The sequence below is a fragment of the Arthrobacter castelli DSM 16402 genome (assembly GCF_000430705.1).
Taxonomy (GTDB): domain Bacteria; phylum Actinomycetota; class Actinomycetes; order Actinomycetales; family Micrococcaceae; genus Arthrobacter_C; species Arthrobacter_C castelli.
In genome coordinates this window covers 1-57,212 of record NZ_AUMN01000010.1, presented here as the reverse complement: position 1 = coordinate 57,212, position 57,212 = coordinate 1, and the positions used below count along the sequence as shown (strand labels likewise).

The window sequence follows — 57,212 nt, the reverse complement described above, 5'->3', positions numbered from 1 at the left end:
GTCGACATAGACATCGCGCACGCCTTGGTCGCCGCGGGAGTACTGATTGTCTTCGTGGGATGGGTCGTGACTCGGGCACTCTTCTCCTCTGGGCGATCGATTTCAGCAGCCGGTGCGCTGGTCTTTGCGGCGGCGATCGCCATCGCAGGCATAGTCGCCGCGGCGAACCTGGGCTCAGGGCACATCGCAGCGCACAATGTGCCTGTGCCACTCCTGGCTCTGGTGGTGCTTACCCCGGGCATCGTCGCGCTGGTGGTCGCGGGTCGGATGCCGCAGCCGGCACTTCGCGAGAGCTGGGACGACGCCAGGTGGCTGGACCGCTTCAGGGGTGGCTTGCGGTCCCGACTGATGCCGGCCGGCACTGCTCGCGGTCACGTAGCCGAGATCGAGCAGGCACTGGGATCCAGACGGACGTCGGCCTACGAGGAGTTCGGTCACCCGCTGGCCCTGGCCCGCGAACTGGCCGCGGCCGATCAGGTCGCGCGGGCACGGCGCTGGTGGGCATCCACCATCGCCGGCACGGGGGCTCCGCTGGTAATCGCCGCACTCGTCCTCGCAAACCAGAGTTGGGGAACGTTGACAATCCCGGTGGCGGTTGTTTTGGCCGCTGTCGCCGCTCTCGCCCTTGGCCTCGGCTGGGGCCGACGGCCGTGGGCGAAGGCGCAGTGAGCATCGCCGCGTGGCAGCGAGCCTCACTGCCGATGCTTATCCTCCGGGTACTCGCTGTCGCGCCGCGGCACGGGTACGGTATCTCGCAGGCCCTCGTATCGGCGGGGCTGCAGCCGATCAAGGGGGCCCAGCTCTACCCCGCACTCGTACGACTCGAGGACGAAGGTGCGATTGTGGCGCAGTGGGAGCAGAGCGATTCCGGCCCCGCGCGGAAGGTCTACGAACTAACGGACACGGGGCTCAGGCAGCTGGAGGACTTGAGTGCGCAGTGGCGGGCATTTATGAGCGCGGTCGAGGGCGTCGGCCGCGCCGACTGAACCGTAAACTCCCAGGCTCAGTCCAGGTTGCACCTTCCCCGGCCCACGTTCACAGGCCTATGCGACAGGGACAATTCTGCAACTGAATTGAGCGCCGGAGTGCTCTATCCGAGCGTCGGCCGTCAAGAGCGGCTTGGCTATTCATCCCGCCCATCGGCGGCTCAGGAGAAGACCGTAATCCCGTAGACCGCAAAGACGACGAGGTGAGCCGCGCCGTGCATTGCCGTGACGTTCTTGGCGGCGAACGTGGTCACCGACAGCAACAGGGTAACGCCGAGGAGCAGCAGGTTCGCCGGGGATTCGGCCAGCACGTTGGACTGATCGGTCAACAACCCGATGACGAGGACGACCGGGATGGTCAATCCGACTGTCGAGACGAGCGCACCATGACACAGGTTGATGACGCGCTGGACCTCCCCCTGCAGCGCGGCGCGAACCGACGTGATCGACTCGGGCAGGAAGACGATGATCGCGATGACGATCCCGGCCAGTGCGACCGGCGCCCCGAGGCGCCCGAGCCCGTCGTCCAGAAGGGCGGCCATGTCGTGGGAGAGCAACACGATGGGCAGCACGGTCGCGACGAGCAGCCCCATCCGCAGCAGCACTGCCGAGCGGTACTCGGCGAGGACCTGGACGATATTGGTGTGTTCCGCCTCGGATCGGGCTGTGTCCTGCCCGGCGTCGCGGACGGTCAACCGCGGGTCGACCTCCCGGAAGTCATCGGCCTGCTTGCCCATCTGGCGGAAGAGGAAGAAGGCATAGAGCCCGAGCGTCAGCACGATGATGGGAATCTCCTGCCAGGGCAGGTACTCGCCCTCGTGGCCGATCAGGGCAGGCAGCGCAAAGGCGAGCGAGGACAGGACTACGAGCATGGCCAGGTAGGCGGATGTCCCCGTGCGGTTGTGGCCAAGGTCGCCGTGCTTTATCCCGCCGACGAGGAGTGCCAGTCCGATAACAGCGTTGAGGATGATCATCGACACAGCCATGACTGAATCCCGGGCAATGGTGCTGTGCTCGCCAGGGCCGAGCATGACGGCGGCGATGAGGATCACCTCGATCAGCACGATGGAGAGCGTCAGCACCAGGGAGCCGTAGGGATCACCCAGCCGTCGGGCGAGGTGTTCGGCTTCATGCACCACCCCGAAGGCACAGACCAGGATGACGCCGACGATGAACACGAGGGCGGCAACCAGCAGCAGCGCGGGAACGGGCGGTGCCAGAAGAGGCCCGGCGAACATCAGGGCGGCAAAAGCACCCCAGCCCAGCACCAGCCGCACGATCGCAGTGGGAGTAAGGATGGACCGAGTGGTCGCAGACATGAAGATAGGTCCTGTTCCACGAGGCCGTCCCCGTCACCGTCGATCGACGACCGAGCCGTCCCGGTCGCGTCTTGCTATCGTAAGTGAAGAACCATACCTATTATCCACGAACCAGCACCGCCGCTTCGAACCATATTGGGATGGTGTGGCTCAGTCTCCGGCTCCGTCGTCGGCAGGCGGCTCAGTATAACCGGCAATGCGCAGTCTGAGTTCAGTGATCTTTAGCTGCAACACCTTGATCAATAAAACCGCTATCCATATTCCCAGTACCGCAACTGCAACTATGAAAACAAAATACGCGACAGCGGTAATTCCCAGAATTTCCATGGATATATATCCCCTTTGATAGCGAGTGTTCTTCCCATGCTACTCAATTGCATGCGCCGTTAAGATTATTCGCTCTGCGCAGTGGTTTGTTCCCACGCTTCAGCAACGACCAAACTCATCGGGTCATGCGATGGCATCAATACTGATGGGCGGGGTTTGGGTGGATTCGTACGTCAAGACGTGAGTGGGCGCGCCGCCTGCGTCACCCTCCTTCGGGGGAATGGTATTGATCAGCACGGTCATAGGGCCCCGCGCTGGCCGAAGGTTGCGGGTGGGGAACCAGGTCCGGCCCGCTTCAACCAAAATCAGCAGGCCTTGGTGATCTCCCACTGGCGCGAAACGTTGCCCCTGCGCAGAGAAGGGACTCACGCCTAAATCCTCGACTGCTTGCTGGACCGCTGCTGGAACGTCGGGGACGCCTATTCCGACCTCGCTGATTGCGATAAGCTGCGGTTCGCCTCCGGTGCTGCCGGGCAGATTGGAATCGGCTTGACGGGCGATGAGTTCCAAAATGATGTTCTCAGGACCGTGGAAGTACACAGATTGGGCGTCCCACCCCTCGGGAGCGTCGATGACTTCCGTATCACCGACTTTGATGGGTTCGACGACGCCGGCCAGCCACCGGCGCGCGAGCGGGAAATCGTCCGGCGGTATGCCAAAGGCAAGGTGGTGAGCGCCCTCGAAGTGTCCGCCCGGTCTCAACGTGAGCTGGCTTGAGCCGATCCGCACCACTACCTCCCGGTGGTTCTGTATAACCGGTAGGCCCAATGTTTCCCTGTAGAAGCGTGCCGCCGACTCTATGTCCTGCACAGTGATAGTGACGTTGACAATTTCCATCGGAGCTCCTTCCGCGGGTTTCTTGCCCCTACTTCGCCAGTCCGGCCTCGCGCAGCGCCCGCGCCATCGCGCTTTCAGGTTCCTTCGGCTTGGAGCTGTTGCCCTGGCGCCCTTGCTTCGATCCGTTACCCGGCCCCGGCTTCGGTTTGTTGCCTGACTGACCCGGCTTCGGCTTCCGCTCCCCTTGCCGCTGCGAAGCGTCACCGCCGTCGCGCCCGCCGGCGGAACCCGGCACGTCGTCGTCCAGCCGCAGGGTCAATGAGATCCGCTTGCGGTCCGGATCGGCCTCGAGCACCTTCACGCGCACCACCTGGCCGGAGCGAACGATCTCATGCGGGTCCTGCACAAACTTATTGGACATCGCCGAGATATGGACCAGCCCGTCCTGGTGCACGCCGACGTCGACAAACGCCCCGAACGCGGCGACGTTGCTGACCGCGCCCTCCAGGATCATCCCCGGGCGCAGATCGGAAACCTTCTCGACCCCTTCGGCGAACGACGCCGTAGTGAACTCCGGCCGCGGGTCACGTCCGGGCTTTTCCAGTTCCGCGAGGATGTCCTGCACCGTAGGCAGGCCGAAGGCCTCGTCCACAAACTCGTTGGGAGACAAGGTGGCAAGCGCACCGGTGCCGCGGACGTCGTCGGCCGTCTTCGCCCCGGCCGCGGTCAGCACCCGCCGCGCCACGCCGTAGGCCTCGGGATGGACGCTGGAGGCGTCGAGGGGCTCCGCTCCCCCGGTGATCCGCAGGAATCCGGCGCACTGTTCGAACGCCTTGCCGCCGAGCCGCGGCACTTTCTTCAGGTCGGAGCGCTTGGCGAAGGCCCCGTGCTCGTCGCGGTGGGCGACGATGTTCTCGCTCAGGGTCGGGCCGACGCCGGCCACCCGGGACAGCAGCGACGGCGAGGCGGTGTTCACGTCCACGCCCACCGAGTTCACGCAGTCCTCGATCACGGCCCCGAGGGAACGCTCCAGTTTCACCGGCGTCACATCGTGCTGGTACTGGCCCACGCCGATGGCCTTCGGGTCGATCTTGACCAGTTCGGCCAGCGGATCCTGCAGCCGGCGGGCGATCGAGACCGCGCCGCGCAGCGAAACGTCCATGTCCGGCAGTTCCGCGGCGGCGAGCGCGGAGGCCGAGTAGACAGAAGCGCCCGCCTCGGAGACCACCAGCTTGCTGATTTTCTTCTCCGGCAGCGACTTGATCAGCTCGCCCGCCAGCTTGTCAGTCTCCCGGCTTGCCGTGCCGTTGCCGATTGCGACGAGTGCGACGTCGTGCTTCTTCACCAAAGCGGTCAGGCCGGCCAGCGACTCATTCCACTTGTTCGCCGGCTGATGCGGATAAATGGTGTCGGTGGCAACCACCTTGCCGGTTTCGTCGACGACGGCAGCCTTTACCCCGGTGCGCAGGCCCGGGTCGAGGCCCAGCGTGGTGCGGTTGCCGGCCGGCGCCGCGAGCAGCACGTCACGCAGGTTCGCGGCGAAGACCTTCACCGCGTCGTCCTCGGCACCCTGGATCAACCTCACGCGGACGTCGGTCGCGAGCCGGATCAGCACCCGGGTGCGCCATGCGAGCTGAGCCGACTGGAGCAGCCAGGCATCGGCGGGGCGGCCGCGGTCGGCAATGCCCAGCGAGCGTGCGACGGCGTTTTCGTACCGTTTCCGCGCCTCATCCAGGGCCTCCTTGTCGCCGGCGTCCGCCTCGGCGATCGACACGTCCAGCACACCCTCCTTCTCCCCGCGGAGCAGCGCGAGGATGCGGTGCGACGGGAGCGAATGCGGCGGCTGGGAGAAATCGAAGTAGTCCTTGAACTTCTGCCCCTCGGCCTCCTTGCCCTTGCGCACCTGCGCGCGGAGCCGTCCGGTCTTCCACAACCGCTCGCGCAGCTCGCTGACCAGCTCAACATCCTGGCCGGCGCGTTCGACGACGATGGACCGGGCGCCGGCGAGCGCGTCGTCGGCGGTGGCGATGGAATGGTCCGGGTTCAGGTACTTCGCCGCTTCTTCCTGCGGGGCCAGCTCCGGGTCCTGCAACAGCGCGTCGGCCAGCGGCTCCAGCCCGGCCTCGCGGGCGATCTGCGCCTTGGTCCGCCGCTTCGACTTGTACGGAAGGTAGAGGTCCTCGAGGCGGGACTTGGTGTCGGCCTCCTGCACCGCCTTCTTCAATTCATCGGTGAGCTTGCCCTGCTCATAGATGGACTCCAGCACCGTCGCGCGGCGGTCCTCCAGCTCAAGCAGATACCGCAGCCGCTCCTCCAGGTCACGCAGCTGTGTATCATCCAGCGTCCCCGTGACTTCCTTGCGGTACCGGGCGATGAACGGCACGGTCGAACCGCCGTCGAGCAGTTCCACGGCGACCTTCACCTGCCACGGCTGCACGCCGAGTTCGCTGGCGATCTTCTCGAAAATCCGGGCCTTGATGGTGGCCTGGTCGGGCGCTGGCAGGGCGGTTGCTTCTGTACTCACCGAACTAGTTTAGATGCAACGCGCTTTCCGCATTCGCCAGACATCCACGCTCGAGCATTGGGCGCTGGGATAGCTCATGGGCCTTGCACCGCCGAAATATGCACACCATAGCCGGGCTGTTCACGCAGGTATTCACGTAGGTGCTGGACCACAGCTGCCAGTTCCGACAATTCGGTGCGATCCACGGCATGGATTTCATCCACGCTGATCAACAACCCGGTCCCCTGCCTATTCAGATTCGCCAGCAATTCGGACGCCGTGCGGCGCCAGTTCAGCGGCTTCTCGGGCGGCAGTTGCGTTTCCACCCGGAGCGGCCCGACCGTGACACCGGTAACCCTGCGCCCCGGCGATCCTTCACCGAGCTCTTCGTTGGCGGTACGGATGCTTTCGCCGATACGAGAAGTCAATCCTTCGGTGGCTGTCTCCGTCACGACAATCCAGCCGTGCTCGATGGCTTCGTCCTCGATCTCGCTGAGCATAATGGTCTTACCGACACCCCGGGGGCCGGTGAAAATAGAAAGCAGTCCCGGCGCACCGGGGCCGTCGTCGAGACTATCGGAGAAATCTTGCCGCATGTCTTCGCGTCCGATAAGAAGCGGAGGACGGGCACCAGCGCTTGGCTTAAACGGATTTCGCACGGACTCCCCTTTTAGATGCCTTTATACTTTTTAGATTCTTTATATTTCAGATACCATCTCAACCCGCGCCCACCACCGGCGTTTCGCAACGTGCACCCGTCGTCCAGCGTTCTGCGACTTCATGCTGACAGCGGACCTCGGGCACTGCGTTAGGATCCGGATATGGCACCCGATTCGGCTGGAAATACTGAACCAGCTTCCGCACCCTACGACCAGGCCACCGCCACGGTGCAGCTCGACGACGACCGCGTCCGGGTGACGAAGTGGCAGTTCCCTCCCGGCACCCGGACCGGCTGGCATCGGCACGAGCTGGATTACGTCGTCGTGCCGACCATTGCCGGAACGATGACCTACGAGACCGCCGACGGCGAGGCAACCCGCGACCTGGTCGTCGGCGATTCGTACTCTCGTCCCGCCGGAGGCGAACACAACGTCATCAACACCACCGACGCTGTGTTCGCCTTTGTGGAGGTGGAACTGAAGTAGCTGGATCCACGGCCGCTACCTTCACGCCCCGTCCGGACCGGCAGCAGTCAGTCCTCGCGTTCGACCGGAATCCACACCGCATAAGTGCCCTGCGTCCCGTCCTCCGACAACTCGGTCCGCAATAGCTCCGGTCCGGGAACGCTGCGGTACGGGTTCGAGGGGAACCACTGAGTGTAGATGTCCCGCCAGAGGTACTGGATCGACTCCGGCACCGGCCCCGACCGCTCGAACACCGCCCACGTGCCCGGCGCCACGGCCAGGTCGCCGTATTCCTCGGCCGGCTCGCTGGCGATCACGCCTTGGTAATAGTCCAGTTCGGTGCCTTCCGGCGCAGAGGCACGCTCACCGGCCAGATTATCGACGACGGCGACGACGCCGCGCGGTTCCTGGTCGGACAGCTGCGCCACGCGGGCCATCGCCTCCTTATCCAAGCCGCGGATGAACTCCTCAATGGCCGGATTCGGACCTTCGTATACCAGCGGAACACGCCGGCTGAACCCGACCACATGGAACGCGTCCTTTTCAACAATCCGGTAATCCATCGGATCACTTCCTTCCAACGTGAGATGAAATGTAAGCCGTGGCTGGGAACGGATGGACACCCCGGTCTGCCTCACCTCCTGCGGCCCGACGCCGTTCAGCGCCCGGAAAGCCCGGGTGAACGCCTCGACGGAGCCGTACCCATGGTCGACGGCTATATCCAGCAAGGTGCCCTCGCCCGACATCAGCCGTGCGCCGGCGGAGGTGAGCCGCCGTCGTCGTACGTACTCCGACAGCGGCATCCCGGCCAGCGTGGAGAACATCCGCCGGAAGTGGTACTCCGAGGTCTGCGCAATCCGCGCCAGCTCGGCGACCTTCACTTCCTCGCGCAGATGGTGCTCGATGTACTCCATCGCCTGGTTCAGTCCGTCCATATTCCCTTCCACACCATTCACGCTATGCGGGCAGACCACTTCCATACCCGACTTTCCATGCCCGATACGGTCGTGCGGTTCGCCGCCGGAAAGCCGTCCGGTTCCTCCGGGGAGTATTCCAGCCCAATTCCGGCCCATTCGTGCCGTGGAACGGCCTGTTGTACTCCTCGCCGGAACGTTGACTCGCCCGCCGTCGGTTCTAGGCTTGGTCCATGACGTCGAAAATCTCCCACACCAGCATTGATTGTTCCAACGCCTACCAGCTTTCCCTGTTTTGGGCCGATGTGCTCGGATACGCCCAGGATCCCGAGGACCCGAACGAACCAGGGCACGAAGAATGTATGATCTTCGCCCCAGACGGCGCCATGCCACTGCTTTTCATCGAGGTCCCGGAAGGCAAACGGACCAAGAACCGCCTGCACCTCGACCTCCGGCCAACCGACCGGCCCCGGGACGAAGAGGTCGAGCGAATCCTCGGCCTCGGCGGCACAGTCGTTGAGGACTTGAGAACGTCCGACGGCGGATGGGTCGTCTTCGCGGATCCCGAAGGAAACGAGTTCTGTGTTCTCCGGAGCGAGGCAGAGCTCAGCTGACCGAGGCCCCGGGCTCAATCCTTACCCCTGGCTGGAAGCTGCCAGAGTGCCAGCATCTTCCGCCTCAGACGCAGGCATGTCGTAGGCGTCGGCGATCAGCTCGGTGGAGCGGTACTGCGCCTCGAGCGAGTGGGCCACCGGCAAGAGCATGATCTCGTCGGCTTCGGCTTGGTCCTGCAGCCGGCCGATTTGCCCGGTCACCTTTTCGGGCGTGCCGTGCATGACGCGGTCGGTCCAGCTGTCCAGGATCTCGCGCTCCTGCAGCGTCGGATCGTAGGATTCGACGGCCTCAGGAGTCGGGACAATGTAGGACTTGCCCTGGAACATCCGCAGCATGCTGAACGCGAAAGTGCGGGCCTGGCGGCGCGCCTCGTGTTCGTCCTCGCTGGCCATGGTGCCGATACTGATGGCGGCATACGGCTCCGCCAGCACACTCGAAGGGCGGAAGGACCGCCGGTACAGTTCGAGTGCGGGAGCGGCATTCTCCCCGCCGAACTGGTAGGCGAATGCATACGGGCGGCCGAGCTGGCCGGCGAGCTGGGCGGAGTAGCCCGAGGAACCGAGCAGCCATACGGACGGCCCTGCCGGCATCGCGGCGACACCATGTTCCCGGTTCTGCCACGGTCCGGGCACCGCGTGCACGGACTGGTACGGGTGATTCTCCGGAAAGTCGTCGCCGAGGAAGCCGAGTAGTTCCTGTACTTGCTGGGGAAAGTCGTCTCCGGAGCCATGATCGCGGCGCAGGGCCGCAGCGGTCTGGTGGTCGGTGCCGGGAGCCCGGCCCACGCCCAGGTCGATCCGGCCCGGTGCGAGGGCGTCGAGCATGCCAAACTGCTCCGCGATCACCAGCGGAGCATGGTTGGGCAGCATCACCCCGCCCGAACCCAGCCGGATGCGCTCGGTATGGGCGCTCAGCCGGCCCAGGATGACTGCCGGGGACGACGTCGAGACGCTGGGCATGGAGTGGTGCTCGGCCATCCAGAAGCGGGTGAACCCGCGCCGGTCGGCCAGCTCGGCGAGCCGGATCATTGAGGCAAGGGAATCGGATGCCGTGTATCCGGTACCCGTCATGGCGCTATCGAGGACTGATAATGGTGCGGGGGGCGAGCCGAGGCGGGTTCCGTGAGTCATGAATTTGCCGGTCTTTCGTATTTGGGATGAGTTAGTTCAGCTGCAGTCGGTCGGAGATTCCGGCTGCCTCGAAGGCGGCGACGAGCTCGTCGCGACCTTCGGTGAAGTGCGTCCAGCTGTCCACGTGAGCGGGCACCACGCGTCGCGCGTCGAGGATTTGGGCCACTTCGGCGGCACGTGTTCCGTCGACGGTAAGCAGCGCGCCGTCGAACATTGGGGTGCGGACGCCGCCGGCGAAGATGACCGCGGTGTCCACCGGGCCCAGGTGGTCGGCAATTTCGCGCACGAGGTCGACCGAAGCGTTATCGCCGCTGACGTACACGGTTGGCAGATCATCGGCGGTGAGCAGGAATCCAATGACCTCACCCACGGTCGGTTCGCTGCCTTCGGGACCATGCAGTGCGGGCATGCCGGTGACCGTGACATTGCCGCCGCCCGGGCGGTCAAGCTCGACCGAATCCCACGGAGCCAGCGGACGGGCCGCGCCTCCCAACCGGCCTGCACCGCTGGGCGTGGTCAGCGTAAGCGGCACCCTTGAGAGGAACGCGCGACCCGAGGTGTCGAGGTTATCGGCATGCTCGTCATGGGACAGCAGGACGGCATCCACCGGACCCAGATCCGCCGGGGCGATGGACGACGCAGCCGTCTTCGTCAGGGTGAGGTCACCGAGCGGATAGTCGCCCGGGCCATCAAAGGTTGGGTCGGTCAGGAAGCGAAGCCCGCCGTACTCGACGAGTGCGGTGGGACCACCGAATACACGGACCGGGACCTGATCGTTTGGGGTATTGATACTGGACACGAAAAGCACCTCACGGGAAACTGGTTGTTTATACATGAGAGAGTCTACGCGGTTCTCACGCTAAACAACAACCTGTACCATGAGGTACATGACCGATCACCCACTTCCCCCGGCTCCCGGCACCGATGAGCACGTGTCGCTGGACTTCGCGAACAGCGCCGCATCCCTCCCCGGCGAGCGCATCATCGATTCACTGGACACCCCCGCCGCCGCCACCGAATGGCTCGTGGAGCGGGACCTCGCGCCTGCCAACGCGCAATTGTGGGACGTGTGCGTGAACCGGCTGCATAGCCTCCGCACGCACACCCGCGCACTGCTCGCAGCCCGCGCGGACAATCAAGCCCCTTCAGAGACCGATCTGCAGGCGGTGAACGAAGCCCTGACCACAGTTCCAAGTGCCTCGCTGCTGCACTGGAACGACGACGACGGCCTGCACCGCGTAGCGGAGCACCCGGCCACCCAGGTTGTCGAACATGCCATGGCCGCCCTCGCCGCCGACCTGGCCGACCTGCTGACCGGCCCCGATGCCGGCATCGTCGCCGCCTGCAGCGCACCGTCCTGCAATCGCTACATGGTGCGCACCCACGCCCGGCGGCACTGGTGCTCCACCCGTTGCGGTGACCGCGTGCGCGCCGCCCGGGCCTACGCCCGCCGGAACGCCACCGAGCAGAGTACGCGCAGCAAAGAGCCCGCCGCAGCGAACTGAATGTGCGGGTGCGGGTAACCTGGGCCTGATTTCGGCGGTGACCCCGCTCGGATATCAGCGTGAGCGGTGCCTACCCGGCGAACCAATTGACGCCGACCAGAGCCGCCAGCACCACCAGCCGGATGACGATCCGCCTTGTCCCTGGCCGGTCGTCGCGGCGCATTTCCCCCCACCGCCAGACCAGCCCCCCGGCAGCTGCGGCCAGCGCCACGGCCGACAGCAGCCACAGCACCATCGATGCAGTCTCCCAGTTAATCGCCAGGCGGAAGAACGCCGCGGTACAGACCACATCCAACAAATCTGCCGCCTGGCTGCTCCGGTCCGGCTCGGTGGACCACCTCCGCCATCCCCAGCAGCGCGCCGCTTCCCGGGCGCTGGACCACGCGAGAATTCCGGCCAGGAACCAGGCGATCAACGTCGGCAGCATCAGGTGCCTCCGGCGCCAGCGCGGAGCAGATCCATGGCCAGTTCATCGACAGGGGAAGCGACATCACTGAGTACGACGACGGCGCGCCCCGCCTGACGGTCGAGGGCGATCATGGAGGCGAACCCACCGGTCTGGCCGTTGTGCCATGTCACCGGGTTCCCCGCCCCGGCCGTCGTCGTAAACCATGCCAGCCCAACCCGCTCGCCGACGTCGTCGGCCTCCCATCTGGGCTCCATCGCCGCGGCGCCGGGCGCGGACCCATCGAGCAGCGCCCGGGCGTAAGCGGCCATATCCGCGGCGGTGGAGCGAATCCCGCCGGCCGGAGCATGGCCGTTGGTGGTCCAGGCGGCCGCGGGTAGCCCGCCCGCCGTCATGCCGGTCGGCGCATCCGGCTTCAAATTGTCGGCCGTGACCGGCACGTAGCTTTGCGACATTGACAGTGGCTCGAAGATCCGCTGCTCGACCAGTTCGGAGTATGGCTGTCCGATCTCCTTCGCCAGCAACTGCCCCAGAAAGGCCGCGCCCAGGTTGGAATATTGCACCGTACCCCGATCATCGAGGCCGGAGGACACTGCCATTTCGATCACTTCCCGCGGCGCGGCGGTGTAGGGGTCCTTATGCAGGAAATTGCCCAGCGCCACTGTCTTCACCAGCGTCCAACCGCCGGCCAGCCGCGGCAGTCCCGAGCGGTGGCTGGCCAGTTCCGCGAGCGTGACCTCAGCGATGGCGGAATCGGCGGAATCTGGGGAGTCGGCCGGAAGCACGTTTCCGAGGATGTCGGCGACGGTGGTGTCCAGCGCCACCTCGCCACGTTCGACGGCGTCGGCCAGCAGCGCGGAGGTGAAGGTCTTGGAGATCGAACCAATCTCATACTCGGTGGCCCGGTCGGCGCCGAAACCGGCGTACCGCACATTGCCATCGTCGACGACGGCGACACTGAGGTGATGTGCCGGCCCATCCACCAGCGATTCCACCTTCGCGGCCAATGCCGGGTCGCCGGTCTGGTTGCTGCTCAGCGTTGGGTGCCAGGGGGCGAACGTCATCCCCGCAGCCAGCACCCCGGCCGCGGTGATGACCGCCAGGACAAGCCGTCTGCGTCGTCGCATCTCACGCCCCCTTCGCACCTTAAACTCCAGCCGCCGCCACAATGGCCAGCAACGGCACCACACGACCAGCGGGGATTTGGTAATGCCCGCGGCCTGCTGCGACCAGCCACCCCTGCGACACCAGCTGGTTCACATGGTGGTACAGCTGACCGGTGGTTCCGGCGTCCAGCTCCTCGGCCAGACCCGCAACGGTCCCGGTCCCGCCCAGCACACCGTGCAGAATCCGCAACCGGACGGGATGGCCCAACGCGGCCAACGAGCCGGCGAAACCCGACCAGTCCAGCTCCAGCACGGCATCGGTGGTCAGCCCGTATTGGAATTCGTAATGCCGGTTTCCTTCACCCGTGACCGCCCCGGCAAAAACCACTGCCCCGGGGTCGGGGATACGGCTCTTCAATCCGTTGAGCACCCAGAAGGTGTCGTTGGCGTCCGGCGGGGCCGGCGGTGTTTCGGACTGCGCGGTGCCGGCTTCATCACCGGCAACGGCAGCATCTCCAGCATCCCCGGCAGGGGCGGCGTACCCGGCAGAGTCGCGGTGTCCGGCGGACTCGCCGAGCGGGGCAGCGCGGCTTTCCAGCGCGGCCACCCGCTCCTCCAGCTTCCGCACACGCGAAGCCATCTCCCCTTCCGAGGGTTCCTGGTGGTTCATAGCTTCAGTATTACGTAATTCCGTATTTACGTAAAGATCACCATTGTCCCCGGGTAATACGAGTTGTAGTCTGGCGCTGGAGCCAACCGCATGTACGGTACTCGTCTGAGAGGCATCCAAATGACCATTCCAGAGCCGCCGGAAGAACCATACCCGGACCCCACACAACCGCGACCGCCGAGTCCGGAACCGGCACCATCGCCGGGCCCGGAACCCGGGCATCCGGAACCCGGTCCGGCCCCGCCCGAGCCCGATGAGGATCCCCCGCTGGATCCTCGCTGAGCGGCGCTGACGAACGGTGGCCAGGAGCGGCAGGCACGGCTGATCCCGCACGGCATTAGCGGCGGGACGGACGTATCTTCAGCGTTCGTCACCGGCCCGACCGCCCCCGAGCGGCGTTGTCGGCTGAGGGCCAACGGCAATAGTCTGGTCGCATGCCCCAACCCGCCCCCTCAACCGCGCCACTGCGCATTATGGTGGCTGACGACTCCGTGCTGTTGCGGGAGGGATTGATTCGTCTCTTCGACGAGGCGGGGTTCGAAACTGTCGCCGCGCTCGGGGATGCCACCGACCTGCTCGCCCAGGTGGAAGAACTACGCCCCGATCTTGCCGTACTGGATGTTCGGATGCCGCCGTCGTACCGTGACGAAGGCGTCCGGGCCGCCATCGAACTCCGCCGCCGCATTCCCGAAGTCGGCATCCTGCTGCTCAGCCAGTATGTCGAGGGGACCTATGCCAAAGAACTGCTCGACGCCGGCGGCGGCCGTGCCGGATATGGCGGCCTGGGGTACCTGCTCAAGGACCGGGTGGCTTCCTTTGATGAACTGACCGACGCCATCTCGCGAATCGCCCGCGGCGGCACGGTGCTCGATCCGCAGGTGGTGCGTGAACTGCTGGCCCGACAGGCCGATCCGCTGGCGGCCTTGACACCGCGTGAACGTGACGTGCTGAAGCTGATGGCCGAGGGACGCACCAACACGGGGATCGCGTCGGACCTGGTGATCGGCGTCGGCGCCGTGGAGAAGAACGTGACGTCCATCTTCCAGAAGCTCAACCTGGAAGGTTCCGACTCCGACCACCGCCGGGTGCTGGCAGTGCTGAGGTGGCTGCAGCGCTGAGGTACTGGCGGACTTAGCGCTGAGACGCCCGGATGTCCCTGCATGCGGGGGATAGCCCCCGGATGAATCCGGGTGATGCCGGGATGTTGCCCGGAAGCTCCCATCGCGAGACTGGATATATACATTCAGACCAATGCGAGGAGCAGAACAATAATGGGCGTTGCAACACAGCCGGGCAAGACGCCGGATGGGCCTGGCCCCTTCTACAAGCAACTCTGGACCGGGGTGCCGCGCCACCTCGGTTTCCTGCTGCCTGCCTGGCCTGTCGCCGTCGTCGGATACACAATTCTGCTGACCCTGTTCGTCACCGGGGTTGGAACGCTGATCATCTACGTCGGCGTCTTCCTGCTCCTCGGCGCCCTCTATACGGCCCGGGCCTTCGGGACGGTCGAGCTGACCAGGCTGCGCTGGGCGGGACAGCCGGCCATTGACCCGCCACGATGGATTGCCGGCGACGCGTCCGCATGGCGTCGGACCTTCTCGCCGTTTGCCACCTCCCACTACTGGCTGTACCTGTTGCACGGGATCATCATCAATCCGGTGGTCAGTATCGTCACCTGGGTGGTCACCGTGTTTGTCCTCTCGGCCGGGCTCGGCGGCGTCACCTACTGGATCTGGAATCAATTTGTTCCGCAGGGGCAGGATGACCGTGGCCCGTTCTCCCCGGGAGGGCCGCCATTCGATTCCGCGCTGGCTGACAACCTGTTCGTGTTCGTGATCGGACTGATCTTCCTGGCCGTGCTTCCGTTTGTCACCCACGGGCTGGTGCTGGCCCACCATGGCATCGCCCAAGGAATGCTCGGCGGGCGACGTATCCAGGAACTGCAGCAGGAGGTCACCGAGCTGAACACTTCCAGGGGCGCGGCCGTGTCGGCCGAGCACACTTCTGTACGCCGGCTGGAGCGCGACATTCACGACGGCCCGCAGCAGCGGCTGATCCGCATGCAGATGGATCTGGCCGCCGCCGAGCGCAAGGTGGCCTCCGGCGATGCGGCCGACGCGCAATCGCTGCTGGCCGAGGCCCGCAGCCAGACCGGAGACGCGTTGGAGGAACTGCGGGCGCTCTCGCGCGGTTTGGTCGCACCGATCCTGCAGGACCGCGGCCTGATCCCTGCGCTGGAATCAACCACCACCCGGTGCCCGGTGCCCGTCCGGCTGGAAAACAACCTCGATGCCGGGCTGCGGCTGAGTCCCGAGATCGAGCGGAACGCATATTTCATCGCCGCCGAACTGTTGACGAACGTGGCCAAGCACTCCGGCGCCGCAGGTGCTGTGCTGAGGCTGGATTGGGACGTGCCCGACGACGGCCAGGCCGACGGGGTGCTGCGGCTTGAGGTGGTCGATAACGGCCATGGCGGAGCGAGCCTGCAGCCGGGACATGGACTGCACGGGATCGAGGAACGCCTCACCGGGCTCCGCGGCACCTTGGGCATCGACTCCCCCGAAGACGGGCCGACCGCCGTCGTCGTTCGGATCCCTGCTGTACCTGAGGGAGCAGTACCGGAAGGAGGAGCATCCTGATGCATGCCCAAAGCACCATCTCCAACGAAACCTCCCATGACATGAGCCGGATGGAACGACTGGCGGCGTGGTCCCAAAAGCACCACTGGCTGGCCCTTGTGGCCTGGGTCGCCGTGCTGCTGTCCGTCACCGGCGTCTCCACCGTCATTGGGGCCGATTACGAGAACGACTACGCGATCCCCGGCACGGAATCGCAGCAGCTGCGGCAGACCCTCGAGGAACACGGTGCGGAGCAGGCCAACGATTCCGTCCGTATCGTGATGGAGGCCGAGGACGGCATCGCATCGGCCGAAAGCCGGATCAGCAGCATGCTCGACGACGTCGAATCCCTCCCCCACGTTGCCGATGTCACCGCTCCGACCCCGAACCGGGGATCAGTCTCCGACGAGGGCACTATCGGATTTGCCACGGTGACCCTCGATGGCCAGGCGGCAGCGGTCCCCGGCGACGCCGTACGTTCAATTATCGACACCGCGCAATCCGCCCAGGGGCAGGGCCTGCAGGTCGCGCTGGGTGGAGACGCCGTCGCCGCCGCCCAGGAATCGTCGGGAGGCGCGGCCGAAGGAGCGGGGATGCTGGCGGCGCTGGTCATCCTGGTCTTCATGTTCGGCTCGCTGCTGGCCGCAACCCTGCCGCTGATCACCGCGGTCTTCGCCGTCGGCAGCACCCTCGGGCTGGTGATGCTCGCCTCCCACATATTCTCTATTCCCGACTACACCGCACCGGTACTGATCCTGGTGGGCATCGGCGTCGGTATTGATTATGCGCTGATCATCTTCTCCCGCTACCGCAGCGAATTATTGGCCGGGGCGGACCGGAGGCAGGCGACGCGGACCGCGCTGAACACCGCCGGCCGGTCGGTGCTGTTCGCCGGCGCCACCGTTGTCATCGCGCTGCTGGGATTGCTGCTGCTCGGGCTCAGCTCGTTGCAGGGCATGGCGCTGGCGGTGACCCTGACGGTGCTGATGACCATGCTGGCGGCGATCATCCTGCTGCCGTCGCTGCTGACCATTTTCGGGCAGCGGCTCGAGCGCAGCATTCACAAACACGCTGCCCGTTCGAAGCGGGAGCACGGAGCCGGCTGGCGGCGCTGGGCAGAGGTCGTCCAGCGCAATCCGTGGCCGGCGCTGCTCGCGGCCACCGCCGCGCTGGTGGCGCTCTCGATTCCGGCGCTGGGCATGCATTTGGGTTTCGCCGACGCCGGCACCCACGCCAAGGACACCACCACCCGACAGGCGTACGAGACGATGGCCGAGGGCTTCGGACCTGGTTTCAACGGGCCGCTCGTTGTGCTGACCGAGGGTGACGCGCAGGCCGCCGCCGAAGCGCGGGATACGCTTGCCTCGACCGCCGGTGTGGCAGAGGTGACGCCACCGCAGCCGCTGGAGGACGACGGCTACTACACGCTGCTTGCCTTCCCGGAGACCGCCCCGCAGTCGGAGGAAACCGCCCGGCTGGTCACCGAACTGCGCACCGATGTGCTGCCGGAGGTGGCCGAAGGGACCGGCGCCGATTATCTGGTGGGAGGCACGACGGCGGCCGCCATCGACTTCTCGTCCGCCGTCTCGGAACGCATGCCGGCCTTCATCGCCTCCGTGGTGGGGCTTTCCGCACTGCTGCTGATGCTGGTGTTCCGTTCCATCCTGATTCCGCTCAAGGCAGCCGTGCTCAACCTGTTGAGCATCGGGGCATCGCTGGGCGTCATCACGCTGGTGTTCCAGTACGGATGGTTCGGGGTGCCGCCCGGGCCGATCGAGGCCTTCGTGCCGGTGATGATCTTCGCCATCGTCTTCGGCCTGTCGATGGATTACGAGGTCTTCCTGGTGTCACGGATGCACGAGAAATGGCGCCGCACCGGCAGCGCCACACGGGCGATACGGGAAGGGCTGGCAGCCACCGGCGGCGTCATTACCGCGGCGGCGGCCATCATGATCGTGGTGTTCGGGGCATTCGTCCTCTTCCCCGACCGGATGCTGCAGCAATTCGGCCTGGGGCTGGCCACGGCCGTACTGCTCGACGCCGTCGTCATCCGTTGCCTGATCGTGCCGGCCGCGATGCGGCTGTTCGGCCACCGCGCCTGGTGGCTGCCCGGCTGGCTCGACCGCAGGCTGCCGCAAGTGGCGCTCGAAGATAAGCAATAATCGAAGCATGGCCAACTCCCCGTCCGGAGACTCGATGATCCGCCGGCTGATGCGGATCATCTCGTCCTTCGACCACTCGAAGCCCGCCATGAGTGTCGCGGTGCTGGCCAAGCGCGCCGGCATTCCACTGGCCACCACCCATCGGCTGGTCAATGAACTGGTGAACGAGGGCGTGCTGCGCCGGGAACCGGACGGCCGGATCCGCCTCGGCCTGCGGTTATGGGAGCTGGCCAGCCGCAGCTCGGAAGTGCTGTCACTGCGGCAGTCGGCCCTGCCGTTCATGGAGGACGTCCAAGCGGTGATCCGGCAGCACACCCAGCTGGCCGTGCTGCAGGACGATGAGGTGCTGTTCGTCGAGCGGCTCTCCAGCCGGGACTCGGTGGTCAACGAGGCGAAGGTGGCAGGCAGGCTGCCGGTCCATGTGTCGTCGTCGGGCATGGTGCTGCTCGCCCACTCGCCGCCCCAGAAGCAGGAAGCGTATCTGCTGCGGAATGCTGACACGGTCGACGCCGGCCGGCTGCGCCGTGATCTCGCGGGAGTCCGTCAGTCCGGTTACGCGGCGCTGGCCGGTTACGTTGTCGCCGACACCACCGGCATCGCGGTGCCTGTGCCGGGGCCACAGGATGTCATCGCGGCGCTTGGTGTAGTGGTTGCCGCCGGCGAGGAGAATATCCCGGCGACAGTGCCGGCGCTGATGACGGCGGCCCGTGGTATTGCCCGGGCCGTCGCGCCAGAATAGAAGTACGACGGCGCCGGCCACCAATTCGTGCCTGCTGTTCGCATTGAATGGGAATGGTCATCGCCCCGGCCGGTGCCTGCGGTCACACTGGCCGGAGTCCCAATCGTGAGAAGGAGAAACCGCTGGTGGAACGCAGAATCGTCAAGACACAGGTCGGCATCGTCGGCGCAGGTCCGGCCGGGCTCATGCTCTCCCACCTGCTCTACACCTCCGGAATCGACTCCACGGTGGTTGAATCGCGCAGCCACGAAACCATCCGCACCACCCAGCGGGCGGGCATCCTGGAGCACGGCAGCGTGAACATGCTCGTCGACTCCGGCGCCTCCGACCGGGTGCTGCGCGAAGGCCACCGGCATGACGGCATTGAGCTGCGCTTCGACGGCCGCAACCACCGCATCGATTTCCTCGACCTGGTGGGCGAATCCGTCTGGCTCTACCCGCAGAACGAGGTGTTCACCGACCTGGCTGAAGCCCGGCACCGCACCGGCGGCGATGTCCGCTACAGCTCGTCGGACAGCAGTGTGCTGGACCTGGAAACCGACACCCCCAAGATCCACTTCACCGACGTCGACGGCCAGCCCTGGGAAGTCCACTGCGACGTCGTCGTCGGCTCCGATGGCTCCGGCGGCATCTGCAAGAAGAGCATCCCCGCCGAACATCGAAAGGACTACTTCATTCAGTACCCCTTCGCCTGGTTCGGCATCCTCGCCGAAGCACCGCCCAGCGCCCCGGAGCTGATCTACGCCCACTCCGACCGCGGATTCGCGCTGATCAGCCAACGCACCGATAAGATCCAGCGGATGTACTTCCAGTGCGACCCCAACGAGGACGCCTCCACGTGGACCGAGGAGATGATCTGGGAGGAACTGCAGTCCCGGATGGGGGGCCAGGACGGCTTCCACCTCAAGACCGGGCGGATCTTCGAGCAGATGGTGCTGCCATTCCGCAGCTACGTGTGCGAACCCATGCGCTACGGCAACTTGTTCCTCGCCGGCGACGCCTCCCACACCGTCCCTCCCACCGGCGCCAAGGGACTGAACCTCGCCCTGGCGGACGTGAAGGTGCTGCACGAAGGATTGGATTCGTACTTCAACTCGAAGAACTCTGAGTTGCTCGATGCCTACAGCGACCGGGCATTGCAGCGGGTCTGGAAGGCGCAAAACTTCTCCTACTGGATGACCAGCATGCTGCACCAGCACCCGGACGGTTCGGAATTCGAGAAGAAGCGCCAACTGGGCGAACTGTCCTCCGTCGTCTCATCCCGCGCCGGGTCCAGCTACCTCGCGGAGGCCTATACCGGCTGGCCGCTGAAGTAAGGTCAGGGCCTGGCATCGTGCCGGTGGGCAGGGCCTGGCATCGTGCCGGAGGGCCAGGCCGATCTGCCGATTCCCATCCGGATGTCCACGCGCCGTTCCTACAGGCAGGAGGAAATGGGGAGACAGCGCGGTTCGTCCAGTCCCAAGCGAAGTTTCCCTGCCCGGCCGAACATGGGGTGTCGTTCCCACCGGGAGTAAACAACGCCGAATCCGGCCACTTTGTACTTGGAAGGCCGCGGAATACTCCTCAGCGGAACGACGCACCCTTTGACAGGAAGTTTGCAGCCCGGACCCGGGCGCAGCTTCGCACCGGCCAATAGGTCAACTGCGCCGCGTCGAATTGTCGACCGGCGGTAGGCTGGCCGGATGATTGCGGTCGATCAGCAACACGCCCGCCGGTTCCGCCTCGCACGACACCGGCTTACCCGGCCCGAACCGCGCTGCGCGCTGCCGGAGGTCGCCGGGGCGATCGGCGTGCAGCACAGTCCCCCGGGCTCGGCTGCCCAATCGCTGCGCGTCCGCCTCGACGGGCTCACGCCGGACGACGTCGACGCCGCGTTGTCCGAGGACAGGAACCTGGTGCAGGTCTGGAGCCTGCGGGGCGCCCCGCACGTCGTCGGCGTCGAGGACGCCCCGGTGTTCACAACCGGGCTCATCCCCGACGACGAGGAATCGTGCCGGTCCTTCATCCGGGGCGCAGAAAATCATCTGGCGGCGTTCGGGCTGAGCGCGGCAGCGGCGGTGGACCACGTCCTGGACGCACTCCCCCGCGTGCTGGATGGTCTGGACGGTCGCGGGCTGACCAAGGACGAGCTGGGCGTGGCACTGGCCGACGACGTCGCATCGCAGCAGCCGTCGGTTCGGACCGGTCCGTGGGAGGATCCCGATGGCCTCGGCAGCAACACGTACGGGCAGAGCCTGGTCCGGTTCGCACTCTATGTCGCGGGGCTGCATGGCACGGTCTGCTTCGTACCCACGGACAAAGGCGCTGCCCGGTTCGCACTCACCAGGCAGTGGCTGGGTAGCCCGCTTCCCGGCTGGGATCATTCCCGTGCCCGTGCAGAACTGGTCCGGCGTTACCTGCGCTGCCATGCGCCAAGCACGGAGCGGGAGTTCGCCACATGGGCCGGGGTGTCACCCGCGTACGCGTCGCGAAGCTGGGACCTGCTGGCCGATGAGTTGATCGAGGTGCAGTACGGCCGGTCCCGGGCCTGGGCACTGGCCGCGGACGCCGAGGCGCTGCACGACTGTCCCGAACCGGCCGGCGCCCGGCTGCTTCCGCCGTATGACCCCTACCTCTCCACCAGGGATCGGAAAAGCATCATCGCGGACCCGCCCCTGCAGCGCCAGGTCTGGCGCACCGTCGGCAACCCCGGCGTGATCCTGGCCGACGGCGAGGTCGTGGGCATCTGGCGGCCACGGAAGAACGGCCGGCGGCTGACAGTACGGGTCGAGCCGTTCACCGCGCTGTCTTCGGCCACCAGGACCGCGATCCAGGAGGAGGCTGCTGCGATGGCGCCGTTCCGTGGTGCTCAGACGGCGTCGGTGGAGATTTAAGGACCGGCGATGGAGGGAGGTGTTCGGCCGGGTTGCCGTGAGACCCCCTTCAGACCTGGATCCCCCGGGACAAACCACCGTCGACCAGGAAGTTCGCTCCGGTGGTCCGGCTGGACAGCGGGCTCGCGAGGAACACCACCGTATTGGCCACCTCGTCAGGTCTGCCCATCCGCGGAGTCAGGTTCAGGCCCAGGGCATGTTCGTACAGCTGAGGATTATCCAGCTCGATGCTCGGCCAGACCCCGCCCTCATGGTACGTATTGCCCGGAGATACCGTGTTGGCGCGGATCCCCTTTTCCGCCAGTTGGAACGCCAGGCCGGCCATGTAGGCGATGATGGCGGTCTTCACGGTGCCGTACGGGCCGGAGGCGAAATCCACCTCCCGGCCGGACACACTCGAGATTCCGATGATGGAGGCAGCCTCGCTCTGTTCCAGATGCGGCATGGCGGCCTTCACCAGCCGGACTGTGCCCATCAGGTCCACCCGGAGGGAAGCCTCCCAGTTCTCGTCGGTGTCCGGGATGGCCAGGGCACTGACGTTGCTGACCACGATGTCGATCCCGCCAAAACCCTCAGCCGACGCACGGACCCAGCGGGCGACGTCGTCGGCGTTTCCCATGTCCATCACGGTGCCCGCCACCCGACCGCCGCTGTCCGCCAACGCCGCTTCCGTCCCTTCGATTTCTCCGGCGTCGCGGGCGCAAAAAGCCACGTTGGCCCCCTCGGCCGCGAACGTCTCGACGATCGCCCGTCCGATACCCCTGGTGCCTCCGGTGACCAGCGCCGTCAACCCGCCGAGCTGTAGATCCATGTCCGTCTCCTAAAGTTGCGCTGCGCGGTTCCGCAGCTCAGCGTGCATGCCGTCGAACGCCTGGGCCGCGGGAAACAGCGACTTCGCGGCTTTCACCACGACGCTGTAGTTGGCGTCGACGGCGTTGGCCACCGGCGCCAGGGCGGTCTGGGTGAGCAGTTGGTAGCCGTCCATGGGGTGTAGGCCGAACAGGTCCTCAAACCAGCGGATCAATTCCACCTGCCCGATACGCCAGGAATCCTCCATCGGACGGGACGACCCAACCACCATCCAGTGACTATCAGTCTCCAACCGCGGCCACGCCGGCGCACCACCCTTGATCAGCTCCACAATGATGGTCGAGGTCATCGCGCCTTCGACGGCGGTGCCGCAGGCTTCGCCTTCGCCCTGCCGGTAGTGCCCGTCGCCAAGGGAAAAGAGCGCGCCCTCGACGTTCACTCCGAGGTAGACAGTGGTGCCGGCCTTGACCTCCGGGGAATCCATGTTGCCGCCGAAGCGCTCGGGCACCAGCGATGAACGGACTTCAGCTCCGGGCGGTGCCACGCCGATGGTGCCCAGCATCGGCTCCAGGGGCAGCGCCACTTCGAAGTCGCCGAACCGTGCTTGGAAACCTACGGTCTGCCGTTCCGTATCCAGATGGTAGATCCACGTCGTATCGGGCAAGGATTCCTGCAGGAACACGGTCCGATCGGTGCTGGTCAAGCCGCCGAAGAAGGGAATCGTCGCAGAAGCACCCCAGTTCCGGGCGGGAGTGAGGTCCACGATGTGGATCGCCAGGGTGTCGCCCGGTTCCGCGTCCTGAACGTAAAACGGCCCGGTCTGCGGATTGACGAACCGCAGGTCCACCTTCTCGGACGAGATGTCGTCGACGGAGGTCAGTGCGTGGTTGAAAGCGTCCTCGGACCACAGCTTGAGCACGTCGCCGGGCCGGACAGTCTTCAGCGGGGCCGCGCCACCGAAGGTGTAGGCCAGCTGTTCACGGGTGGGAGTGAATTCGATGTGCCCCATGAATGGATGCTATGCGGGCGGCGGGTAACTGGCAATAGGCCGGGGCAGGAGGCAAGGCTGCGCCCCGGCTCCCCGGCTCCCCGGCTGCCCCGTCCGGCTGGCCGCGGCTGTCACCGGGCTACCCCCGATCGATGCGCGCCTGGATACCGTCGAGGATGGTGTCGATCCCGAAAGCGAGGATATGCTCCGGCGCCACGGCTGAATCGAACGCGGCACCGACCGCGCCGCCGACGCGCCCCGCCAGGGCGAGTTCGCCGTCGTCCATCACCTGCTCCAGAACAGGTGCGACGACGGCCCACCGTTCGGCGTCCGACATACCCGAATCGCTCTGCGTCCATGAAGCGCAGTCCGCGAACTGTTTGGCAATCCCAGCTTCGCCGGCCAATCATGGTTCGCTGAGAACGCTGCGGTGTTGGCCGTCGTTTGGCCCGTGCTGATCGTGCTGGCCTTCCTGCCGCTGTCCGCCTCGGCCTACCGGAATCTACGCCGCTGAGTGCGATCGATGAAGGCAGCAGCGCGGAGGGAGTTTAGCCACCATCAGTGCCTGTATGGTCGCGCCGACGCCGGATCAGTAGCAGCCCTGCCAGAGTCAGCAACAATCCCGCTCCCGCAATCCAGAGGATGTCCGTTCCGGTTTCTGCGAGCGGGCCATCGGTCGAGGCCGGCCACCCGTCATCGTCGGGTTCAGGTGCGCCTGCAAGGATCGCCGTCGTTGGGTGGTCGCTGCCCTCGGCCGACGTCCCTGCGTCCGGTGGGTCAACCGGGCCCTGCGTCCCACCGGCCGCCCGATCCCCGGGGCCAGGACGCTCCTGCGCAGTCGGCGATTCGTCGCCCGGACCCGAATCTGCCGGCGATTCGCGGATCTGCAGCAGGACGTCGAAGCTGACATTCATGGTGCCGTCTGAATTGTTGCCGCTGACAGCATCTTCGGGGAACTGATAGGACAAGTCGAGCGTCGTACGCTCACCACGGTCCAGCGACGTCGTCAACACGGTGGTTTCCCGGTGCAGGTAGCCGGACACTGGTTCACCGTTGAGCAGCAGGTCTTCGTAGAAGGGATCCGCGGGGTCGCCACCGAATTCCACGTTGATGATACTGGCCGTCAACACCCCATTGGCCGGACCATCGTTCCTCACTGCCACTGTCCGTGTCCCGGAATCACCGGGGACGATGCCGGCCGCTTCGAACAGCGGCATGGCGAGGCGGTCGGACCCGTCGCGCTCTCCGCCCAGCGGAATGGTCACGGTGCTGTCGGCGCCCTGGCCAGCAGCGGCCGGCACGGTTCCGGCAATCCCGGTGAAGGCCGCCCCGGTAATGGCCAGGACGAGAGTCAACAACAATGGCAGCCGTTTCATGATGTGCTCGCTTCCCGCCGACGCCGCCTCCCGGCGCCGACCACAGTGAAAATGGCGTACCCGATCAGGACAACACCGGCCCCGGCTGCCAGCAGGCTCTTGGTTCCGGCATCCAGCGCGGCGCTGACATGCCCCAGATAAGGCACCGAGTAGATGACTTCGCCCTTGACCTGTTCCGGCACAAGGGGTTCATCTGCGGCACCGTTTGCGTCACCCTGGGTGGTGATGGTGGTGCCTTCGGCGCCTACCGTTTTAGCAATGACCCGGTGGGTGACAAGCGTCGGGTCGCCGGATTCGGGTTGGAACGTCACGACGTCGCCAATTTCGACGTCGGCCGCGTCCACCTGCTGGGAAACGACCAGGTCGCCCGGGCTGTAGGTCGGTTCCATCGAGCCGGTCAAGACGGCCAGCGGGACGGCGTTGATGAAACGCGGGACGACGAAGCCGGCCGCGCAGACCGCGATGATCAGGACAGCGACCGCGAAGAGCATGCCGCGGAACACCCCGTGGAGCATTCGGTGCTGCTTCGGTCTGTCCTGTGGCTGTTCAGCCTCGTCAGTGGCAGCTGCGGATCCTCCGGCCATCACCCCGCTCATGGCTCCTCCCCCGGCCGGTAGGTTTCGTAGCTAAAGGTCAGCGTCACGTCTGCATTTCGGGCTGCTTGGGACGGGCCGCTGCGGCCGGACCAGGTATCCGTTGCGGTGACCTTTTGGTCGGCTTCGAGGCCGCCTTCAGCGGTGCCGGTAACCGTTCCTTCGTTGGTGTAGGAGCCCATGCCGTCGGGGACGGTGAAGGCCAGGCACAGGTATTCGGTTTCCGGATTGGTCCACGGTGCATCGGTGTATTCAGATGTGACGAGCTCACGTGATTCGGTCGCCGCCCCCTGGATCGGCCCCTCGTAGAGGACTGGCCCCGGCGCCGAAGAACCCGTCCCGCAACTGCCGGGATGCCCGACGGCGGTGATCGTCACGGTTGCGGCACTGGTCAGGGAATTGTCCCCCGCAACGGATGCCCCATCGAGCGTGTAGGAGAGCCCTCGGTTGCCCTGGGACTGGGCGTCGATTTGGACGACGGCCGACTGGGGTTGCTCCGGGGCCAGGTTGTCCAGCACGTTCTCCGGAACGGTCCAGGTCAGGCTCTGACCCGGACGATCGATGCGGTTCAAGGCGGCCGGGTCAGAGTTTGGATCGTCCACGGCGAAGTGGATGTATCCGGCCGTGATGCTGACATCGATAGTGATTTGGTCCTGCCATGAAGCGAACGTTGCCGCGGTTCCAGTTCCCAAGACCGCACCGAAGGCCAGCACCGTGCCGGCTGCCAAGCTGCGTTTCATTGCGGACTGCCTCTCGAAAGTCGTGAAGGTTGGTGATGAAAGTGATAAGGGCGGCGGCGGGGCCGATTGGGGACGGCCTCCCGCCGCCGCGGTTCATGCGCAGAAGCGGTCAGCGGACCTGTTCCAACTTGAACGCCAGGCCGTCCAGCACAGCTTGGGTGTTGATACCGACCTGATCCTGATTCGGAACGTCCGGGAACTCCACGTCCACCTCGATGGTGTACGTGCCAGTGTGCGCTCCGCTGATTGTCCTGGGCAGGAAAGCAGTGGCATCGGCCAGGCTCTTGTCCTGGGCGATGACCGCGCCACTGGCAGTCTTGACCGTGTAGTCAGCCGTGGCACCGGCGTCCGCCAGCGCCCCCGTCAAACCATCCGAAACCACCGAGAGCTTGGCCTTGATGTTGTCGCCCTTCGTCTCGATCGTGAGGTGGTCGGTCAACTGGATAGTGTCACCTGGGACGATCAGGAAGTTGGCCGGATCAATGACGTTGTCCGCCGTAGGCGCGGCGCCATCACTGACGTCGTGCCAAGTGCGGTCTCCGCCTGTGGAAACGTCCAATGTGCCCGCGTTGATCGTTCCGCCGTCCATGGTGGCGTCGTCGCTCCAGAGAGCGAAGGTGGTTCCACCGGCGAGCAGTCCGAAGCCCAGTGCTCCGGCCACGACTCCCTTGGTGGCCTTGCTCATCGTCCCCTTGTTGGTGCGAGTGGTGGTGTTCATCTTTCTCCTCATTTCTGTGATGTGGCCCCGGATGGAGCCGGTTGGTGGGCACAGCAGGCGCCGTGCCCGGGTGGAAACCTCTTGTCGCCGAAGCAATCAGCCGGTGAGTTGCCCGGCGGCCGTGCAGATCATCGAGGCGCCCGGTTCAAGCGCCGATTCCGGGCAGGTGACGGCGGCCGCGAGTTTGTCGTCGTCGACAGTGATGCCGTTGACCACCGATCCCCCGGTGTTCGTCACGGTGTAGGTCCAGGTGACGGTGGCCCCGAAGGGGACCAGGGCGCCGTCTCCGAACTCGAGCAGCGCAGCGGGGTAGCCGCTTCCAACGTCGGCGGTGTCCCAGGCTTGCTTATCGATGTCGATGCCCTGGTATGCGTTCGTGAAGGTGCAGGTGGTGTCCGTGCCGGCGTCGAGGGTGATACTGAAGTCCTCGATATTCACAGCCGGGCCGCCGTCGGTGGAGCAGGCCAGCGACAGCCAGGTGTAGTTGCCCGGACCGGTGCTCTGGCTCAGTTCGTAGGTCCCGTGGGCCACCTCGAAGGTGTGGCCATCCGCAGTCCCGGTGGCCGTGACGGCGTCCGACGACGTCGTCCCGGGTGTTGCGGTCAGCTTCCAACCTGACGGGGACGCGGTTCCGGCCGTGCCGTTCTTGACCTCGTTGACGAGGGTGAGCTCCGCTGCCAGCGGCTTGCTGTAGACGGTGCAGGTGACCGGTTCCCCGCCGACAACCTTGATCCGGAATCCGGTTTCGCCGGCGTTCTTGATGTCAATCGCTTCCCCGCCGGCGCGGCAGACCGCATTCTGCCCGTGCTGCTGGACCAGCTCGTAGTCGGACATTGATGCACCGGATTCGGAGATCGTCACGTTTGCCTTGCCTGAGTTTCCCGGGGCTTCCCCCGAGAACACCGCGAGCCCGTTGCCATTGGTGGTGGCGCTGCGGTTGGCATTCTTGATCGACCGTCCGTCAAGCGAGAATGTCCAACCGGATTTTGGAACGGCCCCCTCGGTGCCGCCGTCCAGGCCGGTCACCATCTTGTACACCTTCACGGTGATTTCCGACGGCTTCGCCGCAACAGGATCGGCTGCAACATCCTCGGGCCCCGGAGCGGGTTCTGCTGTTTCTTCCGCGGACGACGTCGGCAGGCCGGCTTGCGTGGGAGCCTCAACCGGTCCGCTCGACCGCTCGGCGGAAGGTGCGGCGGGTTGCCCGGGAGCGGGATTCGCGAGCTGCCCGGTCCCGGCCGACGTCGTCATTGGCCGGGGCGACGGCGCTGTTTCCGTCTTCACAGCCTCCTCTACCGGAGGCGTTGGACCGGCCGGCGCTGTCGAGCCGGTTGCCGTCGACGATTCGGCGGCAGGAGCCGGAGTAGCTCCCATCTTTGCCGGCTCCGTGGTGGCAGCGCCTGCCACAGAACGTGCGGCTTCCTGCTGTGTCCCGGCCCGCTGGACAGCATCCCCCTGCTGCCCGGCGTCCGACTCCTCCGCCGGGCCGGCTACTGCCGGCGCCGCGCTGGTCATCAACGCAAAGGCCAGCAGGAAGCCCAGTCCGCTTTTCGCGTACCGTCGTTTCCCCATGAAAACAATCCCCCAATTGTTTGGCCGGTTCCGAAGATCCGGTCTTTCCCCAATTCCGCATCGGAATGCGGCGTCAGGAACAACCTAGGCGACATAGTGCGGGAAACATCTACGCATTTACTACCCGACTTTGAGCGTTTTCAGGTACGTAGCGCCGTCGCACGCTACTTCAAAAACCTCAATCCGGATCACCGGAATGGAGTTGGAGGCGCATGACGGGACGGCTTGGGTAGGTCCGGCCGATCTCGCGGAACCCGGCGGATTCGAACGTCGTGAGCACGCCGGTGAACAGTGCCGACGCGGAGACTCGTGATGCCTGCAGCCTCTTCACATCGACCGGATGCCCCTCCAAAACGGATGCTCCATTAGTACGAGCTTGTTCGGCGGCAGCGCGAAGAAGCTCCAGGCTCACGCCTATCCCATGATGTTCGGGACGAACGGCGAAGCAAGTCACCCACCACCCATCGGGATCGTCGTCGAGCACCCGCCGGAGCGCCCGGTTCTTCAAGATCCCGGGAAGTGTGGCTCGCGGCACGACTCTCGTCCATCCAATCGGCACATCATCAAGGTAGGCCAGCAGACCGATGGGTACAGTTGCCGAATCGACTTCACCCTGCAGAGCGTCCCGGTTGCTCGGCTCGTCATGCGTCCGGAACCGCTGGCACCAACAGGAATCAGGGTTCGACGCACGTCGACCGAACACCTGCACGATGTCGTCCCACCTGTCGGGTGCAGCGGGCCGGATGATCAGCTCGGCGAGCGGTCGCCCATCAAACGACGTTGTCATCACCCCAGAGTAATGTCGAGCAAGCCCGGGCACACCGTATTCAGTTCGGATTGGCGTGCGGATTCCTATTGCTGCGGCCGGGCGCCAGTTATCACTTAGCCACCTCAGCGGGTGGCCCGAACCAGGTGGTGAGGGCGTCCGTCAGCCCGGAAACAGTCCCCTCTCCCACCCAGGCGACGTACCCGTCGGGCCGGACCAGTACGGCGGTCGGAGCGGTGACAGCCCCGAGCACCGGGAGTTCCCAGGGACCGTCGAATTCGGCGTCGATCAACTGGACACGGTCCGCCCATGGCGCGATATCGACGCCGCCGGGCCAGGCGAAATTGAGCAGCACGGGCCGGGCGTCATGCAGCAGGGTGTAGACCCGCAGTGGGCCGTCGGCGCTGACGACGTCGAGGTCCGGCATGCGCCGGCCCAGCAGCGGGTGCCCCTCGCCGAGGTCGTAGTGGACGTCCAGCCCGAACATCATCGCGGCGAAGCGATTGCGCGACTCCTCGCCCATCAGGACCTTCGCGATGGTGTCACGCAGGGCGTCCGTGCGGGCGTTTTGGCGGCGGAGTGCGACGTGCGCCATCGAGGTGCGCAGCACACGGGCGCCGACCGGATGCCGCTCGGCGTGGTAAGTGTCCAGCAGGCTGTCCGGAGCTGTCAGGTTGACCACCTGGGCCAGCTTCCATCCCAGATTCACCGCATCCAGCAGGCCAAGTTGGAGGCCCTGGGCGCCATCCGGCGAATGCACGTGTGCGGCATCGCCGGCCAGCAGAACCCGCCTGTCGCGATAGGCAGCAGCCTGCCGGGTAGTGTCGGTGAACCGGGAAATCCAGGTGGGGCTGTGGACCCCGTAATCGGTCCCATAGATAGCGGTGAGCCGCTCACTAAGGTCGCTCAGGGTCGGTTCAGCCGTGGCTCCGACCTGCTCTTCGGTCACCATGACCCCCACCGGCCCCTCTTTCGCATAGATGATCTCGCCGTCGCGGATTTCGTAATCCACCCTGCCGAGGGCATGGATGCCGACGGCGTCGCGGCGGACGCCCCACTGCGGTTCCTCGGCCAGCTCGACCTCGGCGATCAGGCTGCTGGTGGTCGGATCCCACCCGGGAAATCCGATGCCGGCCACCTTGCGGACCAGGCTGCGTCCGCCGTCGCAGCCCATGAGGTATTGCGCCCGCAGCGGTTCGCCGCCGGAGCGCTCGACGTCGACCCCGTCGTCGTCCTGCACGAACCCCGTCACCTCGTCGCCGCGGTAGATTGGCACCTCCAGCTCGCTGACCCACTGCGCCAGCAGACGCTCGATGTGGTTCTGCCGAAGCCCGAGCGAGTAAGGGTGCCGGGTGGGAAAGCCGCTGATGTCCAAGCCAACCCCGCAGAACTGGCCGACCATCGGTGCCACTTGGCCCTCGGCGAGGAAGCGCCCGGCGATTCCTCGCTGGTCAAGGATCTCGATGGTGCGCGAGTGCAAACCACCTGCGCGCGAACCGGCCAGTTCCTGGTTTACGCGCCGCTCGACGATGGCGACGTCGACCCCCGCCAACGCCAGCTCACCCGCCAGCATTAGGCCGGTCGGGCCTCCTCCGGCGATCACTACCGCATGCTCATTCATCCGTTGCTCCCAAGTCCGCAGGTTTGTACGCGCTCCAGTCTGCGGCACCGCGGGGGCCTTGCGGCAAGGCCCCCTGTGAGCTATAGATTAAGAATGGCAGGGAGTTCGATCTCCTTGCCTTTTTGCCGGTTCATCACGTCAGACCGCGGCGCATGTAGATTGGACCGGTGGAAAAGCTGAAACTCCTTAAGATCCCGGTGATCCTGGCGGCCTGTGCCGTTGTCGTCGTCATCGATGAGAGCTGGGGCTGGAGTCTCGCCATAGCGGTGGCGATGGTAGCCCCACTTTTCGTCGGGGAGATTTTCCTGGACCGTCACCTTCAACGCCGCAGGCAGCGTGAGCATGAGAAAGCATCACGTCTCGAAAGAAGCATCGATCACGACTTTCGCGAAGCAAGCGGATAGGAAACGGGGCCCTACAGTTCCCTGCGCGAGTTCACGCCGAGCTTGCCCATGATGCGGTGCACGTGACCGTCAATCGTCCGCACGGAAACACCGGCGTCGGCCGCGAGCTGCCGCGACGTCCGGCCGGTGGCAATACCGGCGGCGACTTCCCTCTCCCGTGCGGTAAGCTTCGACCGGGTGCGCAGCTCCAGCAGCCGCGGATAGAGTTCCTGTGCCTGCGGATGCAGCCGGCCGAGCAGCGCCATGGCATCAGGTGAGACCCGGTGCCGTCCGTGGCCCGCCTGCAGGAGCACCCGCGATAACGCCGTGGCAGCCATCAGGCCCTGCCCCAGCTGAGCGGCTGCCCGGCCGGCCTCCAACAGGGCCGCACCGTCGTCCGTTTCCAGAGCCAGCGCATACGCATGCAACGCCTTCGCCCGGGGATCTTCGACCCCGGTGGTCAGCCCGGCCAGCCGTCCCGGCCGCACACTGCGGTCGAATTGGAACAGCAGCGCGGTGATCTCGATTTCCGACCGCCGCGCACCGGCATCGGATGCCTGCGCCAGCAACCGCGAAAGTTCCGCACTGACCGCTTCCGGGCCCAAATCCGGCGTGCGAGCCACGGCGGCGAAGGCCTTGGCATACGACGCCGCGAACGGCACCCCTGCAGAGGGCAAGCTGCTGAACTCCTGCTGATACCGGGCCGCTCCTTCAGCGTCCCCGCAGATCCCGGCGGCGCAGGCGGCCATGGCGGTGGCCAGCGGCAGCAGTTGCCGGGTGTCGCGGTGGCGCAGGATGACGACGGCGGCATGCAGTGCCTCCATCGCGTCACCGGGGCGGCCCTGCTGCAGCATCCGGATCCCGGCAGTCAGCTCACCGAGTCCGACAAGTTGCGTCAGCCACGGGGCGGCATGGAGCTCCAACCGGTCCAACCAGTCGTCCAGCCTGTCCCAGTACCCGCCCAGGCACAGCACCAGGAACAGCCGAATCAGGATATACACCCCGTAGTTCCGCAGGTCGTCATCCGCCAGCACGCTCTCCAGGGCGGCGCTCAAATGGTCGGCGGCAACCGCGATATCCCCGGAGCATGCGGCGGCCTCACCCAACAACAGACGGCGGATGACTGCCTCCCGTCCGCCGTCATCCGGCCGCCCGGGCAACCCAGGCCGCCCGGGCAACCCAGGCAGCCCGGGCAGCTCCGGTCCCTCGGGCAGCCCGGGCAGCTGGACGGCGAGCGCCGTCGGGCAGGAAACACCCGATGCCAATTGCTCGACGGCGGAGAGCATCATCAGCTGCCGCTCCCCTGCCGCAGCGCCGCCGGTGACCGCCTCTTTCCACCGACGGCTCGCGGCGCCGAACAGCTCTGCGCCCTTGCCGGTCGACAAACGGATTTGGGCCAACAAGGTAAGCAAGTGGTCATAGTCATTAAGGCCATCAGCGTCGTGCGGATCCGGTTCCACCAGTTTCGACGCGCACTGCAGGGCCGCTTCCACGCTTCCCAGATAGAACAGTGCACGCGCCCGCTGCACCATCCCTGCCCAACCCGGCGCGTCGTCGTCGAGCTCATCCAGCAACGCCATAGCAGTGTGGGGGTCGTCCATGCGGTTGGCAGTGGCCGCCGCGGAGACTAAATCCCCGGCGGCAGGCCGGTCGCCGATGGACAGCTGCCACTGCACCCGGGCCAGTACGGCTCCGGCTGCCGTCGCATGCTTCAGCTGCGGTTCGAGCCGCTGCCACAACGCCCGGCGGGTGAATACGCCGACACTTGCCGCAATCGCCTCCGACAGCAACGCCGGTTGCACACTGACCCGTTCGCCCCCGTCGCAGGTGCGGACCAAGACCTTCTCCAGCAACAGGTTGTTGAGTACCTCCGCCTCCCACTCTGTCCGCAGGGTGCACAGGTCCAGCGTTCCGGCCAGTGCAACGGCGGTGAGCACCTCGCGTGCGGCATCAGAGTAACCGTCGAGCAGAGTGACGACGTCGGCGGTCATCGTTGGCGACGGTGCCAGCCGCCGCTCGAGGACATGGACGTTTTCATCGACGCGCATTTGCGGTCCGGTTGCGGCGTCCCGGAGCAGGTACGAGAGGAACACCGGGTTGCCGGCGGTGGCGTGCTGCAGGCCCAACGCGGTCACATACGGGGTGTAAGTGCCCGTTTCGGCGCGGCACCAGGCCTGGATTTCCTGCGCCTGAAGTTCGGGCGTGTCCACTGCGGCGAGCCGCCCATCGGCGGCCAGCAGGGCGAACCCATCGGGAAGGCAGCCGCGGGAGCGGGTATGGAGCAACAGCTTGACCCCGGGACCGGTACACAGCTGGACGAGGATATTGACACTTGCATCATCCAGGTCGGCCGCGTTCCGGACCACGATGATGACCGGCCCGTCGCCGGCTTGTTCGGCCAGATGCCTCCGGACGGCGGCCAGCACTTCCAGCGGACAGTTCAGGGACGCCTCCGCGCTCAGCAACGGGGCAAGCGCTCCGAACTCCATGTCCTTAAGTCCGGCCATGCCCCGGACCGCCACATGCGGAACCGTTGTGGCATCCAGGATGCTGCGTAGCAGCGGTTCAGCTCCAAGGCCGGCAGGAATGGCCAGCAGCAAACCGGCGGTGGTGGAATCCGTCAGGGTGGCTGCGGCCCGGTGCGCGACTCCGGCCAGCCCCACCGGTGGTGCCGCTCCGTCTGTCTGTGCGGCCTGGCTCACTGCGGAAGTCATGCCCCGGCCACCCCTGCCAGTTCGGCCTCCATCGCGTCGGCAAGTTCGGCCCGTCCCCTGACACCCAGTTTGTCGTACGCGTTCTGCAAGTGCCGCTCGGCAGTGCGGACCGAGATCGTCAGTGCCGCACCGATGTCTGCGTTGCTGGATCCTGATGCGGCCAGCGACGCCACTTGCCGCTCCCGTCCGGTCAGCCCATCCAACACTCCGGATGCATATGACGACGGCTGAGAAGGATCGGCGATGATGCCTTGGGCCTCACGCATCACGTCCCGATCCTGCTTCCGGCCGGCCAGCGACGCCGCGGCAGCCGCTGCTTTGGCGGCCAGCAACTCGTCGCCTGCTGCGCGGCCAAGGCGGGCCGCTTCCAGCAGGGCAGCTGCGTCTGCTCCCAAGAGTCCGGCAGCCAGCGCACCGTACCGGGCTGCCAGATGGCCCTCGTTGGTTTCGGCCAAGCGCAACAGCTGCTTCAGTTCGGGCTCCGGCACGCCAAAGAACGAGCTCCCCGCGTCCCCGACTCCCATGGCGTGCAGCACGACAGTCCCGGCGATGTACACTCTGGGGCCGGCCTCTCGCGCTACCCCATGGCGCCCGGCCAACTCCCGGTGCGCATTGGCGACGACCGGGGCGCTCATACCAGTCGCCCCGGTCGCCCCGGCTGCATCCGCCGCACCGGCAGCGCCAGCAGCGCCAGCAGCGGCGCAGACGAAACTGCCGAAACCATCGAGCCCGGAACCGGAGCGCGACAATGCCCCGGCAGACCCGCCTGCCCGGTGCGTCACGAGGGCTTCCAACGCCTCCAGTTCCCCGTCGCTGTGCAGCATGCGTCCCGGCCGCACCCGCCGCTCCGCATCGAACACCTGGCGGCAGGTTTCCCAGTTACCGGCCAGGAACAGCACCCGGCACCACACCGTCAGCGCCCGGCCGGCCAGCACGGCCGAACGGATGCCGCCCTGCACTGCCAGCGCTGCCTCAATCAGCTCTGCGGCCCGTTCCTGCTCGCCAACGATCGCGCACGCCTGAGCACACAGCACCCGTGAGAGCCACGGGATCTCCGCCACGGGGCCGTGTGGGGTGCCGGCCCCGCCGGCGGCGGTGTCATTCGCCTCACCGGTGGGATCGATCCCGTCGGCGGAGGAGTCGAGGCCCCCGTCGCCAAGAGCCCAGCCGCCAACTCCCCCGCCGTCGAACCCCGACTCATCATAGGTTGCGATGACGCGACGGAAATCTCCGGAAGTCGTCAAGCTGAGCATCGACTCCAGTGCCGCAAACCCCGCGATGGCGACAGCTTCCTGCCGGGTTCCCAGCAACAGCCCCAGCAGGGCCGCGAGCGCCAGGGTGGCGACGTCGCCGTCGGCCTGTGCCCTGGAAACAGCCTCCTCAACCAGCACCGCGGCCCGCTTCCCATCGCCGAGCAGATACCGCGCTTCGGCCTGCAGCCGCACCACCGGCGCGGTTTCGGCGCTGACATATCCGAGCAACCGCTCAGCCACCCCTGGATGACAAGCAAACAGGGCTTCATCGGCCGCTGCCGTCAGTTGAGTGTCGGTAACGCCTAAGTCGAGCCGTGCAGCCCAAAGCAATTGGCCCGCCGTCGGCCGTGCAGCGTGTTCAGAGCCGGCAGGCGTGACCGTCTGTTCCCAGATCTTCCCGGCCCGATCCCGCGGCATGGTCTGCCGGATAATGTGTCCCAAAGCGTCGTTGGCCAAGGTTGCTTCAGTATCTCCGGATCGGCCGCGCCCGAGAGTGATGACCCCGCGGTCGCACATCGCTTCCAGCACGGACCCGTCGATGAACTGCAGCAGGTGGTTGATGTCGACATGGCCGGCTGCGGCAAGAATCTCCGCCGCATTCAGCTCCGACGGCGTCAGGTCACCGGCCAGGATCCGCATCCCGGCGCTCAACGAACCGGCCGTCATGGATTCGACGAGATGTCCGCTGACATTCCAGGCGCCCTGGTCGCGGTGAAGCATGCCGTTCTCCCGTGCATGGTCCGCCAACAGCCGCAGCATCAGCGGGTTCCCGCCGGCAAAAGCATGCAACGAACAGACCATCGCCGAGGCCACCGGCCCCTCCAGCCTGGACTCCAGCACCTGGCGCGACTGCTCCGGCTCGAGAGCGGGAACGGACCGGCACGCGATCAGCCCTTCGGCTCTCAGGGACTTGAACGCGTCCACGTCATCGATGGACCGGCAGGTGGCCAGCATCCTGATGCTCCCAGTACCCGCAAGCATCGCAAGCAACGCCGCGCTTTGCGGGTCCAGCAGTTCCACATTGTCCACCCACAGCACCGGCAGCGCGCCTGCCGATTGCGCCCTGATGGTGGCGGTGAACCGGCCGAGAAGTGCCGGCAGATTGTCAGCAGCCTCGACAACACTTCCCGCGCCATCGGTCAACAGATGCTCGATGGCGAACAGCCCCATGGCCTTGCCCGGTGCGGTGCCACGGACGGTATGGGCCATAAAGCGATCGTCGAGCGCTCGCATAACACCAGCAGCCAACGTGGTTTTGCCCGACCCCTTGCTGCCCTCCAGCACCACCGTCACAGGTTCGGTTCCGGTCAGCAGCCGAATGATCGTCTCAGCGGTTTCGGCATGTACCGTCTCAACACGGACGGGCATCGCCCCGGCCAGATTATGATCCCTCACAGTTCCCCCAACTGTTCGAATATGAACCCGGCAAAAACAGCGGCCATCCGGCGCCATAACGCCTGAGACAGCGGCCCCTGCATCTCCCGGGACTTGCCCGCCGGGACCCTCGAAAAACCCGGCGTGTGTTGCTGGATCAAACAGTAACAGCGGGCTCTGACATTTAATGACGGGGCCTTGGAAATCGCGTCAATACCGTGTTTCAGCCGTGCTTGTCCGCGTTAGTCGCGATGCGCTGTGACGTTCGCCAGCACTACGTTGAGCAGCCGGGTCAGCTGCTCCTGGTCTTCGGCTGAAAGACCCGCCGTCGTACGTTCCTCAAGCGCGCTCCACACCGCCCGGACCGGCTCACGCAGTCCGCGGCCTTTTTCGGTCAGTGACACCAGAACCACGCGCCGGTCGTCCTCGCAGCGTTCGCGTGTGATGACGCCGGCGCGCTCCATCCGCGCCAGCATCTTTGCCGACGTCGGCGGTTCGACTGCCAGCTCCCGGGTGATTTCGGCCTGGTGCCGGGGTTCGCGCTCCCACAACATCATCAGCAGCAACTCCTGCCCTGGGGCGAGATTGAGGTCGCGCAGCAGCGAAGCGGCGATGGCGCGGTGGGCCCTTGCCACGGCAGGAATCAGTGAACTGACCGGGCCGCTCGCCTCCGGGTTCCGTGCCGGGGTCTCGGCACCGTTCGTACTCATTGTTCCTCCCCGGGAATAATACTTAGCCGGCTAATGCTTACTCCGGCACCAACACAAAAGGAGTCAACTATGAACACCCCAGTGAACCCCACTATTGCCGTTTTCGGCGCCACAGGCAATCAAGGCAGCGCCGTCATCGACGCCCTGCTTGAAGAAGGCGCCACTGTGCGCGGCCTCGTCCGCCAGCCCGGCTCTGACCGCGCGCAAGCCCTCGCGGACCGCGGCGTCGAACTTGCCTATGCCGACGTCGAGGACCCACCTTCGCTGTCCAAGGCGCTTGCCGGCGTGGATGCCTTCTTCTTCATGACCACCATCGGCGGCCACTCTGGCGAGGAGGCCGACGGCGAGGCCAGCCAGGGCATCACCCTTGCGGACGCCGCCGCCGCGGCCGGGGTCCGGCACGTCGTGTTCGACTCGGTCGGCGGGGCGGAACGACAGTCCGGCGTCCCGCATTTCGAGAGCAAGCGCCGCGTGGAAGAGCACCTGGAGACGCTGTCTCCGGCGAGCACTATCGTCCGCCCAGTGTTCTTCATGGAGAATCTGGCATCGGCGAGTGTTGAGAACGGCGAGGTCGTGGTCCGGCTGCCGCTTCCGGACGGGATCGCGCTGCAGATGGTTGCCGTGCGCGACGTCGGCCAGGTCGCCGCGGCCGCCCTGCTCGGTACGGCTGTCAGCGGGGGCGTGGTCGAAATCGCCGGGGACGAGAGAACCGGCAGCGAAATCGCGGCCGCGTTCGCCGAACATACAGGCCTCCCGGCCCGCTACGAGGCGCTTCCGCTCGAGGTCCTCGACGGTCAGGACGACATACAGCGCATGTTCCGCTGGTTCGCGGAGACGCCCGCCTACCGGGCCGACTTCGCCGCCACGCGGTCTATCTCGCCTGATGCATGGGACCTGCCCGCCTGGCTCGCCAAGACAGGCTGGAGCCCGTCCAGTTGAGGCTGGCGTGATGGGCGATGGCCGGGTGGTCTATACCGGCCACCGCCGTGCGGCGCGGAACAGTCTGTCCTCATGCCGTAATTGGTGCCATAATGGCGCCATGAAACGGATGAATCTGCGTGATGTACCCGACGACGTGTATGACACCTTGATGCAGGCAGCCGCTAACAACCGTCAATCGCTCAATGCTTTCATTATCGAACGACTTGCCGAAATGGCCCAGGTTGAGCATCTTAACGACTACATCGCGGACTACCCCGCGCCCCAAGGCACCGGTGTGACTTTGGATGATGCAGCTGCGGCAGTACGCGAGGTTCGCGAAGCATCGTGAGCCTGACCGTGGTCGACGCCTCAGTATTGGTTGCCTTCTATGCCGCCGATGATCCTCGCCGAAGCGCGGTCTCTGACCGCCTCGCGGCCGGTAACACCCTGTTCGCCCCGGCCCACTTGGATGCGGAGGTAGTCTCCGCATTACGTGGTGTCACCCGCCGCAACCCGGCATTGGCCGAAACTATGCCGCGCGCACTCAAGCATCTTGCAGGCTTCCCCATTCGCCGCATGCCGTTGGCACCGATGATTGATCGCATGTGGCAACTCCGCGACACAGTAACCCCGTACGACGCCGCGTATGTGGCGCTGGCCGAACGGCTCGATGGGGACTTGATTACCTGCGATTCCAGACTTGCCCGGTCGAATGGTCCCCTGTGTGCGTTTGATTTAGTTAGCTGACGCCCAGACACCCACAGCATCGGGGTCTCAACCCTCATCAACGAGGCGCTCACCGAGATCCAAGACATTCGGGTGAAGGACCTGCTGACGGAACTCGCGAACATTTCGAATAGTCACATCCGTCGACGCGTCCAGCCATAGAAATGCCTATCGCTATTCGGACCAGCCAGCGACAGCTGGGTGGTGCCGCTCGCGTTGGGCCGTCGTCGTTCCCACCCTCCCCTTTCGTTCCCACAGCGAACTACCGGAAGTAGAATGAGGCAACTATTCTGAAACTCAGATGTGAACGCCCATGTGTCGTCCCGTGCCAATTCCACCTCGAGGGAGAGTTATGGCCATTGGAATTGATGAAACAGCCGAACCGCACGTAACTGACCCGGTCATCGACGTCGTCGACCTGCGCATGCGGTACGGCGATAAGGACGTGCTGCTTGGAGAGTCGTTCACTGTCCAGTCCGGCGAGGTCGTCGCGCTGCTGGGTCCGAACGGCGCCGGCAAGACGACGACCATCGAAGTGCTCGAGGGGTTTCGGATGCGTTCAAGCGGGCACGTGTCCGTGCTCGGCGTCGACCCCGGTCGCGGCGACGAAGCGTGGCGGGCGAGGCTCGGCGTCGTACTGCAATCGTGGCGCGATCACTCCAAGTGGCAAGTGAAGGAGCTGCTTTCCCACATCGCCGCCTATTACGCGCCGTACGCGACGGCCGACAGACCCCGGCCCCGGGACGTCGATGAGCTGATCACCACCGTAGGTCTCACCGAGCACGCCACCAAGAAGGTCAAGGAACTCTCCGGCGGGCAGCGGCGCCGGCTCGACGTGGCGATCGGCATTGTTGGTTCGCCCGAGATGCTGTTCCTGGACGAGCCCACCGCCGGGTTCGACCCCGAGGCCCGCCAGGAGTTTCACGAGGTGGTCCGAAAGCTCGCGGCCAACGAAGACACCGGCATCCTGCTGACCACCCACGACCTCTCCGAGGCCGAGAAGCTCGCCGACCGGATCCTGATCCTCGCCGGCGGCAGGATCGTGGCGAACGGCACCCCGGCGGCCCTGTCGCGGCAAGTGTCAGTCGACGCGCAGGTGACCTGGAGCCGCGGCGGCCAGCTGTTCACCGCGTCGACGCCGCAGGCGAGCCGCTTCGTCCAGCAGCTGTTTGAACAGTACGGTGACGACGTCGACGACCTCGAAGTGCGCCGGGCCAGCCTTGAGGAAACGTACATGGCGTTCGTCCACGCCTTTGAAACCGGCAGCGACGCCGACACGAACGCGCTGGACCTGTCGTCACGCGAAGGGGCCGACAGGTCCAGCGCGGAAAGCAAGAGGTGAGCCCGATGTCGATCCCCACAACCGTCTTCAGGGCCGGAATGGTGCGCGGCCGCAGCGAACTTCGCCACACGTTCACCAACTTCCAGGACCTCTGGGGCTATATTTTCCCGGCCGGCGTATTGCTGGTGGTGATGCTGTTGCAAAGCAGCGCCACCGTTGGTGCGACCGGGTTCTCCCTCGGGGCCTCGACGCTGCCCGGCGCGATCGGGATGGGTATCGCCTTCGCCGGGCTGATGTCCGTGGCCGGCCAGCTGATCACCGAACGCGAGGACGGCACCCTGCTGCGCAATAAGGCGATCCCGCACGGCATGACCGGGTACATGATCGGCAAGATCGTCCTAACGATCGGAATGAGCGTCGTCAGCTTGCTCTTGCTGTTGGTTCCCGGCCTGTTCATCTTCGACGGGATACAGCTCGACGCCGGCGGCGTGCTGGTTTTGGTAGTGGTGTTCGTGCTCGGCATGGCCGCCACCATGCCGATCGGCGCCGTCATCGGGTCGCTGTTCTCCAACCCGACGTCCATGGGGTTCGTGATGCTGCCGATGATGGGGCTGATCGGGATCTCCGGCATCTTCTACCCGCTGGCGAAGTATCCCGAATGGCTGCAGTGGATCGGGCAGGTTTTCCCGATCTACTGGCTCGGCTTGGGCATGCGTTCATCCATGCTGCCGGACTCGCTCGTCACCGTGGAGATCGGCGATTCCTGGCGGCATTGGGAGACGTTCGGCGTGCTTGGCGCCTGGGCCGTGCTCGGGCTGGTGCTGGCACCCATTGTGCTGCGCCGGATGGCCCGCCGGGAATCCGGTTCAGCCGTCGCCTCACGCCGGGAACGCGCCATGGCCCGGATGGGATAAACCGGCGTCAGGACCTGTTCCTGAGACAGCCCGAAATAGGTTGGTCCGCCGACACGAACGTACCTTGAACGTACGTATCCACGAGACGCGCAAGATAGCCCCTTCCGCGCTATTGCCGCCTTCGGGGGCTCAGGCCTATGCTGGTGTCAACAATCTACAATTACGCGGATTTCTGGTTTCTCACTCACCCGGGCAGTACATTCCCAAGCCCATCGCGTGTTCGCTGGTTGTCATCTATACCTCTGTTCTTAGGAAGAAGTGCATGCGAATCACCCAACTTCGCGCGACTCCCGTGGCGGTCCCCTTCAACGAAGATGAGGTCTGGGCCTTCGGCCGCCGGCGCGGAATGGTCAGCATCGTGCTGGAGATCGTCACCGATGACGGAGTCATCGGCCTCGGCGAAGCAGCGGCCTACCCTTCTGCCGACATCGTGCTGTCCGTATTCGGGTCCATCGAGCCGCTGGTGGTCGGAGAGGACCCGTTCAATATCGAACGGATTATGAAACGGATCAATGTGATCGGCACCTGGCACCATGTGAAGGCCACCAGCCCGGCGATCGCCGCCGTCGAAATGGCCTGCTGGGACATCGTGGGCAAGGTCAGCGGCCAGCCGCTGGTCAATCTCTTCGGCGGCAGAGTCCGCGACGAGGTGGAGTTCTTCTACTACCTCAGCCACAAGTCCCCCAAAGACATGGGGGCCGACGCCGCCGCAGGCTTCAAGGCGGGGTTCCGCACCTTCTATGTCAAGACCGGCTCCGACAATCCGAACCTCGACATTGAGCGGGTCGAGGCCATCCGGGCCGCCGCGGGACCGGACGCGCTGATCCGCATCGACCCCAACGAAGCATGGTCGTCGTCGGCCGCCATCCGGATCATCACCGAGATGGAACGGTTCGGACTGGAGCTGGTCGAACAGCCCGTCTCCGGACGGAACCTGGCCGAAATGGCCTACGTCCGCAGCCGCATCAACACCCCGCTGCTGGCCAACGAAGCCTCCTGGACGCGCTATGACCAACTGGAAGTGATCAAGGCAGGGGCTGCCGACGTCGTCTCCGTTGACAACCAAATGGACGGCGGGCTGCTGAACCTGAAACGAGGCGCCGGACTCTGCGAAGTGGCCGGCCTGCCCGTGCTCAAACACAGCCTCGGCGAACTCGGCATCGCAGCCTATGCCGGCGTCCACATCATGGCCTCCACCCCGAACTTCCTGTATGCCAACCAGGGGTATGGGTCCTTCCTGTCCGACGACATCATCAAGGACGCCAGTCCGCTGCCCTACCGGGACGGGCGCCTGGCTGTTCCCACCAAGCCCGGCATCGGCGTCGAACTCGATACCGAGCGCGTCGCCAAATACGCCGATCTGTACAAGCAGGAAGCGAAAAACTTCGCCTTCCACGAATCAGACAAGATCGCCAGCACCCCGCTGATGCCTAAATTCTAAGCACGACCCTTCAACGGAAGAAGGCTCACATGTACCGCTTTTTGACCCACCCGCCGCACGGGTGGCTGGCATGACGACGACGGACTTCCTGCCAGCTGCCGACGACGGCGCTATCACCTCCGGCGCAGACGGCGGCATCACCTCCGGTGCCGACGACGGCATCGCTCCGGGCGCCGAAAGGATCCTTCCGCCTTCGGTCGCTTCCCCTCCCTACATCAACCCTGAAGAGCCGAACTTCACCCGTGAGGAATACGCTGCACGCATCCACCGAGTCCGGCAGCACATGGAGGCGCAGGGGCTGTCGGCACTGCTGCTCGTCAGTCCGGAGAATATCTACTACCTAACCGGCCTGAATCATCAGGGCTACTTCACCTTCACGCTGTTGGTGCTGCCCCTTGAAGGCGAGCCGGTGCTGGTGGCCCGAGCCATGGAGCGGCCGACGATCAGCGCGCAGGTCCCGCAATGCCGGCACTTCCCGTTCGAAGACTACGAGGACCCCGCGCTGATTGCCGCCGAAGCGATCCTGTCCACCGTTTCGACCGGAGCGGTCGGGGTGGAACAGTCCTCGATGAGTTTTCCGCTCAACGTCTGGGAACCCCTGTGCCGCAAACTTGGGCACCTGGACCTGCGAAACGCCTCGGGCATCGTGGAGCACGTCCGGCAGGTCAAGAGCGCTGCCGAGATCGGTTACATCCGTCGGGCCGCGCAGGCATCGTCGCGGGCCATCGAAGCCGGGCTGAGTGCGGTGGCGGCCGGCATCCCCGAGCGTGAGGTTGCGGCCGAGGTGTATGCGGAAATGATCCGGTCGGGAAGTGAGTTTCCCGGCTTCGCGCCGCTGATCAGGTCCCGGGACATCCTGCCGCAGGAACACCGGACCTGGCGGGACAAGGACATCGGCCCCGGCGACTCCGTCTTTATGGAACTATCGGCCTCTATTGCCCGCTTCCATGCCCCCATCACCCGCATGGCGTACGTGGGCGAAGCGCCTCAAGGAACGGATCGGGCAGCAGAAATTTCGATGGCGGGACTCGAGGCAGTGCGCGAGGCGCTCGTTCCTGGAGCACTCAACGGGAATGTCTACGCAGCGTGGCAAGACGTGATCAATCGGGGACTCGGTCATGCCTCATACCGCCGGCACCACTGCGGTTATGCCGTCGGTATTGGCTTCCCGCCCAGCTGGGTCGGCGGCGGTGGCGTCGCCGGCCTGCGGAAGGACGGGACCACGGAAATCCAGGATGGAATGACGTTCCATGTGCTGTCGTGGATCCTCGGGCAGGAACCGGCCGACTACGTTATATCGGACACCCTGCTGGTTACTCCCGGAGGCGGAGAAATCCTCACCACCACGCGGCGGGATCCCATCATCGTTCCGGAGTAGGTCGGAGGGATCCCGTCGGAGGCCGCTGCGCTGGGTGGGGGCTCCGCCGGAGGCCGCTGCGCTGACTTGGGTTTCGCCGGATACCGCTGCACTGAGTGAGCCCCCTCCGGAAGCAGTCGCGCCGAGGGGAGTTCGTCGACGCTACGCCGCCAGTCCGGCCGCGTCACCATCAAGAACGATGGCCCGGGCGGCTGCATCTGCCGACTTGAGGCGGTCGAAGTAACCGTTGCGCATCCATTCCCTTTGCTCGGGATGGCGGACCGCTCCTGCGAGGAACCCGGAATGCCCCTTCGCCAATGCGCGCTCGGTCAGGCGGACGTACGGGATCCCGTCAATCATCTTCGCTTCCAGCAATCCGGCGTGAATCCGTGAATGGTCGGAGGGGCAGAACAAGCCCTCGTTCGCAATATCGGTGGGGCCGCCTCGTGAGTACCACAGAATGTGGTGCACTTCACACCAACCGGGAGGTCTGTCGCATCCGGGAACAACGCATCCGCCATCTCTGACGGCGAGGGCTCTTCGTTGAGCTGGGGAGGCGAGTCGGACTAGTTGACCAAGATCCAGCGCTGCCCCTTTTGCGTCCAATACAACCCGTTCAAACAGGCCGTCACATGACATTCGCGCCACTGTACCCGCTGTTATGGCGCCAATCTGGGTGCAATGTGATGGAGTTGGATCAATTGGTGAGAACTGACCGTACGCTTCCGGCTTCATGCCAGGTTTTCCGTTCGTGCGATCGGTCGCCATCGCGGCGATTTGCTCCATCGTTGTGACGATCGAGACTCTGGTTGGACGACGAGCCAGGCGAAGCTTCCCGGCCCTGCTGCCTGTCTTGCCGTCTGCCTCTTTGCCGATCTCAAACAGTGTTGCGGATTCACCGGTTCCGCCTGCCTTATCGTCCGGTTCGGCCACATGAACAACAGGCGGGCCCAAATACGTACTGCCGGCACGAATCAATTCCCCGAATGCGTCCGCCCTGCGCTGCCCCGGTGTCCGTGTGTCTCTTAGGATGATGTTGCCATCTTCGTCCTTTTGACCTGGCTTAGGTGCACTGAGTGGTTCCATGATGGCACGCAGTTCCGCCCCTGCAGCCGGATCCAATTGATAGCTGCCGTGAACCATGCCCGTGACGTCTGTGGACATGGTGAACGAACGGCGGTTGAACGCTTCAGGATCGTAGTGGTCGTCGCGGTCCGGCTCCAATGATCGGATCAATCGATCTGACAGCATCCGGATTTCCCGCGGTGTGGTCACCGGTGCTTGGTCGGTCAGGAAGCCGGTGATTCGTTCCAGATTCTCCGGGCATACCAGCCGGCCAGGTATTTTCTCCAACGCATTAACGCCGACATCAAGGTGCGCCATGCTCGTTGTGCCGTCTGACAATAGGTCTCCCATGGAAGCCAACGGTCCGGTGTGCAACTCGGAGGTGGAGACCAACTCCTTGGAACGTCCTCCATGCACGGCTTGCGCGGCCGCCACATCGGCCTTTGCGCGACCTGGACTCATGCCCAGCTGTGCCCTCAAGTAAGCGTGTGTGGATGTTGCGGATCCGGCTAAGCAGGCGGCATTGAGCTGCTCGACCACTGCAATGGCTTCCAAATACGCAGCATCCAGCCTCCGCCGTTCGGCAGCCAGCATATGCAGCCGTTCCAAAGCTTCACGCTCTCCTCCAGTTATATCCCGACCGGTGGCCATCACTGCCGAAATGCAGTCATGAAGCTGGCTGGCGACGTCATTCTCAGCCTCGAAATCCTGTTCAACGTGCCACGCATCACTGGAATCCTTGGGCATGCTTCCCCCGGCCGAACTGCCCGGGATCTCATCCGCCGGTCCTCCAGCCTTGGAAGGATCCTTCCCGGCCAGATCATTGAGAACGTCGGCGATGTTGTCGTCATTGATGAGCATGGCCGCCTCCGTTCCTGGGTGTTTTCAACTACAACTTCACTCTAGAACGGGGTACCGACATTTTCATTCGAACATCGGTCTATGTGGAAAACTTGTTCGAATGCGTTGCGAGCCTGTGGAGAGACGGGACGACCGAGTTCCAGGTTGGCGAGCATTATCAGTCCACCACGCGCCAGCACCGACCCTGTGACCACCCCGACTCTCCGCACATCTTGGCTCACTGCTCGGTACAGAATCACCAACACAAATCGCAAGTCGGCTGACTCCCCGTCGCACGACTTGTCACTATCGCAAGTGATGGTTATAGTCGATCAGGTGACATCGCAAAACGAGGTTTACCAGGCCGGCGCCACCACCCGAGGCGCCACCACCCGAGGCGCCGCCAATCATAGTGCCGGAACAACAACCACAGCCGACTCGCAGGGTGCCGGATCTACAGCCGCAGCCGACTCCCGGGGCGCCGGATCTACAGCCGCAGCCGACTCGCAGGGCGCCCTGCTGGCACGGGTGAAGTTGTCCATCCGCAACTCGGGGCTGGCCCAGCGCGAGGTGGCCCGGTCCATCGGCCTGGACGAGACCAAGCTGTCCAAGGCGCTAAAGGGCACCCGCCGGTTCCGTCCGGACGAGCTGACCCTGCTGGCCGACGCCGCCGGTGTAACGGTGAACTGGCTGCTGTCCGGCTCGGATGAAACAGCCGGTGCGTCAGCGGCGCCGACCCCGAAGATCCTGCCCACCCGGCACCGGGAGGACAGCGAACAGGCACGGAAGCGCCGCGACATCATCGAGAAGTCGTGGTGGCTGTTCGCTGAGCAGGGGTACGCCGCCGTGCGGATCGCCGATATCGCAAAGGCGTGCGGCACCAGCAGCGCCAGCGTGCACTACTACTTCCCCACCAAGAAGGAGATCTTCGCCGAAGCCCTGCGGTATTCGGTGAAGCTGGCGTTCGACCGGCAGATCGCCGAGTTGCACCTCTACTCTGATCCGGTGGATCGGCTGAAGCGGCTGGCGGAACTGCAGCTGCCCACGGTCGGTCGCGGCTGGGCGGAGATGTCCATCTGGCTGCAGACCTGGTCCGAGGCGGCGGTGGACAAATCCTCACGCAGCAGCCATGCCCAGAGTTATCGCCGGTGGGCGCAGACGGTGCACGGCATCGTCGTCGACGGCCAGAAGGCGGGCGTATTCGTGGACACCGATCCGGACGTAGTGACCATGGATCTGACGTCGTTGATCGACGGGCTGAACGTCAAGGTGCTGACCGGAATCCTGACTGCCGATCAGATGTATGCGCAAATCGAAAGCTTTATCGACCGCAACGTCGCCAAGTAGCCCCGGGGCCACAACCGGGCCCCCAGCAACAAGCAACCAAGCAACCCAGCAACCAACCCCAAACCCCCACAGCCAACCCGAAAGGGAGCATCACCATGAACCGCAAGGTCATCGTCACCTGCGCGCTCACCGGCGCCGGAGACACCACCGGGAAAAGCGAGTACGTGCCGGTCAGCCCGGACGAAATCGCCGCAGACGCCATCGCCGCCGCCCGCGCCGGAGCCTCCGTGGTCCACATCCACGTCCGCGACATCGAGACCAAGCAGGGCTCCCGCGACGTCGGGCTCTACCACGAGGTCGTCCGCCAGGTCCGCGAGTCCGACGTCGACCCCGTCATCAACCTGACCGCCGGCATGGGCGGCGACCTCGTCGTCGACCCCAAGAACCCCACCACCCAGCTGGAGGGCACCGACCTGGTCAGCGGCCTGGACCGCCTGCCCCACGTCGAGGAACTCCGCCCGGAGATCTGCACCATCGACTGCGGTTCGCTGAACTTCGGTGAGGGCTCCAACCTCTACGTTTCCACCCCGGAGATGCTCCGCGAGGGCGCCGCGAAGATCAAGGAACTCGGCGTGAAGCCGGAAATGGAAATCTTCGACACCGGCAATCTGTGGTTCGCCAACGTGATGGTCGAAGAAGGCCTGGTCGCGCCGCCGCCGATGTACCAGCTGTGCATGGGCATCCCGTACGGCGCACCGGTCGATCCGGGACTGCTGCAGGCCATGGTTAACCTGCTGCCCGATGGCGCCGAGTGGACCTCCTTCGCCATCGGCCGCAACCAGCTGCCGTGGGTGGCGCAGTCCGTGCTGCTCGGCGGCCACGTGCGCGTCGGCCTGGAGGACAACCTCTACCTGTCCAAGGGCGTCAAAGCCACCAACGCGCAACTGACCGAACGCGCCATCAACATCGTCGAAAGCCTCGGCTCCTCCGTGGCCACCCCGGACGAGGCGCGCGACATCCTGCAGATCGAGCGGAAGGGCTGAAGCAGCCGGATGAGTATTAACAGCAACGTGCACGACGCCGGCAGCACCCCGGGTGCCGAAGCAGCCACAGTGCCCGCACCCAACATGGCCGACGTCGGCACAGTCGCCTGCGTCGGCGCCGGCACCATTGGCGGCGGCTGGGCGGCCTACTTCCTCGCCCGCGGATTCCGCGTCAAGATCTGGGACCCCTCCCCCGACGCCGGCGACAAGCTGAGCGCGCTGATCGACGCCGCCTGGCCGGCGCTGACCAAGCTCGGCCTGGCGGAGACCGCCGATAAGGACAACTTCACCGTCCACACCGACCTGGCCGAAGCGGTCGACGGCGTGGGCTTCATCCAGGAATCCGCACCGGAAAAACTGGAGCTGAAGCGCCAGCTGCTCGCCGACATCGACAAGGTGACCGCGCCCGGCGTCGTCATCGCCTCCTCCACCTCGGGCTACAGCATGACCGAGATGGCCACCGAGGCGGCCGACCCGTCCCGCCTGGTGGTCGGCCACCCGTTCAACCCGCCGTACCTGATCCCGCTGGTCGAGGTTGTCGGCGGCGAGCGCACCGCGCCGGAAGCGGTGAAGTGGGCGTCCGCGTTCTACGACTCCATCGGCAAGTCCGTGATCACCATGGACCACGAAGTCCCCGGCTTCATCGCCAACCGGCTGCAGGAAGCGCTCTGGCGCGAGGCCCTGCACATGATCGACAACGGCGAGGCCACCGTGGAGCAGATCGACCGCTCCATTACCGACGGCCCCGGCCTGCGGTGGCCCATCCACGGCCCGATGACCACCTTCCACCTCGCCGGCGGCCAGGGCGGCATGAGCCACATGCTTGACCACTTCGGCCCGTCGCTGAAGTCCCCGTGGACCCGGCTGGACGCCCCGGAACTGACCAGCCAGCTGCGTGACGACGTCGTCGACGGCGTCGATGACGCCGAGCCGCGGCCGGTCGACGAGCTGATCGCCGAGCGGGACGAGGTCATCATCGCCATCCGCAACGTGATTGCGTCCGTCAAGGGGCAAAGCTGATGACGACGGCGGCACATGGCATGGGCGCGGCGCTGCCTCCGTATGAGTGCACGGTGCTGGACGAGTGGATCGATTACAACGGCCACATGTCCGAGGCGTTCTACGTGCTCGTCTTCGGCTACGCCACCGACGCCGCGATGGAGGCCCTCGGCATGGACGCGACCTACCGGAAGGACACCGGCGCCTCCCTCTACACCGTCGAAGCGCACGTGCGGTACCTGGCAGAAACCGGAGCGGGCGCGCCGTTGACAGTGACGACGACGATCGCCGGTTCCGCCGCCAAGAAACTGCACCTGGCCCACGAAATGTATTCGCACCCGGTGGTCGACCAAGCAAGCGCGGTCTCGATGCGGCGCGGAGCGCCTTACTCGACCACCGCCCCGGTGGTCGACCAAGCGAGCGCCAGCGAGCGCGTGGAGACCCGGGCGGAGACCGGCACCCTGATCGCCACCGAGGAATTACTGGCCCTGCACGTGGATTCGACCACAGGCAGGACCAGCGGCTTCCCGCAAACCATCGAGGCCAATATCGACAGCTTCACCCAGCAAGCTGTACACACCCCACCCCCGGACTGGGTGGGGCGTTCCGTCTCCCTGTAGTCCCCAGCGGCCAGCGCCGCACTGCATCTGATGCAGCACCCCTTTGATAAGGAAACGAGTCAATGCACCACCAATCGCAACAGCCATTGGAGCCGAATCCGCCGGGCGCGCCCGGCAGTTCCAGTTCCACCCCGGCCATCGCAGCCGGCTCCCCCAACATCGGCGCCAGCACCGGGTCCCCCGGTGCCATCTCCCGCGCGGCCGGCGCCATCACCTCCGGTCGCTGGTCGCGCCGCAACGTGCTCGGCGGGTCCATGGCCCTCGGCGTCGGCGCCGCCCTCACCGCCTGCGGCGGCCCCGCGCCCAACCAGCTGGCCACGCCAACCGGCCAGCCGCAGCACGGCGGCACGCTGCGCATCGGGCTCGCCGGCGGCGGCGCCGCGGACACCCTGGACGCGCACATCCCGGTCAGCACCACCGATATCGCCCGCGTGGTGTCCCTCTACGAATCGCTGCTCTACCGGGACGAGAACTTCGAGCTGAAGCCGCTGCTGGCCACCCGCGCCACGCCGTCGTCGGACGCCAAGACCTGGACGGTTGAACTGCGCAAGGACGTGAAGTTCCACGACGGCCGGCCGATGACCGGCCGCGATGTGGCAGCCACGTTCGCTCGCATCACCGACCCCGACGACCCCAAGTCCGGGGCTTCAGGCCTCGGCATCCTGGACAACGTCGTGGTGATCAACGACCACCTGGTCGAGTTCCGGCTCAACACCCCGGTGGCCACCTTCGACGACTCCATCGGCCAGTACGCGATGGGAATCGTCCCCGAGGACTACGACCCGGCCAAGCCAATCGGCACCGGCCCGTTCAAGGCCGAGTCCTTCACCCCGGGACAGCGCAGCGTGTTCAGCCGCAACGAGCACTACTGGCTGGACAACCTGCCGTACCTCGACGAGCTGATGATCCTGAACTTCGATGACAGCGACGCGATGATCAACGCGCTGCTGTCCACCCAGGTCGACGCCATCGGCCAGATCCCACTGGCGCTGCTCGAAGTCCTCGACACCGACCCCCGCATCGACATCCTCAATTCGGAGACCGGCATGTGGATGCCGTTCACCATGCGCGTGGATAAGAAACCGTTCGACGACGTCCGCGTGCGACAGGCCTTCCGCTACGCCGTGGACCGCGAACAGATGATCGAGCAGGTGCTCAGCGGCAACGGCACGGTGGGCAACGACCTCTACGCCCCGTTCGACCCCGGCTACGCCGAGAAACTCCCGCAGCGAAAGCAGGACATCAAAAAGGCCAAGCAGCTGCTGGCCGAGGCCGGCTACCCGGACGGGCTCGACGTCGAACTGGTCACCGCACCAATCCAGGCCGGCGCCGTCTCCGCCGCGCAGGTCTTCGCGCAGCAGGCCAAGGATGCCGGCATCAACGTCAACATCCGCCGGGTGGACACCACCACCTTCTTCGGCGAGAACTACCTGGAATGGACCTTCGCGCAGGACTTCTGGTACACCCGGAACTTCCTGCCTCAGGCGAACAACTGCGCGCTGCCAGACTCCCCGTTCAACGAGACGCACTTCAACAACCAGAAGTTCATCGCGCTCTACCACGAGGCCCGCTCCACCACCGACGACAAGGCCCGCAACAAGCTGATCGCCGAGGCGCAGACCCTCGAATATAACGAGGGCGGCTACATTATCTGGGGCTTCTCCAACCAGGCCGATGCGTACCAGCGGTACGTGGCCGGGCTGGTCCCCAACCGCACCGGACTGGCGTTGTCCGGCTTCGATTTCCGCCGCGTCTGGTTGGGAGGTAGGGCCTGATGCTGAAACTCATTACCCGACGGCTGCTGATCAGCCTCGTCATTCTGTTCATCATCTCGGTGCTGGTGTTCGTAGCCACGCTGCTGCTGCCCGGCGACCCCGCCCGGGCGATGCTCGGCCAGCAGGCCACCCCGGAGCGGCTGGAAGCCTTGCGCGAGCAGATGGGCCTGAACGAACCGGCCTGGCTGCGCTACTTCAGCTGGCTCGGCGGCCTGTTCGTCGGCGACTTCGGCGCCTCCGTCACCGGCGCCTCCGTGGGCGAACTGCTCGGCGAGCGCATCTCCGCCTCGCTGGTGCTGATGGTCGCCGCGGCGGTCATCGCCATCCCGGTGGGCATCATCGTCGGCGCCTACAGCGCGCTGCGCCGCGGCAAGGCCGGCGACCACACCGCCAGTGCCATCTCGCTGGTGCTGGCCGCGCTGCCGGAGTTCGTCATCGGCATCGTGCTGATAACGGTCTTCTCCACCACCGTCTTCCGCATCCTGCCCGCGGTGACCATGTCACCACCCGGGCAGGAAGTCTGGGAGTACCCGGCCCAGCTGATCCTGCCGGTGCTGACCCTGGTGCTGGTGGTGATGCCGTACATTATCCGGATGATGCGCGCCACCATGGTGGAGGTGCTGGATTCGGGCTACGTGGAAATGGCCCGGCTCAAGGGCGTTCCCGAACGCCAGGTGATCACCCGCCACGCCGTGCCCCACGCGCTGGCCCCGGTGGCCCAGGTGGTCGCCATCCAGCTGGCCTGGCTGGCCGGCGGCATCGTGGTGGTCGAGTTCCTCTTCCGCTACCCCGGCATCGGCCAGGCGCTGGTGGACGCGGTGGCTAACCGTGACGTGCAGGTCGTGCAGGCCCTGTCCATGTTGATCGCGGCGCTCTACATCGTGGTCAACCTGCTGGCCGACATCGTCGGCATCCTGACCAATCCCAAGCTACGGACGGAGTCAGCCTCATGAGCACCCTCGAATCCGGTGCCCGGTCGCCGGAAGAAACGCCCGAAGCAGTCTCGAAGGAAATCGAAACCCCGCCGGGCCTGTTCCGGCGGATGATGAAGCAAAAGCAGGCCAAAATCGGCATGGTGCTCACCGGCATCATCGTGCTGGTCGCCGTCGTCGGCCCGCTGCTGCTGCCCTGGGCCACCGGCTACACCAGCACCGAGTTCTCCGGCCGCCCCTTCCAGCCCGACGGCTGGTTCGGCACCGACAACCTGGGCCGCGACATCCTCTCCCGCTTCCTTGACGGCGGGCTGCGGCTGCTGATCTACGCCGCCCTGGCCACCGCCATGGGCATGGTGCTCGGCGCCGCGGCCGGCATGATCGCCGCCTACCAGGGCGGCTGGCTGGACAGCGTGATCATGCGCGGCAACGACGTGCTGCTCGCGCTGCCGCAGCTGGTGTTCGCGCTGCTGGCCATCACCGTGCTCGGCCCGCAGGGCTGGGTGCTGGTCACCGTCATCGGCATCACCCACGCACCGCGGATCGCCCGCGTCACCCGCTCGGCCGCCGCCGGCGTGATCACCGAGGACTTCGTCCGCGCCGCGGAAATGTACGCGGTGCCACGCTGGAAGATCCTGGGCAAGGACGTGCTGCCCAACATCACCGGCCCGCTGATGGTCGAACTCGGGCTGCGGATGACCTACTCGATCGCTGCCATCGCCTCGCTGTCCTTCCTGGGACTGGGGCTGCAGCCGCCCACAGCCGGCTGGGGCCTGATGATCAACGAGAACCGCATCGCCCTGATGCTGCAGCCGTGGGGCGTGATCCTGCCGGTGGCCGCCATCGCGGTGTTGACCGTGGGCAGCAACCTGATCACCGACGCCCTGGCCCGCGCCTCGGCCAATGTGGAGGAGACCAAGTGAGCATTCAAGCAGCAGAAACGACGACGACGGCGGCCGGCTACGTGCTGCAGGCCGAGAACCTGGCCGTGGCCACCCTCGGCGGCAAGGAAATCCTGCACGGCATTTCCTTTGCCCTGACCCCCGGCCGCGTCCTGGCCCTGGTGGGCGAGTCCGGCTCCGGCAAGACCACCGCCGGGCTGGCCTGCCTGGGCCACTTCCGCACCGGGCTGAAGCACACCGGCGGCACCATCGAGATCAAGAACAAGTACGAGGAAGGCAGCACCGATGTGCTCTCGCTGCCCGAGACCGGACGGCGCGGGCTGCGCGGCGGCTCCATCTCCTACGTGCCCCAGGACCCCGCGCTGTCGCTGAACCCCGCGATGCGGATCGGCGACCAGATCCTCGAAGTGCTCCGCGTGCACGGCTACGGCAAGACCGACGCCGAACGCCGCGAGCGCCTCGCCGGGGTGCTGACCGACGTCGGACTCGCCAACGACACCGCCTACCAGCGCCGCTGGCCGCACCAGCTCTCCGGCGGGCAGCAGCAGCGCGTCGGCATCGCCATGGCCTTCGCCTGCCGCCCCGAGGTGATGGTGCTCGACGAGCCGACCACCGGACTGGACGTGACCACCCAGGCGCTGGTGCTGCAGACCATCCACGGGCTGGCCGAGAAGTACCACGTCGCCGGGCTCTACATCACCCACGACCTCGCCGTCGTCGCCGAAATCGCCGACGAAGTCGCCGTGATGCTCTCCGGCGACGTGGTGGAGGCCGGCGACGTGAAGCAGGTGCTGTACAAACCGCAGCACCGCTACACCCGCAAGCTGCTCTCCGCCGTCCCGGACCTGGCCGGACGCCGCCGCATTGGCGACGTCACCGCCATCACCGGTGACATGCCCGTCGTCGACCCGGAAACCGGCAAGGCCAATTCGTCAGTCGCGCCGGGGCTGGCGGCTCCGTCCGCCGGCGGCAAGCACACCGCAGCACCTGCCGCCACTTCGGCAGCTGCGCCGGAGGGCACTGACGCCGACGGCAACCTGCTCTCGGTCAAGGACCTGCGGCTGGCCTACGGCTCCAACCAGGTGCTCGACGGCATCGACCTGGCGCTGACCGAAGGCGAATCCATGATGCTGCTGGGCGAATCCGGCTCCGGCAAGACCACCCTGGCCCGCTGCATCGCCGGCCTGAACGACACCTTCCACGGCTCCGTGTCCCTGGCCGGCACCGAACTGGCGCACGGCACCCGGGACCGCACCGCATCCGAGCGGCACCGGATCCAGTACGTCTTCCAGTCCCCGTTCTCCTCGCTGAGCCCAAGACGCACCGTCGCCGAATCAGTGGAAGTACCGCTGCTGATGTCCGGCAAATACAGCAAGGCCCAGCGCCGCACCATGGTCACCGAAGGGCTCGACCAGGTCCGGCTCGGCGCCTCCTACCTGGACCGCCGACCCGGCCAGCTCTCCGGCGGCGAACGCCAGCGCGTGGCCATCGCCCGCGCCCTGGTCAACGCCCCCTCGGTGCTGGTCTGTGACGAAGTCACCTCCGCGCTGGACGTGTCCGTGCAGGCCTCCATCATCGACCTGCTGCGCACCCTGCAGCTCGATACCGGCATGGCCATGCTCTTCGTCACGCACAACATCGCGCTGGCCCGGCACATCTCGCAGCGCCTCGCCGTGCTGCAGAAAGGGCAGATCGTTGACCTCGGCGTCACCGGGGACGTGCTGGAGAACCCGCAGCACAGCTACACCCAGCAGCTGCTGGCCAACGTACCCTCGATGTAGGCTGGCACCCGGCCGCGTTCGACGTCGGACGCGGCCGGGCTGCCCACCTCACCCCATCCCGGCGAGCCACGCTGGCACCTCACTCGGCAGCCACTGCCTGCACCACCATCTTTGAATAAGGAGCACCCTTGAGCACGGACTTCCAGGCGTATAACGACGGCGGACTGCCCACCGAAGGATTCGAGCGGCTGAGCGAGACCTTCGCCAAGCACCTGGAGACCTCCCAAGGCGGCATGGCCTTCTGCGTCTACCGCGAAGGCCAGCCACTGGTGCGCTTCTACGGCGGGGGCACCACCCCCCGCGACCCCCCCCCCCCGGGCCCCCTCCCCCGGCGGGCCCACCACCCGCCGCGACTCCCCCACCGCACCGATCACCGACCCATGGGGACCGGACACCATGGCCGTGATGTTCTCCGGCACCAAAGGACTCGTCGCCACCGTCGCCGCCATCCTCGTCGACCAAGGCAAGCTCGAAGTGCGCAAGAAGGTCGCCAACTACTGGCCCGAATTCGCCACCGCCGGCAAGGAAAACGTCACCGTCTCCCAGCTGCTCAACCACACCACCGGCCTCGTCTACGTCGACCCGGAGCCCGAAGGCGAATGGGCCCCGCTCGATAACACCGCCAATGCTGCTGTGCTCGCCGCCCAGGAGCCACTCTGGGAACCCGGTTCGAAGGTCGCCTACCACGCCATCACCTACGGCTACCTGATGAACGAAGTCTTCGTCCGCGCCACCGGCAAATCCGCGGGCCAGCTCATCCGTGAACTCATCGCCGAACCCCTCGGACTCGACATCCACCTCGGCCTGCCTGAAGAACTCGAAGGCCGCGTCGCCGAAATCTTCCGCTCCGACAACTACGCCATCAGCACCTTCCTCACCGACCCCGAACGACGCAAGATCGTCGACCGCATGTACGGCAGCACCCTGATGAGCGAGAAACTCCAGGCCAACTTCGGCGAATTCCACCGCGGCGAACTCGCAGCCGGCGGAGGCATCGGCACCGCCGACGCCATGGCCAACCTCTACTCCCAGATCGCCGCAGGCAAAGTTGTTTCCGACGAAGCCCTTGCCGACGCCACCCGGACCTGGTCCGAAGGCACCGACGCCATCAACGACCGCCCCCTGCGCTTTGGCCTCGGCTACGAAGTCGCCGACCCCATCGGCACCTACGGCCCCGTCGAACCCGCCTTCGGCCACTCCGGCGCCGGCGGCGGCCTCCACGGCACGTGGCCCACCCACAAACTCGGCTTCTCATTCCTCATCAACGAGATGCTCGCCGAAGACCAAGACACCAGGGTGAAAGATCTGCTGAATGTCTTGGAACTGCATTGAGAACCTGCAAATATCAACTGAAATTCCTTCCTTCCTTCGGCGAACTTCAATATATCTTTGGTCCCTAAACCTAAAGAAATTAAACGAAGCGGATTTGAGATCCCGAATCACCGTGGAGGGTCAGTCAAAAGGTCGCCTATTTCGCGTTGAACAAGCATCGGAAGATCAAGTCCTTCAAGATTCTGCGCCGCCAGCCATTCCAGGCATTCCCCTGATGTCCAGTTATCCTCCGTTATATATTCGGAAATGGAAATGGTTGCTGTTCTTGATAGGCCAAGGGACATAAGCGGCTCTTCGCATTTAGGCATGGTTAGCGGTTTTTCGCCGGTAGGGGCGGTGGCCGCCGGCGGCCAGTAGGCATCTGAGCCTGTAGTTGGCGAAGTTGCGGAATCCGCGGGCGATACGGCGGGTGGTTTCGATGACGCCGTTAATCGCTTCGGTGGGACCGTTTGATGCTCCTCCGGTATCGAAGTAGGCCAGTATCGCACTCTTCCACGCCCGCAGGCTCCGTCCGAGGCGGGCGATCTCAGGGATCGGGCACGTGGGGAACGAGGTCAGTATTTCGGTGACCAGTTGCCGGCCCCGGGCAGGGCTGGCGTGGTA

The 57,212-nt window shown here is 65.5% G+C and carries 55 protein-coding genes (1 of these 55 running past the window's edge); 29 read left to right on the top strand and 26 right to left on the bottom strand.

Annotated elements, in window-relative coordinates:
• Together H535_RS0112220 and H535_RS25120 are read left to right on the top strand one after the other, a co-directional pair.
• Positions 1–669, top strand: partial view of a hypothetical protein gene (locus tag H535_RS0112220; protein WP_245580286.1) — the 3' portion only. 327 nt of this gene lie to the left of the window's left edge; the window shows 669 of its 996 coding nt (coding positions 328–996); its start codon lies beyond the left edge, outside the window; the stop codon is at positions 667–669.
• Positions 666–986: a PadR family transcriptional regulator gene (locus tag H535_RS25120; protein ID WP_035769404.1), complete on the top strand. Its 321-nt coding sequence runs from the start codon at positions 666–668 to the stop codon at positions 984–986. The genes H535_RS0112220 and H535_RS25120 overlap by 4 nt, the downstream gene beginning before the upstream one ends.
• A 161-nt stretch (positions 987–1,147) precedes the next feature.
• Here H535_RS25120 and H535_RS0112210 read toward each other — a convergent pair whose 3' ends face one another.
• The 5 genes from H535_RS0112210 to H535_RS25110 form a co-directional block, all read right to left on the bottom strand.
• A complete protein-coding gene (locus tag H535_RS0112210) occupies positions 1,148–2,305 on the bottom strand; it encodes a calcium:cation antiporter (protein WP_026819775.1) in 1,158 nt (385 codons plus the stop codon).
• 150 nt (positions 2,306–2,455) lie between these two features.
• The gene (locus tag H535_RS29025; RefSeq protein WP_155838672.1) at positions 2,456–2,632 is read right to left on the bottom strand and encodes a hypothetical protein; all 177 of its coding nucleotides are present in this window, start codon (positions 2,630–2,632) and stop codon (positions 2,456–2,458) included.
• Between the two features lie 123 nt (positions 2,633–2,755).
• Positions 2,756–3,469, bottom strand: coding sequence for a VOC family protein (locus H535_RS25115; protein ID WP_051299131.1), 714 nt, complete (start codon positions 3,467–3,469; stop codon positions 2,756–2,758).
• A 28-nt stretch (positions 3,470–3,497) separates the two neighbouring features.
• A complete protein-coding gene (locus H535_RS0112195) occupies positions 3,498–5,933 on the bottom strand; it encodes a Tex family protein (protein WP_425387275.1) in 2,436 nt (811 codons plus the stop codon).
• A gap of 74 nt (positions 5,934–6,007) precedes the next feature.
• Positions 6,008–6,571, bottom strand: coding sequence for an ATP-binding protein (locus H535_RS25110; RefSeq protein WP_245580284.1), 564 nt, complete (start codon positions 6,569–6,571; stop codon positions 6,008–6,010).
• A 162-nt stretch (positions 6,572–6,733) separates the two neighbouring features.
• On the opposite strand from H535_RS25110, the gene H535_RS0112185 reads away from it, so the two are divergent.
• Positions 6,734–7,057 (top strand): cupin domain-containing protein, encoded by a 324-nt coding sequence (locus tag H535_RS0112185; RefSeq protein WP_081416641.1) that lies wholly within the window; start codon positions 6,734–6,736, stop codon positions 7,055–7,057.
• Positions 7,058–7,104: 47 nt separating this feature from the next.
• On the opposite strand, the gene H535_RS0112180 is transcribed toward H535_RS0112185, so the two are convergent.
• On the bottom strand, positions 7,105–7,971 hold the full coding sequence (locus H535_RS0112180) for an AraC family transcriptional regulator (protein WP_035769463.1): 867 nt from the start codon (positions 7,969–7,971) through the stop codon (positions 7,105–7,107).
• Positions 7,972–8,183: 212 nt separating this feature from the next.
• Here H535_RS0112180 and H535_RS0112175 point away from each other — a divergent pair, with 212 nt between their 5' ends.
• Complete coding sequence (locus tag H535_RS0112175; RefSeq protein WP_026819771.1) at positions 8,184–8,564, top strand: VOC family protein; 381 nt, start codon at positions 8,184–8,186, stop codon at positions 8,562–8,564.
• 21 nt (positions 8,565–8,585) lie between these two features.
• On the opposite strand, the gene H535_RS25105 is transcribed toward H535_RS0112175, so the two are convergent.
• Both H535_RS25105 and H535_RS0112165 read right to left on the bottom strand, forming a co-directional pair.
• Positions 8,586–9,695 (bottom strand): LLM class flavin-dependent oxidoreductase, encoded by a 1,110-nt coding sequence (locus tag H535_RS25105; RefSeq protein WP_051299126.1) that lies wholly within the window; start codon positions 9,693–9,695, stop codon positions 8,586–8,588.
• 31 nt (positions 9,696–9,726) lie between these two features.
• A complete protein-coding gene (locus H535_RS0112165; RefSeq protein ID WP_245580281.1) occupies positions 9,727–10,494 on the bottom strand; it encodes an MBL fold metallo-hydrolase in 768 nt (255 codons plus the stop codon).
• Between the two features lie 88 nt (positions 10,495–10,582).
• Here H535_RS0112165 and H535_RS0112160 point away from each other — a divergent pair, with 88 nt between their 5' ends.
• A complete protein-coding gene (locus H535_RS0112160; protein ID WP_245580280.1) occupies positions 10,583–11,200 on the top strand; it encodes an ABATE domain-containing protein in 618 nt (205 codons plus the stop codon).
• A 70-nt stretch (positions 11,201–11,270) separates the two neighbouring features.
• Here the strand turns inward: H535_RS0112160 and H535_RS0112155 are convergent, their stop codons facing one another.
• From H535_RS0112155 to H535_RS0112145, 3 genes are read right to left on the bottom strand one after another with little or no spacing between them, the layout of a single operon-like run.
• Entirely contained in the window at positions 11,271–11,627 is a 357-nt protein-coding gene (locus H535_RS0112155; RefSeq protein ID WP_026819768.1) for a hypothetical protein, read from the bottom strand.
• A complete protein-coding gene (locus H535_RS0112150; RefSeq protein ID WP_026819767.1) occupies positions 11,627–12,733 on the bottom strand; it encodes a serine hydrolase domain-containing protein in 1,107 nt (368 codons plus the stop codon). The genes H535_RS0112155 and H535_RS0112150 overlap by 1 nt, the downstream gene beginning before the upstream one ends.
• A gap of 19 nt (positions 12,734–12,752) precedes the next feature.
• Positions 12,753–13,382 (bottom strand): winged helix-turn-helix domain-containing protein, encoded by a 630-nt coding sequence (locus H535_RS0112145; protein ID WP_026819766.1) that lies wholly within the window; start codon positions 13,380–13,382, stop codon positions 12,753–12,755.
• A 434-nt stretch (positions 13,383–13,816) separates the two neighbouring features.
• On the opposite strand from H535_RS0112145, the gene H535_RS0112140 reads away from it, so the two are divergent.
• The 6 genes from H535_RS0112140 to H535_RS25095 all read left to right on the top strand — a co-directional run bounded on the left by H535_RS0112140 (position 13,817) and on the right by H535_RS25095 (position 21,774).
• Entirely contained in the window at positions 13,817–14,500 is a 684-nt protein-coding gene (locus H535_RS0112140) for a response regulator (protein ID WP_026819765.1), read from the top strand.
• 153 nt (positions 14,501–14,653) lie between these two features.
• Entirely contained in the window at positions 14,654–16,021 is a 1,368-nt protein-coding gene (locus tag H535_RS25100) for a sensor histidine kinase (protein ID WP_051299124.1), read from the top strand.
• On the top strand, positions 16,021–18,162 hold the full coding sequence (locus tag H535_RS0112130) for an MMPL family transporter (RefSeq protein ID WP_211236585.1): 2,142 nt from the start codon (positions 16,021–16,023) through the stop codon (positions 18,160–18,162). Before H535_RS25100 ends, H535_RS0112130 begins: the two co-directional genes overlap by 1 nt.
• Positions 18,163–18,169: 7 nt before the next feature.
• Complete coding sequence (locus tag H535_RS0112125) at positions 18,170–18,901, top strand: IclR family transcriptional regulator (protein ID WP_026819763.1); 732 nt, start codon at positions 18,170–18,172, stop codon at positions 18,899–18,901.
• Positions 18,902–19,026: 125 nt separating this feature from the next.
• Positions 19,027–20,217, top strand: a complete 1,191-nt coding sequence (locus H535_RS0112120; protein WP_026819762.1) for a 4-hydroxybenzoate 3-monooxygenase — start codon at positions 19,027–19,029, stop codon at positions 20,215–20,217.
• 366 nt (positions 20,218–20,583) lie between these two features.
• The gene (locus H535_RS25095; protein WP_051299123.1) at positions 20,584–21,774 is read left to right on the top strand and encodes a winged helix DNA-binding domain-containing protein; all 1,191 of its coding nucleotides are present in this window, start codon (positions 20,584–20,586) and stop codon (positions 21,772–21,774) included.
• A 49-nt stretch (positions 21,775–21,823) separates the two neighbouring features.
• On the opposite strand, the gene H535_RS0112110 is transcribed toward H535_RS25095, so the two are convergent.
• The 10 genes from H535_RS0112110 to H535_RS0112060 all read right to left on the bottom strand — a co-directional run bounded on the left by H535_RS0112110 (position 21,824) and on the right by H535_RS0112060 (position 30,958).
• Positions 21,824–22,585, bottom strand: coding sequence for an SDR family NAD(P)-dependent oxidoreductase (locus H535_RS0112110; RefSeq protein WP_026819761.1), 762 nt, complete (start codon positions 22,583–22,585; stop codon positions 21,824–21,826).
• Between the two features lie 9 nt (positions 22,586–22,594).
• A complete protein-coding gene (locus tag H535_RS0112105) occupies positions 22,595–23,593 on the bottom strand; it encodes an acetamidase/formamidase family protein (protein ID WP_026819760.1) in 999 nt (332 codons plus the stop codon).
• Between the two features lie 118 nt (positions 23,594–23,711).
• Complete coding sequence (locus H535_RS25090) at positions 23,712–23,978, bottom strand: hypothetical protein (protein WP_035769400.1); 267 nt, start codon at positions 23,976–23,978, stop codon at positions 23,712–23,714.
• 142 nt (positions 23,979–24,120) lie between these two features.
• Positions 24,121–24,948 (bottom strand): LPXTG cell wall anchor domain-containing protein, encoded by an 828-nt coding sequence (locus H535_RS0112090; RefSeq protein ID WP_026819758.1) that lies wholly within the window; start codon positions 24,946–24,948, stop codon positions 24,121–24,123.
• Entirely contained in the window at positions 24,945–25,544 is a 600-nt protein-coding gene (locus H535_RS25085) for a signal peptidase I (protein WP_051299121.1), read from the bottom strand. The genes H535_RS0112090 and H535_RS25085 overlap by 4 nt, the downstream gene beginning before the upstream one ends.
• Positions 25,541–26,281 carry a SipW-dependent-type signal peptide-containing protein gene (locus tag H535_RS0112080; protein WP_026819757.1) on the bottom strand — a complete coding sequence of 247 codons (741 nt, stop codon included), beginning with the start codon at positions 26,279–26,281 and terminating at the stop codon, positions 25,541–25,543. Before H535_RS0112080 ends, H535_RS25085 begins: the two co-directional genes overlap by 4 nt.
• 109 nt (positions 26,282–26,390) lie before the next feature.
• A complete protein-coding gene (locus H535_RS27785) occupies positions 26,391–26,999 on the bottom strand; it encodes an alternate-type signal peptide domain-containing protein (RefSeq protein ID WP_051299119.1) in 609 nt (202 codons plus the stop codon).
• Positions 27,000–27,095: 96 nt separating this feature from the next.
• The gene (locus H535_RS0112070) at positions 27,096–28,571 is read right to left on the bottom strand and encodes a DUF7507 domain-containing protein (RefSeq protein WP_026819756.1); all 1,476 of its coding nucleotides are present in this window, start codon (positions 28,569–28,571) and stop codon (positions 27,096–27,098) included.
• 178 nt (positions 28,572–28,749) lie between these two features.
• Positions 28,750–29,358: a GNAT family N-acetyltransferase gene (locus H535_RS0112065; protein ID WP_051299117.1), complete on the bottom strand. Its 609-nt coding sequence runs from the start codon at positions 29,356–29,358 to the stop codon at positions 28,750–28,752.
• Positions 29,359–29,449: 91 nt separating this feature from the next.
• The gene (locus tag H535_RS0112060) at positions 29,450–30,958 is read right to left on the bottom strand and encodes an FAD-dependent monooxygenase (RefSeq protein WP_026819754.1); all 1,509 of its coding nucleotides are present in this window, start codon (positions 30,956–30,958) and stop codon (positions 29,450–29,452) included.
• Positions 30,959–31,125: 167 nt separating this feature from the next.
• Here H535_RS0112060 and H535_RS25075 point away from each other — a divergent pair, with 167 nt between their 5' ends.
• Positions 31,126–31,362 (top strand): hypothetical protein, encoded by a 237-nt coding sequence (locus tag H535_RS25075; protein ID WP_035769397.1) that lies wholly within the window; start codon positions 31,126–31,128, stop codon positions 31,360–31,362.
• An 11-nt stretch (positions 31,363–31,373) separates the two neighbouring features.
• On the opposite strand, the gene H535_RS0112050 is transcribed toward H535_RS25075, so the two are convergent.
• The 3 genes from H535_RS0112050 to H535_RS0112040 all read right to left on the bottom strand — a co-directional run bounded on the left by H535_RS0112050 (position 31,374) and on the right by H535_RS0112040 (position 37,392).
• Positions 31,374–34,055: a LuxR C-terminal-related transcriptional regulator gene (locus H535_RS0112050; protein ID WP_026819752.1), complete on the bottom strand. Its 2,682-nt coding sequence runs from the start codon at positions 34,053–34,055 to the stop codon at positions 31,374–31,376.
• Positions 34,052–36,703, bottom strand: a complete 2,652-nt coding sequence (locus H535_RS0112045) for a helix-turn-helix transcriptional regulator (RefSeq protein WP_155838671.1) — start codon at positions 36,701–36,703, stop codon at positions 34,052–34,054. Before H535_RS0112045 ends, H535_RS0112050 begins: the two co-directional genes overlap by 4 nt.
• Before the next feature lie 221 nt (positions 36,704–36,924).
• Positions 36,925–37,392, bottom strand: a complete 468-nt coding sequence (locus tag H535_RS0112040) for a MarR family winged helix-turn-helix transcriptional regulator (RefSeq protein WP_026819750.1) — start codon at positions 37,390–37,392, stop codon at positions 36,925–36,927.
• A gap of 69 nt (positions 37,393–37,461) precedes the next feature.
• Between H535_RS0112040 and H535_RS0112035 the strand changes: the two genes are divergently transcribed.
• The 7 genes from H535_RS0112035 (at position 37,462) to H535_RS0112005 (ending at position 44,054) form a co-directional block, all read left to right on the top strand.
• Positions 37,462–38,331, top strand: a complete 870-nt coding sequence (locus H535_RS0112035) for an NmrA/HSCARG family protein (RefSeq protein ID WP_026819749.1) — start codon at positions 37,462–37,464, stop codon at positions 38,329–38,331.
• A 100-nt stretch (positions 38,332–38,431) separates the two neighbouring features.
• The gene (locus tag H535_RS0112030) at positions 38,432–38,662 is read left to right on the top strand and encodes a hypothetical protein (RefSeq protein ID WP_035769395.1); all 231 of its coding nucleotides are present in this window, start codon (positions 38,432–38,434) and stop codon (positions 38,660–38,662) included.
• Positions 38,659–39,060 (top strand): type II toxin-antitoxin system VapC family toxin, encoded by a 402-nt coding sequence (locus H535_RS0112025; RefSeq protein ID WP_051299115.1) that lies wholly within the window; start codon positions 38,659–38,661, stop codon positions 39,058–39,060. Before H535_RS0112030 ends, H535_RS0112025 begins: the two co-directional genes overlap by 4 nt.
• A gap of 331 nt (positions 39,061–39,391) precedes the next feature.
• A complete protein-coding gene (locus H535_RS25070) occupies positions 39,392–40,381 on the top strand; it encodes an ABC transporter ATP-binding protein (protein ID WP_211236584.1) in 990 nt (329 codons plus the stop codon).
• A 5-nt stretch (positions 40,382–40,386) separates the two neighbouring features.
• Positions 40,387–41,235, top strand: coding sequence for an ABC transporter permease (locus tag H535_RS0112015; RefSeq protein ID WP_026819746.1), 849 nt, complete (start codon positions 40,387–40,389; stop codon positions 41,233–41,235).
• Between the two features lie 262 nt (positions 41,236–41,497).
• On the top strand, positions 41,498–42,676 hold the full coding sequence (locus H535_RS0112010; protein WP_026819745.1) for a mandelate racemase/muconate lactonizing enzyme family protein: 1,179 nt from the start codon (positions 41,498–41,500) through the stop codon (positions 42,674–42,676).
• Positions 42,677–42,746: 70 nt separating this feature from the next.
• The gene (locus H535_RS0112005) at positions 42,747–44,054 is read left to right on the top strand and encodes a M24 family metallopeptidase (protein ID WP_051299113.1); all 1,308 of its coding nucleotides are present in this window, start codon (positions 42,747–42,749) and stop codon (positions 44,052–44,054) included.
• Positions 44,055–44,195: 141 nt separating this feature from the next.
• Here H535_RS0112005 and H535_RS0112000 read toward each other — a convergent pair whose 3' ends face one another.
• Positions 44,196–45,692, bottom strand: coding sequence for an HNH endonuclease signature motif containing protein (locus tag H535_RS0112000; RefSeq protein ID WP_245580295.1), 1,497 nt, complete (start codon positions 45,690–45,692; stop codon positions 44,196–44,198).
• A gap of 75 nt (positions 45,693–45,767) precedes the next feature.
• Between H535_RS0112000 and H535_RS29950 the strand changes: the two genes are divergently transcribed.
• The 10 genes from H535_RS29950 (at position 45,768) to H535_RS25060 (ending at position 56,609) form a co-directional block, all read left to right on the top strand.
• Positions 45,768–46,004 (top strand): hypothetical protein, encoded by a 237-nt coding sequence (locus H535_RS29950; RefSeq protein WP_245580299.1) that lies wholly within the window; start codon positions 45,768–45,770, stop codon positions 46,002–46,004.
• A gap of 270 nt (positions 46,005–46,274) precedes the next feature.
• Positions 46,275–47,285 carry a TetR/AcrR family transcriptional regulator gene (locus tag H535_RS0111995; protein ID WP_245580278.1) on the top strand — a complete coding sequence of 337 codons (1,011 nt, stop codon included), beginning with the start codon at positions 46,275–46,277 and terminating at the stop codon, positions 47,283–47,285.
• Between the two features lie 95 nt (positions 47,286–47,380).
• The gene (locus H535_RS0111990) at positions 47,381–48,268 is read left to right on the top strand and encodes a beta-keto acid cleavage family enzyme (protein ID WP_026819741.1); all 888 of its coding nucleotides are present in this window, start codon (positions 47,381–47,383) and stop codon (positions 48,266–48,268) included.
• A gap of 9 nt (positions 48,269–48,277) precedes the next feature.
• Positions 48,278–49,288 (top strand): 3-hydroxyacyl-CoA dehydrogenase NAD-binding domain-containing protein, encoded by a 1,011-nt coding sequence (locus H535_RS0111985; RefSeq protein ID WP_245580277.1) that lies wholly within the window; start codon positions 48,278–48,280, stop codon positions 49,286–49,288.
• A complete protein-coding gene (locus H535_RS0111980; protein ID WP_026819739.1) occupies positions 49,288–49,887 on the top strand; it encodes a thioesterase family protein in 600 nt (199 codons plus the stop codon). The genes H535_RS0111985 and H535_RS0111980 overlap by 1 nt, the downstream gene beginning before the upstream one ends.
• 62 nt (positions 49,888–49,949) lie before the next feature.
• Entirely contained in the window at positions 49,950–51,662 is a 1,713-nt protein-coding gene (locus tag H535_RS0111975; RefSeq protein ID WP_342667731.1) for an ABC transporter substrate-binding protein, read from the top strand.
• Positions 51,662–52,615, top strand: a complete 954-nt coding sequence (locus H535_RS0111970) for an ABC transporter permease (protein WP_026819737.1) — start codon at positions 51,662–51,664, stop codon at positions 52,613–52,615. Before H535_RS0111975 ends, H535_RS0111970 begins: the two co-directional genes overlap by 1 nt.
• A gap of 89 nt (positions 52,616–52,704) precedes the next feature.
• Positions 52,705–53,517: an ABC transporter permease gene (locus H535_RS0111965; protein ID WP_035769438.1), complete on the top strand. Its 813-nt coding sequence runs from the start codon at positions 52,705–52,707 to the stop codon at positions 53,515–53,517.
• Positions 53,514–55,277: an ABC transporter ATP-binding protein gene (locus tag H535_RS0111960; RefSeq protein ID WP_245580276.1), complete on the top strand. Its 1,764-nt coding sequence runs from the start codon at positions 53,514–53,516 to the stop codon at positions 55,275–55,277. The genes H535_RS0111965 and H535_RS0111960 overlap by 4 nt, the downstream gene beginning before the upstream one ends.
• Before the next feature lie 396 nt (positions 55,278–55,673).
• Entirely contained in the window at positions 55,674–56,609 is a 936-nt protein-coding gene (locus tag H535_RS25060; protein ID WP_245580274.1) for a serine hydrolase domain-containing protein, read from the top strand.
• 300 nt (positions 56,610–56,909) lie between these two features.
• Here the strand turns inward: H535_RS25060 and H535_RS25055 are convergent.
• The coding region (locus H535_RS25055) for a transposase (protein WP_035769391.1) at positions 56,910–57,212 on the bottom strand (303 nt) is incomplete at its 5' end.

Bases quoted from the DNA above. Each gene is read 5' to 3' on its own strand.
- H535_RS0112210 (WP_026819775.1), bottom strand. From the start codon at position 2,305: ATGTCTGCGACCACTCGGTCCATCCTTACTCCCACTGCGATCGTGCGG.
- H535_RS29025 (WP_155838672.1), bottom strand. From the start codon at position 2,632: ATGGAAATTCTGGGAATTACCGCTGTCGCGTATTTTGTTTTCATAGTT.
- H535_RS25115 (WP_051299131.1), bottom strand. From the start codon at position 3,469: ATGGAAATTGTCAACGTCACTATCACTGTGCAGGACATAGAGTCGGCG.
- H535_RS0112185 (WP_081416641.1), top strand. From the start codon at position 6,734: ATGGCACCCGATTCGGCTGGAAATACTGAACCAGCTTCCGCACCCTAC.
- H535_RS0112180 (WP_035769463.1), bottom strand. From the start codon at position 7,971: ATGGACGGACTGAACCAGGCGATGGAGTACATCGAGCACCATCTGCGC.
- H535_RS0112175 (WP_026819771.1), top strand. From the start codon at position 8,184: ATGACGTCGAAAATCTCCCACACCAGCATTGATTGTTCCAACGCCTAC.
- H535_RS25105 (WP_051299126.1), bottom strand. From the start codon at position 9,695: ATGACTCACGGAACCCGCCTCGGCTCGCCCCCCGCACCATTATCAGTC.
- H535_RS0112160 (WP_245580280.1), top strand. From the start codon at position 10,583: ATGACCGATCACCCACTTCCCCCGGCTCCCGGCACCGATGAGCACGTG.
- H535_RS0112155 (WP_026819768.1), bottom strand. From the start codon at position 11,627: ATGCTGCCGACGTTGATCGCCTGGTTCCTGGCCGGAATTCTCGCGTGG.
- H535_RS0112150 (WP_026819767.1), bottom strand. From the start codon at position 12,733: ATGCGACGACGCAGACGGCTTGTCCTGGCGGTCATCACCGCGGCCGGG.
- H535_RS0112145 (WP_026819766.1), bottom strand. From the start codon at position 13,382: ATGAACCACCAGGAACCCTCGGAAGGGGAGATGGCTTCGCGTGTGCGG.
- H535_RS0112140 (WP_026819765.1), top strand. From the start codon at position 13,817: ATGCCCCAACCCGCCCCCTCAACCGCGCCACTGCGCATTATGGTGGCT.
- H535_RS25100 (WP_051299124.1), top strand. From the start codon at position 14,654: ATGGGCGTTGCAACACAGCCGGGCAAGACGCCGGATGGGCCTGGCCCC.
- H535_RS0112130 (WP_211236585.1), top strand. From the start codon at position 16,021: ATGCATGCCCAAAGCACCATCTCCAACGAAACCTCCCATGACATGAGC.
- H535_RS0112125 (WP_026819763.1), top strand. From the start codon at position 18,170: ATGGCCAACTCCCCGTCCGGAGACTCGATGATCCGCCGGCTGATGCGG.
- H535_RS25095 (WP_051299123.1), top strand. From the start codon at position 20,584: ATGATTGCGGTCGATCAGCAACACGCCCGCCGGTTCCGCCTCGCACGA.
- H535_RS0112110 (WP_026819761.1), bottom strand. From the start codon at position 22,585: ATGGATCTACAGCTCGGCGGGTTGACGGCGCTGGTCACCGGAGGCACC.
- H535_RS0112105 (WP_026819760.1), bottom strand. From the start codon at position 23,593: ATGGGGCACATCGAATTCACTCCCACCCGTGAACAGCTGGCCTACACC.
- H535_RS0112090 (WP_026819758.1), bottom strand. From the start codon at position 24,948: ATGAAACGGCTGCCATTGTTGTTGACTCTCGTCCTGGCCATTACCGGG.
- H535_RS25085 (WP_051299121.1), bottom strand. From the start codon at position 25,544: ATGAGCGGGGTGATGGCCGGAGGATCCGCAGCTGCCACTGACGAGGCT.
- H535_RS0112080 (WP_026819757.1), bottom strand. From the start codon at position 26,281: ATGAAACGCAGCTTGGCAGCCGGCACGGTGCTGGCCTTCGGTGCGGTC.
- H535_RS27785 (WP_051299119.1), bottom strand. From the start codon at position 26,999: ATGAACACCACCACTCGCACCAACAAGGGGACGATGAGCAAGGCCACC.
- H535_RS0112070 (WP_026819756.1), bottom strand. From the start codon at position 28,571: ATGGGGAAACGACGGTACGCGAAAAGCGGACTGGGCTTCCTGCTGGCC.
- H535_RS0112065 (WP_051299117.1), bottom strand. From the start codon at position 29,358: ATGACAACGTCGTTTGATGGGCGACCGCTCGCCGAGCTGATCATCCGG.
- H535_RS0112060 (WP_026819754.1), bottom strand. From the start codon at position 30,958: ATGAATGAGCATGCGGTAGTGATCGCCGGAGGAGGCCCGACCGGCCTA.
- H535_RS0112050 (WP_026819752.1), bottom strand. From the start codon at position 34,055: ATGACTTCCGCAGTGAGCCAGGCCGCACAGACAGACGGAGCGGCACCA.
- H535_RS0112040 (WP_026819750.1), bottom strand. From the start codon at position 37,392: ATGAGTACGAACGGTGCCGAGACCCCGGCACGGAACCCGGAGGCGAGC.
- H535_RS0112035 (WP_026819749.1), top strand. From the start codon at position 37,462: ATGAACACCCCAGTGAACCCCACTATTGCCGTTTTCGGCGCCACAGGC.
- H535_RS0112030 (WP_035769395.1), top strand. From the start codon at position 38,432: ATGAAACGGATGAATCTGCGTGATGTACCCGACGACGTGTATGACACC.
- H535_RS25070 (WP_211236584.1), top strand. From the start codon at position 39,392: ATGGCCATTGGAATTGATGAAACAGCCGAACCGCACGTAACTGACCCG.
- H535_RS0112015 (WP_026819746.1), top strand. From the start codon at position 40,387: ATGTCGATCCCCACAACCGTCTTCAGGGCCGGAATGGTGCGCGGCCGC.
- H535_RS0112010 (WP_026819745.1), top strand. From the start codon at position 41,498: ATGCGAATCACCCAACTTCGCGCGACTCCCGTGGCGGTCCCCTTCAAC.
- H535_RS0112005 (WP_051299113.1), top strand. From the start codon at position 42,747: ATGACGACGACGGACTTCCTGCCAGCTGCCGACGACGGCGCTATCACC.
- H535_RS0112000 (WP_245580295.1), bottom strand. From the start codon at position 45,692: ATGCTGGCTGCCGAACGGCGGAGGCTGGATGCTGCGTATTTGGAAGCC.
- H535_RS29950 (WP_245580299.1), top strand. From the start codon at position 45,768: ATGAAGCTGGCTGGCGACGTCATTCTCAGCCTCGAAATCCTGTTCAAC.
- H535_RS0111990 (WP_026819741.1), top strand. From the start codon at position 47,381: ATGAACCGCAAGGTCATCGTCACCTGCGCGCTCACCGGCGCCGGAGAC.
- H535_RS0111985 (WP_245580277.1), top strand. From the start codon at position 48,278: ATGAGTATTAACAGCAACGTGCACGACGCCGGCAGCACCCCGGGTGCC.
- H535_RS0111980 (WP_026819739.1), top strand. From the start codon at position 49,288: ATGACGACGGCGGCACATGGCATGGGCGCGGCGCTGCCTCCGTATGAG.
- H535_RS0111975 (WP_342667731.1), top strand. From the start codon at position 49,950: ATGCACCACCAATCGCAACAGCCATTGGAGCCGAATCCGCCGGGCGCG.
- H535_RS0111970 (WP_026819737.1), top strand. From the start codon at position 51,662: ATGCTGAAACTCATTACCCGACGGCTGCTGATCAGCCTCGTCATTCTG.
- H535_RS0111965 (WP_035769438.1), top strand. From the start codon at position 52,705: ATGATGAAGCAAAAGCAGGCCAAAATCGGCATGGTGCTCACCGGCATC.
- H535_RS25060 (WP_245580274.1), top strand. From the start codon at position 55,674: ATGGCCGTGATGTTCTCCGGCACCAAAGGACTCGTCGCCACCGTCGCC.